The organism is Streptomyces sp. NPDC048383 (assembly GCF_040651775.1).
Classification (GTDB): domain Bacteria; phylum Actinomycetota; class Actinomycetes; order Streptomycetales; family Streptomycetaceae; genus Streptomyces.
Genome location: NZ_JBEZKS010000022.1, coordinates 56,245 through 97,142, shown reverse-complemented (window position 1 = coordinate 97,142; position 40,898 = coordinate 56,245). Strand labels below are relative to the sequence as shown.

The window sequence follows — 40,898 nt, the reverse complement described above, 5'->3', positions numbered from 1 at the left end:
TCGCGCACCGGGCCACCGTCGTTCCTCCCCGCGTCCTACGCGGACCCCCCGCCGCGCCCGGCCTCTGCCGGCTCGCTCCGGGCCTCGGGCGCGGCTCGGGGAGCGCCCGCGGGCGCGGCTTCGGCCTCGGCCTCGGCCCGCGCCTTGGCCTCGGCCTCGCGACGCTCACCCTCGGCCTGGGAGCGCTTGCCGTAGAGAGCGGTCCAGACACCGAGGGCGGCCAGCACGCCGTAGACCATGATCGGGCTGACGACCACCATGGTCTTGGTGTTCACGCTGTACGAGAGGACGACGCGCACCAGCGCCTCGATCACGTACGCCACGCCCCAGACCAGGGTCATGCGGCGCATCGTGGTGCGGAAGCCCTCGTACTGCCACAGGCCGTTCCACCAGGCGGTGCTCCTGGCGGTGCCGTCGGTGGCGAACTTGCGGCCGAAGTAGAACATCAGCGGGCGCTTGGCCAGCAGCGTGGCCAGGCAGAGCACGCCGAACAGCCCCGTCACGACGGAGTCCTTGACGAGCAGGGTCCGGGCCGAATGGTCTCCGACGAGGCCCACCACGGCGGTGATGACCAGGAACACCATGGTGACCACGGCGAACTCGTCGACCTTGCGGCGCCAGATCACGTGGATCACGGTGTCGAGGACGGGCCACGCACCGCTCAGCAGGAGGGCCGGGAACTCCTCCCAGCCCCGGCTGCCGGTCAGGAAGTTGTAGGTGAGGATCGGCGCGACCACGTTGAGCGCGATGGTCAGGAGCCAGCCGAGTGCGGTGGCGACGCCCGATCGGGCGGGTGCGTCGGGTCGAGCGACCTGGGTGGACATGCTTCCCCCTGGGGTGCCTTGTGCGTGCGGTACAGGGGACCGTAGGCAGCAAGATGGCATGGGCAAGCCATCGAGTGCCCAAAAAGATCGTCAAGACACCCGGACCATCGAATTCCGGACATCGCGGCGAACGGCCCGGGGGCGACGCGGTGACGCGGTGACGCGGACACAGGGGTGCACGGGGGAGCGGGGCGACCGCGGCCACAGGGGTGCGCGGGAGTGGGTAGGGGATCGGAAGGCGCGGAACCCGTGTCCGCGACCCGGGGCGGGAGTCGGGTGCCGCAACCCGCGGCCGGAACCCCGGCCGGGAGCCCGCAGCCCGGAACCCCGGCCGGGAGCCCGCAGCCCGGAACCCCGGCCGGGAGCCCGCAGCCCGGAAACAGCACACCGCAGCAGCACGCAGCCCCGGCCCGGATTCAGGCGCGCAGGCCCCGGATCACGAGGGCGGTGACCGCCTCGAACTCCGTGAGGATCGACGGCGAGAGCCAGTCCGCCGCGTACTGCGGGTCGTGGAACCGCCCGGTGGCGTGGAAGACCGCGCGGGCGGCGCCCTGGACATCGGGTGCGGACAGGGTCCCGGCTTCGACGCCCTCGGCGATGATCGCGGCCAGCTGGTCGATCAGCTCGGTGAGGTGGGCGTCGACCGTGCCGCTGTTCTCGGCGAGCAGCACCGTGTAGGTGGCGAACAGTTCAGGGTCGTCACCGGCCTTGTGGCGTTTGGCCTCGAAGAGGGCCTCCAGCCACGCTTCCAGCTTGGACGGGGCGGGCTCGGCCGGAGCCGAGGCGATCTTCTCCAGCATCACCACGCTCTTGGCCAGCCACCGGTCGGTGACCGCCTCGCGCAGCGCCGCCTTCGAGGGGAAGTGCCGGTACACGCTGCCGTGGCTGACACCCAGGGCGCGCGCCACGTCCACCACGGTCGCCTTGGTCGGGCCGAAGCGACGCAGCACCTCCTCGGTGGTTTCGAGGATGCGCTCGGGGGTCAGGGGCTCGGCAGCAGCGGGGGGCATGAGTACGACCGTACAGCCGCGTCAGTGCTCGCTGTCGAGGTGGGCCATCTGCGCCGCCGGGTAGCGGTCGCCGGCCGCCGCTCCGGCCGGTACGGCCTCCTCGACGGCCGCCAGGTCCGCCGCGGTCAGCTCCACCCGCATGGCACCGAGTGCCTCGGCGAGCCGGTCCCGGCGCCGTGCGCCCACCAGCGGCACGATGTCCTCGCCGCGCGCGAGCACCCAGGCGATGGCTATCCGGGCGACGCTCACGTCCTTCTCCTCGGCGACCTTGCGCAGCGCTTCGACCAGGGCGAGGTTGCGGTCGAGGTTGTCGCCCTGGAAGCGGGGGCTCATGCCCCGGAAGTCGCCGGGGGCCAGTTCCCGCTCCCGCGAGAAGTGCCCGCTGATCAGGCCGCGGGACAGCACCCCGTACGCCGTGACGCCGATGCCGAGCTCGCGGGCGGTCGGCAGGATCTCCGTCTCGATGTTCCGCGAGATCAGGGAGTACTCGATCTGGAGGTCCGATATGGGGGCGACGGCCGCGGCCCGGCGCAAGGTGTCCGCGCCGACCTCGGACAGGCCGATGTGCCGGACGTGTCCGGCCTGGACGGCCTCGGCGATGGCCCCGACCGTCTCCTCGATCGGTACGTCCGGGTCCACGCGGGCGATCCGGTAGACGTCGATGTGGTCCCGGCCGAGCCGCTGGAGCGAGTAGGCCAGGAAGTTGCGGACGGCGTCCGGCCGGCCGTCGTACCCGGCGAAACCGCCTTCGACCGTCCGCAGGGCGCCGAACTTCACGCTGGTCAGGGCCCGCTCGCGGGCCGCCGCCGGAGCGGTGCGCAGGGCCTCGGCGATCAGCAGTTCGTTGTGGCCCATCCCGTAGAAGTCGCCGGTGTCCAGGAGGGCGTTCGTGCCCTCGGGGACGGCGTCGAGGAAGGCGTGGAGGGTGGCGATGGACTCGCCGCGGTCGGCCTCGCCGTACAGGGCGGACATGCCCATGCAGCCCAGACCAAGCGGGAAGACGGTCGGACCGGTCGCGCCGAGCGTGCGGGGGCCGTGGGAGGTGCTCGGGGTGTTCTGGTTCGTGGTCATGGAACGAGAATGACATGACGAGTGACAGATTTCAATATCTGTCACTCGTCAGTGCGACGGGGCGTCCGCGCCGCAGCGGGAAGGGGAGTGCGGGAGCTACCGCGGCGCCCCGACCGGGGCCGAGCCCTGCCCGGGCGGACCCGGTTCCAGGGCCGCCGCGGTGCGCAGGGCCGTCCCGCGGGCCCAGCGGCCGTTGGTGGCGGCGCCGACCAGCAGGACGAGCAGTCCGCAGACGGTGATGATCCAGTAGGCGGGCTTCGCCGCCGCGGTGAACTCGCCGCCACCCGCCGTCCCGGCGGCCAGCACGGCGCCGATCACGGCGACCCCCAGCGTCCCGCCGGTCTGCCGGCTGGTGGCGGCCACGGCGGCCGCCACCCCGGCCTGGGCGCGCGGCATCCCGGACACGGCCGTATTGGTGATCGGGGCGTTGACCATGCCGAAGCCGAGGCCGAAGAGCATGAACCCGACGAACATCAGGGGCGTGGAGGTCTCCGCCGAGAAGGCCGCGAACAGCAGCCCGCTCGACCCCATCGCCCCGCCCGCGATCAGCAGCGGCAGCCGGGGCCCCCGACTGCCGGTCAGCCGCCCCGACAGGGGTGCGAACAGCAGGGTCAGCCCGGCCATCGGCACCATGTACAGCCCGGCGTGCAGGGCGCTGAGCCCCCGTACGTCCTGGAGGTACAGGGTGTTCAGGAAGAGGAACCCGGACAGCGCGGCGAAGGCGCTGACGGCGCACACCGTCGCCCCGCTGAACGGGGCGCTGCGGAAGAACCGCAGGTCGATCAGGGGTTCCTCGCGCCGGGGCTCGTACAGCAGCAGCCCCACCAACGAGGCGACGGCGATCACGGCGCAGCTCAGGATCAGCGGGGAGCCGATACCGGCGGCCGGGGCCTCGATGATCCCGTACGTCAAGGAGCCCAGCAGCCCCATGATCAGCAGCTGCCCCACCGGGTCGGGCCGGCGCGCGTGCGCGGCCCGGGAGTCGGGGACGTGCCGCAGGGTCAGCCAGAGGGCCACCAGCCCGATCGGCAGGTTCACCCAGAAGATGGACCGCCACCCGACGGTGTCCACCAGGACGCCGCCGATCACGGGACCCGCCGCCATGGAGAGACCGGCCACCGCCCCCCAGATGCCGATGGCCCGGGCCCGTTCGGCCGGATCGGTGAAGGTGTTGGTGATGATCGAGATGGCGACGGGGTTGAGCATCGCCGCGCCCACGGCCTGCACCATGCGGAAGGTGATGAGCCAGCCCAGCCCGGGGGCGAGCGAGCACAGCAGGGAGCCCAGGGTGAAGAGGATCAGACCGGTGACGAACACCTTGCGCCGGCCGATCCGGTCGGCGGTGGAGCCCGCGAGCATCAGCAGCGAGGCCATGACCAGGGTGTAGGCGTCGATGGTCCACTGCATGCCCGCGACCGAGGCACCCAGGTCCTCGCGCATCGAGGGGAGCGCCACGTTCAGGACGGTGTTGTCGAGGCTGACGATGAGCAGGCTGATGCAGCAGATCGCCAGGATGAGCGTGCGTTGCCGGTGACTCGGCTCGATCATGGGGCCGATCGTACGTCCGCACCCGCGCCCCGGCATGCGGGACAATGGGCGGATGACCACGCTTCCCCCGCCCCTCGCGATCGGCCCGCACACCGTGCAGCCCCCGGTGGTGCTCGCGCCGATGGCCGGGATCACCAATGCCCCCTTCCGCACGCTCTGCCGCGAGTTCTCCGGCGGCAAGGGGCTGTTCGTGAGCGAGATGATCACGACCCGCGCCCTGGTCGAGCGCAACGACAAGACCATGCAGCTGATCCACTTCGACGAGACCGAGAAGCCCCGCTCGATCCAGCTGTACGGCGTGGACCCGGCGACCGTCGGCAAGGCCGTCCGGATGATCGTCGACGAGGACCGCGCGGACCACATCGACCTGAACTTCGGCTGCCCCGTCCCCAAGGTCACCCGCAAGGGCGGCGGCTCGGCCCTCCCGTACAAGCGGAACCTGCTGCGCGCGATCCTGCGCGAGGCCGTCGCGGGCGCCGGCGACCTGCCGGTCACCATGAAGATGCGCAAGGGCATCAACGACGAGCACCTCACCTACCTCGACGCGGGCCGGATCGCCGTCGAGGAGGGCGTCACCGCCATAGCCCTGCACGGGCGGACGACCGCCCAGCACTACGGCGGCACCGCCGACTGGGAGGCCATCGCGCGCCTCAAGGAGCACGTGCCGGAGATCCCGGTCCTCGGCAACGGCGACATCTGGTGCGCCGAGGACGCGCTGCGCATGGTCCGCGAGACCGGCTGCGACGGCGTCGTGGTCGGGCGCGGTTGCCTGGGCCGGCCGTGGCTGTTCAACGACCTGGTCGCGGCCTTCGAGGGCCGCCCCGAGGACTTCCACAAGCCGAACCTGCGCGAGGTCGCGGCCACCATGCTCCGGCATGCCGAACTGCTGGGGGAGTGGATCGGTGACGAGGCGCGCGGGGTGATCGACTTCCGTAAGCACGTGGCCTGGTACCTGAAGGGCTTCGCCGTCGGATCCGAGATGCGCCAGAAGCTGGCGGTCACGTCCTCCCTGGCCGAACTAGACGCTCATCTGAGCGAGCTGGATTTGGATCAGTCGTGGCCCGAGAGCGCGGACGGCCCGCGGGGCCGGACGTCCGGAAACAACCGAGTTGTCCTGCCTGAGGGCTGGTTGAAGGATCCCTATGACTGCGCGGGTGTGAGCGAGGACGCGGAGCTGGACACTTCCGGAGGCTGACAAATCGCCCTCCGTGGCGCGTGATATACGCCACGCAGGGGCGAGGTTTTGCTCAGATGAGCAGAAAGGTCACGGGTAAGACTTTCAAAGGGTGGCACTGGGTGCCACCCTTTGAGTGTTCAAGACTTGAACGCAAATGTATCGATGATCGCTCATCCGAGCGTCAGTGGGCCTTTATGGGCCCCTTCGTCTTCGGGAGGTGAACGCTGTTCGTGCCTTCCGATTACCCGTGAGTTACTTTCGATCTGCTGGCGCACGGGTGGTTACAGCCGTATGACGACCAAGTGGACGTACCCATAAGCCTTCGATCTGGGTATGTTCCTGGCCGTCAGGGCAGCCACCCGAGTCCTCGAGGAGTCGAGACCCGTGTCGGAAAACAAAGATCAGAAGTTCGTCTACGACTTCACCGAGGGAAACCGGGACCTCAAGGACCTTCTCGGCGGCAAGGGAGCCAACCTCGCCGAGATGACCAACCTGGGTCTCCCCGTCCCTCCCGGCTTCACCATCACCACCGAGGCCTGCAAGGTCTACCTCGAAAGCGGCGAGGCCCCGGCCGAGCTGCGCGACGAGGTCAGCGCACACCTTGCCGCCCTTGAGGCGCGGATGGGCAAGAAGCTCGGCCAGTCGGACGACCCGCTGCTGGTCTCCGTGCGTTCCGGCGCCAAGTTCTCGATGCCCGGCATGATGGACACGGTCCTCAACATCGGCCTCTCCGACGAGTCCGTCGTCGGTCTCGCCGCGCAGTCCGGTGACGAGCGCTTCGCGTGGGACTCCTACCGCCGCCTCATCCAGATGTTCGGCAAGACCGTCCTGGGCGTCGAGGGCGAGCTGTTCGAGGACGCCCTCGAAGAGGCCAAGGCCGCCAAGAAGGTCACCGTCGACACCGACCTCGACGCCGCCGACCTCAAGAAGCTGGTCAAGCACTTCAAGAAGATCGTCGCGAAGGAGGCCGGCCGCGAGTTCCCGCAGGAGGCCCGCGCGCAGATGGACCTCGCCGTCGAGGCCGTCTTCAACTCCTGGAACACCGACCGCGCCAAGCTCTACCGCCGCCAGGAGCGCATCCCGGGCGACCTGGGCACCGCCGTCAACATCTGCTCCATGGTGTTCGGCAACCTGGGCCCCGACTCCGGCACCGGCGTCGCCTTCACCCGCGACCCCGCCAGCGGCCACCAGGGCGTCTACGGCGACTACCTGCAGAACGCCCAGGGCGAGGACGTCGTCGCGGGCATCCGCAACACCGTGCCGCTCGCGGACCTGGAGTCGATCGACAAGGTCTCGTACGACCAGCTCATGACGATCATGGAGACGCTGGAGACGCACTACAAGGACCTGTGCGACATCGAGTTCACCATCGAGCGCGGTCAGCTGTGGATGCTCCAGACCCGGGTCGGCAAGCGCACCGCCGGCGCCGCCTTCCGCATCGCCACGCAGCTCGTGGACCAGGGCCTGATCGACGAGGCCGAGGCCCTCCAGCGCGTCAACGGCCACCAGCTCGCGCAGCTGATGTTCCCGCGCTTCGACGACACCGCCTCGACCACCCTGCTGGGCCGCGGCATCGCCGCCTCCCCGGGCGCGGCGGTCGGCAAGGCCGTCTTCGACTCGTACACGGCCGTCAAGTGGTCGCGCTCCGGCGAGAAGGTCATCCTGATCCGCCGCGAGACCAACCCCGACGACCTGGACGGCATGATCGCCTCCCAGGGCATCCTGACCTCGCGCGGCGGCAAGACCTCGCACGCGGCCGTCGTCGCCCGCGGCATGGGCAAGACCTGCGTATGCGGCGCCGAGGAACTCGACGTCGACACCAAGCGCCGCCGCATGACGGTCGGCGAGACCGTCATCGAAGAGGGCGACGTCGTCTCCATCGACGGCTCCACCGGCAAGGTCTACCTCGGTGAGGTACCCGTCGTACCGTCCCCGGTCGTCGAGTACTTCGAGGGCCGCATGCACGCCGGCGCAGACGACGCCGACGAACTCGTCGCCGCCGTGCACCGGATCATGGCGTACGCGGACCGCGTCCGGCGTCTGCGGGTGCGCGCCAACGCCGACAACGCCGAGGACGCGCTGCGCGCCCGTCGCTTCGGCGCCCAGGGCATCGGCCTGTGCCGCACGGAGCACATGTTCCTCGGCGAGCGCCGCGAACTGGTGGAGCGACTGATCCTCGCGGACACCGACGGGGAGCGCGAAGAGGCGCTCGGCGCCCTGCTGCCGCTGCAGAAGAAGGACTTCGTCGAGCTGTTCGAGGCGATGGACGGACTGCCCGTCACCGTGCGCCTGCTGGACCCGCCGCTGCACGAGTTCCTGCCCGACATCACCGAGCTGTCGGTCCGCGTCGCCCTCGCCGAGTCCCGCAAGGACGCCAACGAGAACGACCTGCGCCTGCTCCAGGCCGTGCACAAGCTGCACGAGCAGAACCCGATGCTGGGTCTGCGCGGCGTCCGTCTGGGCCTGGTCATCCCGGGTCTGTTCAAGATGCAGGTCCGGGCGATCGCCGAGGCCGCGGCCGAGCGCAAGAACGCCAAGGGCGACCCGCGCGCCGAGATCATGGTTCCGCTCGTCGGCACCGTCCAGGAGCTGGAGATCGTCCGCGACGAGGCCGACCAGGTCATCGCCGAGGTCGAGGCCGCCACCGGCACCAACCTCAAGCTGAGCATCGGCACGATGATCGAGCTGCCGCGCGCCGCGCTGACCGCCGGCCAGATCGCCGAAGCCGCGCAGTTCTTCTCCTTCGGCACGAACGACCTGACCCAGACGGTGTGGGGCTTCTCCCGCGACGACGTCGAGGCCAGCTTCTTCACCGCGTACCTGGAGAAGGGCATCTTCGGGGTCTCGCCCTTCGAGACCATCGACAAGGACGGCGTCGGCGCCCTCGTGCGCAGCGCGGTCCAGGCCGGTCGGGCCACCCGCCCCGACCTCAAGCTCGGCATCTGCGGCGAGCACGGTGGCGACCCCGAGTCGGTGCACTTCTTCCACGAGGTCGGCCTCGACTACGTCTCCTGCTCGCCCTTCCGGATCCCGGTGGCGCGCCTGGAGGCGGGCCGCGCGGCCGCCGAGTCGAAGGGCTCCGACAGCCGCTGACCGGAGAGCGTCACCGGCTCCTCGACCACGCCCGCCCCGGGTTCCCTGACTGCCCGGGGCGGGCGTCCACGTCTTTTCGAAGGTCCCGTTCCGCAAAGCATTCAACAAAGTTTTACGGCGTCAGGCGGTGGACGGATCCCCACCCGTCCACCGCCTGACGCCTATCCGCCAGGCACGTCGGCGCTTCCCTGTGCGACCGACCGCCAGGCCCCGCAAAGCCCCCCACGGCCTTCACGGAGCGTTTCGGTCGCACCGGAGTGTGCCCGGCGGACTACAGGATTTCGCTTGTGACGCCCCTGCCGAAAGGGGTTTCAACTGTGGCCGAAAGGGCGTGGTGACCACGTGTGACGGCATGCATACTCATGGGGCGGGGGGATTGCGGTTGCACAGCTGGGGGTTCGGTGCTTCGTATCCATTTCACTGGAGTGGACCTGGCACGCGTAAGGATGGCAGGGCGTCCCGATGCGTTGTGGGAAACGATTCTTAGTTTTCACCGCTTAAGAGACCGGCGCGACGCCCGGCTGTTCGGCGAATGGCGTACGGAAACCCGGAGCCGGTTGAATAGTGAAACAAGGCTGCTCGGTGCCTTGATACCGGCGCGCGGCTATTTCCCGGATTTCCTGACCCCCACCGAGGGGCAGTACGGCTGGGACGTCGCCCTCGACGCGCTGCGCGGGCTGCGTCCCGAACGGCTGCGGCGCGAGCTGTCGCTCGTCGGCGCGGGCGCCGGAACGGGCTTCGGTGCTGCCTTCGGAACTCCGACGCCCAACCGGCTGCGGGAGTTCATGGACGGCGGCACCAAACACATGCCCCGGCTGCTGGGCGAACTGCGCGGGTACCACCGGGCGGCCGTGGAGCCGTACTGGACGCACATACAGGCGCAGATAGAGGCCGAACGGGCCGCGCGCGGCCGGGCCCTGCTCGACGGCGGCGCGGACGAACTGCTCGCCTCGCTGCCGCCGATGCTGCGCTGGCGGGCGCCCGTCCTGGAATGCGAGTACCCCGTGGACCGGGACGTACGGCTGCGGGGGCGCGGGCTGCTGCTCCAGCCGTCGTTCTTCTGCCGGCGCACCGCGGTGACCCTGCACGATCCGGAGCTGCCGCCGGTGCTGGTCTACCCGGCCGCCGCGCAGCTGGCCTCCGCGTCGGCCGGCGGCGAGTCCGGGCGGCCGGAGGAGCTGCGCCAGCGCACCCTGGGCAAGCTGGTCGGGCACACCCGCTCGGTGGTCCTGCGGGCCATCGGGGACGGGGCCACCACCAGCGAGCTCGCCCGCCGGGCGGGGGTCTCCCTGGCCTCGGCGAGCCAACACGCCTGCGTGATGCGCGAGGCGGGCCTGGTCACCACCCTGCGCCACGGCAACGCCGTCCTGCACACGGTGACGCCGCTCGGCGCGGCCCTGCTCAAGGGCGGCGCCGTCGTCTCGTGAGGGCCCGCGGGCGCTCCCGTACGCCTCCGAGCGGCCCCGGGGTCGCCGGGGCCGCGCGGAGGGCGTCAGGGGCGTCAGGTGCGGAACGGGCCGGTCACCTCGTAGGTGATGCCGCCGGAGGAGCTGCCCGTCGTGCCGCGCTGGCTGCTGAAGTACAGCCGGTTGCCGGCGGGGGAGAACGCCGGTCCGGTGATCTCCGAGGAGGACTGGCCGGTGACGCGCAGGAACGGGGCCACCACGTCGTCGGGGGTGATCACGCAGATCTCCAGGTTGCTGCCGTCCTCGGCGACGTACAGGTCCCCGTACGAGGACCCGGTCACGTTGTCGACGCCGGTCAGCGGGGCCGCGCCGCCGGGGACCAGGGAGTCGTCGTAGGCCAGCTCGTAGGTGCTGGTGGCGAGGTTGAGCTGCCAGACGCGGTTGTCCCCCTTCGTGGTGAACCAGACGGTGTCGTTGGCGTAGTGGCAGCCCTCGCCGCCGTTGAACTTCTTCGACCCCGAGACCTGGCTGCGGGTGACCGTCGGCGAGCCGTCCGGGTCGGGCACGTTGGCCCAGGTGAAGGAGCCCGAGGAGGCCGTGCCGGCCTTGAGGACCTGGAGGGTGCCGGAGGACAGGTTGCCCCAGGTGGTGGGGATGAAGCGGTAGAAGCAGCCGCTCGTCTCGTCCTCGGTCAGGTAGATCACCTTGCGCACCGGGTCCGCCGCCGCGGCCTCGTGCTTGAAGCGGCCCATCGCGGGGCGCTGCACCGACGCGTTGACGCCGTACGGGTCGGCCTCGTAGACGAAGCCGCGGTCGACCTCCTCGCACGAGAGCCAGGTGTTCCAGGGGGTCTTGCCGCCCGCACAGTTCTGCCGGGTGTTGGAGAGGATCCGGTAGGCGCCGGTGACGGTGCCGGACGAGTTGAAGCGGACCGCGCTCGCGCCGCCGGAGGGGTTGATCTCCGAGTTGGAGACGTAGATCCAACCGGAGCCGTCGGGGTAGCAGGCGCCGCCGTCGGGGGCGCTGTGCCAGGTGTACGAGGTGCCGGGGACGGTCTGGCCGGAGCGGGCGATGACCCGGCTGGTGAACCCGGCGGGCAGCATGATGCCGTTCGCGTCGGCCGCGCCGAGGCCCCCGTAGGGGCCGGCGCCGGGCTGGGCGGGGGCCGCGTAGGCGGCTCCCCGCATCAACGTGCCCCCGAAGGCGGCGGCGGACGAGCCGATGACAGCACCGCGCAGGAAGGTACGACGTTCCACGGTCACTCCTGTGGGAGGGAAGGCCCCGCGTCCGGTCGGGCGCGAGGTCGCATGCGTCGAGGAACCTAGAGGCGTCGAGTTGACGTGACGTCAATTCCTCATGACGCACGAGCGACCGGCTCGGGGTCAATCCTTCGGCGGCGACTTCCGTACACCCGGGCGTTGCCCGGAGGACGCGTGGACGGCCGACGGGGGCCCGGGTGGTGCCCCTGGGGCGCCGCGCGCGGGGCGGCGGGGCGGCGCCCGGCACCCGACCCGAGCATGACCTGGTCCGCCGCGCTGACCTGCGATTTCCTCGTGCTGGCCGGGTTGTCGAAAAAACTTTGCCGGACAGCGATGAGTTTCAGCGGCGGCCCCCGTCTACCCCTCGAACAGCACGGAACGGCGCAGCGCCGCACACGAGAGAAGAGGGACCGAGATGTCCGCCACCATGATCTTCGTCAATCTGCCGGTCAAGGACCTGGACGCCGCCAAGGGCTTCTGGAGCAAGCTCGGGTACTCCTTCAACGCCCAGTTCTCCGACGAGAACTGCACCTCCGTGGTGATCAGCGACACGATCGTCGCCATGCTGCTGACCGAGGCCCGCTACAAGGACTTCACCCACAAGGAGATCGCCGACGCCACCCGTACCTCCGAGGTGCTGCTGTGTCTGAGCGCCGAGAGCCGCGCCGCGGTCGACGAGCTCGTCGACGCCGCCGTGGCGGCCGGTGGCACCGAGCCCCGGCCGGCCCAGGACCACGGCTTCATGTACGGGCGGGCCTTCGACGACCTGGACGGCCACACCTGGGAGATCATGTGGATGGACCCGGCCGCCGTCCAGGGCTGACCCCCGACCGCCGGGGACGGGGGCTCACGAGGTAGCGGCGGTCCGCACCGGGTAGGTCCGGACCGTCACCCCCTCGTCGTCCAGGCAGCGCCCCGACTCCAGGTCGAAGCGCTGCTTGAGCAGCGGCGAGGCCACGAAGGGCCGGCCCGCCGCGCGACCGACCAGCCCGCGCGAGAGCACGTGCGCGCCGGTGAAGGGGTCCTGGTTGCCGATGGCGTACGGCCGCCCCGAGCGGTCCAGGAACACCGCGGCCTGGCTCCCGTCGGGGAGCAGCGCGGCGACCCCCCGGCCGGGAACGAGCGAGGACAGCTCGCACACCGTCAACCAGCCTTCGGCAACCCGTAGTTCCACGGTCATCGGACGGCTCCTCCTATGGTCAGCACGGCCAGGTCGGGCTTGACCTGGTCGCGTTCGGCGACGAACCTCACGGTCGGGTCCGGAGCCCCGGGCGCGTTGACGAACGACACGAACCGGCCCAGCCGCTCCGGGTCCTGAAGGGTCTCGGCCCATTCGTCCCGGTAGTGCGCCACGTGCTCGGCCATCAGCGACTCCAGTTCGGCGCACAGGCCGAGCGAGTCGTGCACGATCACGTCCCGCAGGTGGGACAGGCCGCCCTCCAGCCGGTCCAGCCAGGTGGAGGTGCGCTCCAGCCGGTCGGCGGTGCGGATGTAGAACATCAGGAACCGGTCGATCAGCCGGACCAGTTCGGCGTCCGACAGGTCCTGCGCGAGGAGGTCGGCGTGGCGCGGGGTGGCCCCGCCGTTGCCGCCGACCCAGAGGTTCCAGCCGCTCGCCGTCGCGATGACCCCGAAGTCCTTGCTCTGCGCCTCCGCGCACTCGCGGGCGCAGCCCGACACCGCCGACTTCAGCTTGTGCGGGGCGCGCAGGCCCCGGTAGCGCAGCTCCAGGTCGATGGCCATCCGTACGCTGTCCTGGACCCCGTAGCGGCACCAGGTCTGCCCCACGCAGGACTTCACCGTCCGCAGGGCCTTCCCGTAGGCGTGCCCGGATTCGAATCCGGCGTCGACGAGGCGGGCCCAGATGCGCGGCAGCTGGTCGACGCTCGCGCCGAACAGGTCGATGCGCTGCCCGCCGGTGATCTTCGTGTAGAGGCCGAAGTCGCGGGCCACCTCGCCGATCACGATGAGCTTGTCGGGGGTGATCTCGCCGCCGGGGATGCGCGGGACGACCGAGTACGAGCCGTTGCGCTGGAGGTTCGCGAGGAAGTGGTCGTTGGTGTCCTGGAGGGCGGCCTGCTCGCCGTCCAGGACGTAACCGCTGGCCCCGAGGGAGGGGGCGAGCGAGGCGATGATCGAACCGACGGTGGGCTTGCAGACCTCGCAGCCGTCGCCGCCGCGCGCCTCCGGTCGGCCGTGGCCGTCGAGGATCTCCTCGTACGAGGCCAACCGGCGGGTCCGGACGATCTCGTAGAGCTCCGCCCGGGTGTACGGGAAGCAGCCGCACAGCCCCTGGTCGGCGGCGGCCGGCAGCAGTTGCCCGATCACCTTGACGCAACTGCCGCAGCCGGTGCCCGCCTTGGTGCACTTCTTGACCTCGGGCAGGTCGACGCAGGCGCTGATGGCCTTCTTGGTGACGTTGTGGCAGGAGCAGATCACCGCGTCGTCGGGGAGCGCCGACGGGCCGAGCTGGGCGGCGGGACCGAGCCCCGCGGGCAGCACCAGCTGCTCGGGGGAGACGGGCGGGACGGTGCCGGTGAGGGGGCGCAGCAGACCGTACGCGTCGGCGTCGCCGACCAGGACCCCGCCGAGCAGCACCCCGTCGGGGGAGACGACCAGCTTCCGGTAGACGCCGGAGCGGGAGTCGGACCAGACGACGTCGAGGCTGCCGGGGGCGGCGCCGTGGGCGTCGCCGAAGGAGGCCACGTCCACGCCGAGCAGCTTGAGCTTCGTGGACAGGTCGGCGCCGGTGAACTCCTTCTCGCGGCCCAGCAGGTCCTCGGCGGCCGTCTCCGCCATCTCGTACCCGGGGGCGACCAGGCCGTAGACCCGGCCGTCGCTCGCCAGCGCGCACTCGCCGATGGCGTAGACGCGCGGGTCGGAGGTGCGGCAGCGGGAGTCGACGGCGACGCCGCCGCGCTCGCCGACGTCGAGGAGGGCGTCGCGGGCGAGCTGGTCGCGCGGGCGGACGCCGGCCGAGAAGACGACCAGATCGGTGTCGACGGTCGAGCCGTCGGAGAGCCGCATCCCGCTGACGGCGCCGTCCTCGCCGGTGAGCACCTCCTGGGTGCCGACCCCGGTGTGCACGGTCAGGCCCATCGACTCGATGGTGCGCAGCAGCGCGGCGCCGCCGCCCTCGTCGACCTGCACGGGCATCAGGCGGGGCGCGAACTCCACGACGCGGGTGGCCAGCCCCAGCCCCTTCAGGGCGCCTGCGGCCTCCAGGCCGAGCAGACCGCCGCCGACGACCGCGCCGCTGGTCCGGGTCCTCGCGTACTCCTCGATCGCGAGGAGGTCCTCGATGGTGCGGTAGACGAAGCAGCCGGGGGCGTCCTTGCCGGGCACGGGCGGCACGAACGGGTAGCTGCCGGTCGCCAGGACGAGCACGTCGTACGGGAACACCCGCCCGGAGCGGGAGGTCACCGTGCGGGCGTCGCGGTCGATGCGCTCGGCGGGGTCGTCGAGGTGCAGGTCGATGCCGTGGTCGCGGAGGAAACCGGCCGGGGTCAGCGAGAGGTCCTCGGGGGTGGAACCGGAGAAGTACGAGGTCAGGTGCACGCGGTCGTACGCGGGCCGGGGCTCCTCGCACAGCACGGTGACGCGGTGCGTGGCGGTGGCGCCGCGTTCGGCGAGCGCCTCCAGGTAGCGCTGGCCGACCATGCCGTGCCCGATGAGCACGATTGCGGGCAAGGGCTCGGTCATGTCAGTGGCCTCCGTCGTCGGTGAGCGGGTGGAACGGGTCGGGCGGCGGACGACGACCTTCCGGTAGGGCCGGCGGCCGGCGTCGGCGGGGCGGACCACGTCGTCGCCGGGTTCGCCGAGGGCGACCGGGTCGAAGCGGTGCCCCGGCGTGCGCGGTGGTCGCGGGGGCCGTGCCCGCGCCGAGCCGGCGGCCCGCCGGCCGACACCACCGCACGCTGCTCCGAGGTCATGGCACGAGCGTGCGCGGCCGCTGTTTCCCCTCGGCACCGCCCCTGTTACCCGTACGGAACGCCGACCTCAGCGCCGGGATTAAGGGCCGGTGAGGCGCCCCTCAAGGCCGCCTTAAGGATCACCCCGGGCGTCCGGACGGGCCCCGGGAGCCGCCTAGCGTGAGCGGCATGCGAGATGCGGCGGTGCGGGTCAAGGGCGGGATGCTGGGCGGAGCGGGGCTGGTGACCCTGCTCTGGGCGGCCCAGGTGCGCCCCTCGGCCCGGCTCGACGCGCTCTTCGCGACCGCCGCGCACCTGACCGGCCTCCTCGCCGGGTACGGGGTGCTCGTCATGCTGTTCCTGATGGCCCGGGTGCCCGCCGTCGAGCACGGCGTCGGCGCGGACCGGCTCGCCCGTTGGCACGCCCTAGGCGGTCGGTACGTCCTCCTGCTGTGCTTCGGCCACGGCCTGTTCGCCCTGCTGGGATACGCCGTGCACGAGGGCGTCGACGTGCTCTCCGCCGGCCGGGAACTGCTCGGCTACCCCGCGCTCGCCGCCGCCGCGGCCGGCACCGTCCTGCTGGCCGCAGTCGGCGTGACCTCGGCCCGCGCCGTACGCCGCCGGATCCCCCACGAAACCTGGCGCGGGGTCCACCTGCTCGTGCACCTCGCCGTCGCCCTGGGCTTCGTCCACCAGCTCGCCGGGCCCGACCTCGCGGCCGTCGCCTGGTTCTGGGCGCTCGCCCACGCGGTCGTGGCCGTCCTGCTGGTCTGGTACCGGATCGTGGTCCCCGTACGCCAGGCCCTGCGGCACGCGCTGCGGGTCGCCGAGGTGCGGGTGGAGGGGCCCGGGGTGGTCTCCGTCGTCGTGTACGGGCAGCACCTCGCCGAACTGCGCGCCGAGCCGGGACAGTTCCTGCGCTGGCGGTTCCTCCAGCGGCGGCTCTGGTACACCGCCCTGCCGTTCTCCCTCTCCGCCCCCGTCGACGGGGGCCGGCTGCGGATCACCGTCAAGGCGCTCGGCGGCCACTCCCGCCGGATCCGCCGGCTGCGCCCGGGCACCCGTGTCCTGGCCACCGGGCCGTTCGGGGCGCTCACCGCCGCCCGGCGGACCCGGACCAAGGTGCTGCTGATCGCCGGCGGGGTCGGGATCACCCCGATGCGGGCCCTGTTCGAGACCCTGCCCGGCGGGCCGGGGGAGATCACCCTGCTCTACCGGGCCGGCGCCGAGGAACACCTCGTGCTGCGGGCCGAGCTGGAGGCCATAGCCGCCGAACGGGGGGCGGGGCTGCACTACCTGCTCGGGCCGTCGGGAGCCGCGTACGACCCGCTCGCCCCGCAGGCGCTGACCGCGCTGGTGCCGGACCTCGCGGAGCACGACGTCTACCTGTGCGGGCCGCCCGGGATGACGGAGGCGACCCTGGCCGCCCTGCTGCGGGCCGGGGTCCCGGCGGAGCGCGTGCACAGCGAGTGCTTCAGCTTCTGACACCACATGAATCCCGGAGCACGGAACCCGGGAATCCGGAGCTCGGGATCCCCAGCCCGCTCCCCGCTCCCCGCTCCCGAACGTCCCGTCGAGAGGTCACCGCGCCCATGCGTCACCCCCTGCACGTCACCCTGCCGCCGCCCGCGACCGCCCCCGCGGCCCCGTCCGGGGCTCGGCACCGCAAGCCGCGCCGGGAGTCCCCCGTACGGCTCGGACTGGGCGCGGCGGCCCGCGTACCGGCGCCGCGTCGGCTGGCGGCGGGGCTCGGGCTGGCCGGGGCGCTGATCGCGACCGTGCTGACGGCCGTGGTGGAACCGGCGGCTCCGGTGGCCCCGGACCGGGTGCCGGCCAGGCAAAGCTCAACCTTTGCGCAAGTTTCCGGGGATTGATGGCCGCTGCACCGAACCGCTCCATAGGGTCGGCAGGTGCCTGACATATCGACGACGATGATCATCGTGCTGTGCGTGGCCGCCGCGGCGGCCGGCTGGATCGACGCCGTGGTGGGAGGCGGCGGACTGCTCCTGCTGCCCGCCCTGCTGCTCGGCCTGCCCCACGCCCACCCCGCGACCGTGCTCGGGACCAACAAGGCGGTGGCGATCGTCGGCACGGCCGGCGCCGCCGTCACCTACGCCCGCAAGGCCCCGGTGGACGTGCGGACCGCCGTCCGGATCGGTCTGGCCGCGCTCGCCGGGTCGATGGGCGGGGCCACGCTCGCGGGCGGCATCAGCAAGGACGCGCTGCGTCCGCTGATCATGGTCGTGCTGGTGGTGGTCGCCGCGGTGGTGATCTTCAAGCCCGGGTTCGGCGCGGCGCCGTCCGCCGCGCCGGTCACACGCGGTCGGGTCCTGCTGACCATCGCCCTCGCGGGCCTCGGCATCGGTTTCTACGACGGCCTCATCGGGCCGGGCACCGGCACCTTCCTGGTGCTGGCCCTCACCGCCCTGCTCCACCTCGACCTGGTCACCGCCTCCGCCACCGCGAAGATCGTCAACACCTGCACGAACGCCGGCGCGCTCGCGATGTTCGCCCACCAGGGCATGGTGCTGTGGCAACTGGCCGCCCTGATGGCGGTCTTCAACCTCGCCGGCGGCATGATCGGCGCCCGCATGGCCCTCAAGAAGGGCAGCGGCTTCGTCCGCGGCGTGCTGCTGACGGTCGTGGGCGCGCTCGTCGTCAAACTCGGCTTCGAACAGTGGGGATAGCCGCCCGGCGGATCAGTACGTCCCCGTCAGGTGGGCGAAGACGACGACGTTGCCCTGGTATCCGGTCCGCGGCGAGAAGCCGCCGCCGCAGGTGATCACGCGCAGCTCCGCGCGCGGGGCCGGCCCGTACACCCGCTGGTCGGGGAACGCGTCGGCGTCGTGGACCTCGACGGCGTGCACGGTGAACACGGCGGTGCGTCCGTCCTCGCGGACGACCTCGATCGACGCTCCCCGGCGCACCGCGCCCAAGTGGTAGAAGACGGCCGGGCCGCGCGCGTGGTCCACGTGACCCGCCACGACGGCGGTCCCGGTGGCCCCCGGGGTGGTCCCCTCCCGGTACCAGCCGGCGAGGTTGACGCGGTTCGGCGGGGGCACGTCGAGGCTGCCGGCGCGGTCCAGGCCCAGGCCGGTCAGCGGCGCGTCCACCCGGATCGAGGGGATCCGGATCCGTCGCGGCGGGGATCCGGGCAGCGGGTCGATGCTCCCCGGGTACGCGGCCTGCGCGCTCAGCGCCTCACCGGGGGAGGGCAGCGGGGGCCCGACCGTCTCGCCGGAACCGCTGCTCACGAGCCATACGCCGACGCAGGCGACGAGGGCGACGAGCCCTCCCCGCCCGGAGGTCCGCCCGGAGGTTCCCATGGCTGCCCCCTCGTCTCGCCGTTCCTGTGACTGGCCGTCGCCCGGCCCCGCGAACGGGGGGGACCTCGCGGGGGCGGGCGACGGGGACGGTACCGGTCGGACCGCGGCCGGAGCCGCGGTGGGCGTCCGTCAGCTCCGCGTGCCGCTCGCCCGGCGACGCAGGAGCCAGGTACCGCCGACGGCGGCGGCGGCCAGCGCGGCCACCCCCGCCGCGATCTTGGCGGGGTCGTAGGTGGTGGTCGTCCCACCACCCACCCCGGTCCGCACGTGGCCCTGCGGGCCGCGTTCGGTGATGGCCAGGTCACCGGTCGCGAACTTGCCGTTCGCGCAGGTCACCCCGATGCCGTAGGTGCCGGACCGGGTGCCGTGGGCGACCTGGAACTGACCCACGACGACCTCCTTGTGCGTGCCCGGGGCGAGTTTGAACCGCCCGCCGCCGACGGTGCTCGCATCGCCCTCGGCGTGGCTGCCCTTGCCGCAGGCCGTGGTGTTCACGGTGACGGTGGTGCCCGCCGGGGCCGACTTCGGCCAGACCTCCAGCACGGCGAAGTCCCCGGGGGCGAAGGCGGTCATGCCGAGGTCCGCGGCGGCGACCGCTCCGGCGACCGGACCGGCGAAGGCGACGGCGGTCAGCGCGGTGGCGGTGAGCACGTGGGCGGTGCTGCGGCGCATGGGGGCTCCTGAGGACACGGGGTCGTGTCCTGAGGTAAACCGCCGGATCCGCCGGCCGCCTGCTGAGCCCCCGTCAGATCACCGGAACTCCGCCCGCCGAACCGGCATCCGTGCACGTCAGAGCCGGTTCGACGGCATCCGTGTCCCCCCACCCCGTCCGGGTGAACCGGCCCCCGCACCGCCGCCGCCGCCACCGCCGCCACCGCCGAGGGCGGGCCCGCCGGCTCACGCCGACGGCAAGGTCACCGTCGCCGCCGCCCCCGACGGGGCCGGACTGGCCAGGGTCACCTGGGGCGCCGATTACCCGGGCCTGCCCGAAGGCGACGGTCAGCCCGAGCCCGGTGCCCCGGCCGCGCTCGGCCGTGCCCTTTCGTCCTCGCCGAGCCCGCCCGGCGCGGCGCAGCCCCCGACGGCGCGGCGGCCGGCAGGACGGCGCAGAGCAGCGGGGAGACGGGGGAGCGGCGGGGTGATCGCGTCATGGGGAGAAGAAGCCGTCGGGTTCGGGGGGTTCGGGGGCACGCGGCGGCCGCGCGGGCGGGGTGCGTACGGTGTGGGTCGAGTCGGTCTGCGTCGAGGGAGGACCCCGTGGCATCGGTCGATCGGCCGGAATCCGGCACGCTGCCGTTCTTCGTGTACGGGACGCTGCGGCCGGGCGAGGTCAACCACGACCTGTTCCTCCGGGGCCGCACCGCCGCCGAGGAACCGGCCCGACTGCCCGGAGCGGTCCTGTACGAGGGCCCCGGCTACCCGTACGCCGTGGACCGCCCGGGCTCGGCGACGGCGATAGCCGGCGAGCTGATCACCGCGCTGCCGCAGGCGTACGGGGAACTCCTGGCCGCGCTGGACCGGCTGGAGGAGTACGCGGGCCCGGGCCGCCCCGGGAACCTCTACGACCGGGTCGCCCGCGACGCGGTCCGCCCCGACGGCGTCCGCGTCCGCGCCTGGGTCTACCTGGCGGCCGAGCCCCTGGCCCGCCGACTGGCCGACTCGGGCACCCCGATCCCGGGCGGCGACTGGCACGCCCGCCGCCGGACCGGGGCCCGGCAGGATCCGAAAGGGACGGTCTAGAGCCCTTCGGCGCCGCGGTTGCGCAGCCGGCGGCCGTACTGCTGGAGCACCCACAGCTCTTCCTGGACCGCCGCGTGCTGCTCCGGCGGGGCCTGCGGGCCGAGCCGGGACATGGTGCCCTGGACCTCGTGGACCCGGCGGTCCACGGCGCGCAGCCGGACCTGCACCAGTTGGTCCCCGGCGTACACCTCGTCCACCGTCTTGGCGTGGATGGCCTCGACGGCCAGCTCCGTCACCAGGGCGCGGACGGTGTCGTTCGGCGCCGCCTCGCGGACCCGGATCAGGTAGTCGTCGGTGTCCTGCGCGGCGCCGCCGGCGTCCTGGATGGCTTGGCGGACCGCCGCGTAGGGCGGGGCGGTGAACTCGTCGATGCCGTACGCGTCGAAGGCGGGGGAGACCAGGGCCGGCCGCTGGAGCGCCAGCTTGAGCAGCTCGCGTTCGGTGCGGTGGGCGGGGCTGCGCAGGTTCAGCGCGGGACCGCCGGGCGCCGCGGCCGGCGCGGAGGGCGCCGACTCGGGGGACCGGTTGCCGCCCCGGCCCTGCTGCTGCGGCTGGTTGCCGCGCTCGCGGGCCCAGCGGGCCAGCTGCGCGACCCGCTTGACGACGAACTGCTCGTCACGGATGCCGAGCATGCCCGCCAGCTGGACGGCCGACTCGTGCTGGATCGCGATGTTCTTGATGTTGGCGACGATCGGTGCCGCCTCGTCCAGCGCCGCCGCCCGCCCCGCCGGGTTCTCCAGGTTGTGCCGGGACACGATGTGCCGCAGCGCGAACTCGAACAGCGGGGTGCGCGACTCCACCAGCCCCGACACGGCCGCGTCGCCCTGCGCGAGGCGCAGGTCGCAGGGGTCCATCCCGTTCGGGGCGATGGTGATGGAGGTCTCGGCCGCGAACTTCTGGTCGTCCTCGAAGGCCCGCAGCGCGGCCTTCTGGCCGGCGGCGTCCCCGTCGAACGTGAAGATCACCTCGGCGGTCGCGTTGTCCATCAGCAGTCGGCGCAGGATCTTGATGTGGTCCCCGCCGAAGGCCGTGCCACAGGTGGCGATGGCGGTGGTGACCCCGGCCATGTGGCAGGCCATCACATCGGTGTAGCCCTCGACGACCACGGCCCGGGAGGTCTTCGCGATCTCCTTCTTCGCCAGGTCGATGCCGTACAGGACCTGGGACTTCTTGTAGATCGCGGTCTCGGGGGTGTTCAGGTACTTGGGGCCGTTGTCGTCGTCGCGGAGCCGGCGGGCGCCGAAGCCGACGACCTCGCCGCTGATGTCCCGGATCGGCCACATCAGTCGGCCGCGGAAGCGGTCGATGGGCTTGCCGCTGCGGCTGTCCTGGGCGAGCCCGGAGGTGACCAGTTCCTTGTCGGTGAAGCCCTTGCCGCGCAGGAACCGGGTCAGGTGGTCCCAGCCGGCCGGGCTGTAGCCCACGCCGAAGTGCTCGGCCGCCGCCTGGTCGAAGCCGCGTTCCGCCAGGAAGCGGCGCCCGATCTCGGCCTCGGCGCCGCCCAGCTGCTCCGCGTAGAAGAGGGCGGCGGCCTTGTGTGCCTCGACCAGTCGGATCCGCTCGCCGCGGCCGCTGGTGCCGGCGGTGTAGCCGCCCTCCTCGTACCGCAGGGTGATGCCGGCCTGGCCGGCCAGGCGCTCGACCGCCTCCGAGAAGGAGAGGTGGTCGATCTTCATGATGAAGTCGAGGGTGTCCCCTCCCGCCTGGCAGCCGAAGCAGTGGTAGAAGCCCTTGCTGGGACTGACCTGGAAGGACGGGGACTTCTCGTCGTGGAAGGGGCACAGGCCCTTGAGGTTGCCGCCGCCGGCGTTGCGGAGCTGGAGGTACTCGGAGACCACGGCGTCGATCGGGACCGCGTCCCGTACCGCCTTCACGTCGTCGTCGTTGATCCGTCCTGCCACGCGTGAAGTCTACGGCCGGGCGACGACAATCCCGTCAGGCACCCTTCCCGGTGATCAACGACGCGAGCGGAACGGACGGGTCCGCCAGTTTGTCGCGGTCCACCGGCGTCTTCGACCTGATCAGGGCCTGGATGTGCTCGGTGACGTCCCACACGTTCACGTTCATTCCGGCGAGCACGCGGCCCTCCGACAGCCAGAACGCGATGAACTCCCGCCTGCCCACGTCCCCGCGGATCAGCACCTGGTCGTAGCCGCCCGCCGGGGCGTACCCGGAGTACTCCAGGCCCACGTCGTACTGGTCGGAGAAGAAGTACGGCACCCGGTCGTAGCCGACCTCCTGCCCGAGCATCGCCCGCGCCGCGGCCGGCCCGCCGTTGAGGGCGTTCGCCCAGTGCTCGACCCGCAGCCGGGTCCCCAGCACCGGGTGGTGGGCGGCGGCGACGTCGCCGACGGCGAACACGTCCGGGTCCGAGGTGCGCAGGGACGCGTCCACCGCGATGCCCCCGCCGTGCTCGCGGTCCACCAGCGCCAACCCGGAGGTCTCGGCCAGCGCAGTGCGAGGCGCGGCCCCGATCGCGGCGAGCACCGCGTGCGCCGGGTGTTCCTCGCCGTCGTCCGTCCGGGCCGCCAGCACCATCCCGTCGTGGCCGACGATCTCGGTGAGCCGCGCCCCGAAGTGGAACCGGACCCCGTGCGCGGCGTGCAGGTCGGCGAAGAGCCGGCCGATCTCCGGCCCGAGGACCGAGTGCAGCGGGGTCGCCTCCGCCTCGACCACGGTGACCTCCGCGCCGTAGCCGCGCGCCGCCGCCGCGACCTCCAGGCCGATCCAGCCCGCGCCCGCGATCAGCAGGTGCCCGTTGTCCCGGCCGAGGGCGGCCAGGACGTTGCGCAGCCGCTCGGCGTGCGCGAGCCGCCGCAGGTGGTGCACCCCGACCAGGCCGGTGCCCGGGACGTCCAGGCGCCGCGGCTCGGCCCCGGTGGCCAGCAGCAGCTTGTCGTAGTGCAGCAGCGTGCCGTCACCGAGGCGCACCGTCTTGTTCTCCCGGTCCAGGTGGACGGCCGGCTGCCCCAGGTGCAGCTCGATGTCGGCGGCCGCGTACCAGGACGGTTCGTGGACGAAGACGCTCTCGCGCTCCTCCTTGCCCGTGAGGTACCCCTTGGACAGCGGGGGCCGTTCGTACGGATGGTCGCGTTCGTCGCCGATCAGGATGACCCGGCCCGTGAACCCCTCCGACCTCAGCGTTTCGGCCGCCTTCGCCCCGGCGAGCCCTGCCCCGACGATCACGAACGTCCGGTGTGCGTCGACCACCTGATGCCTCCTCATAACCTCTCCGCCACATGCGACCACATGCGAGCGTCCCGCACCGAGCCTGCCGCGTGAAGGGGGAATGGCCCGATCGGCTCACCCTTCGGCGCGTTGCGGACGTCTGGTGAGGCGGGCGTGGAGGGAGCGGGCCGCGGCGTCGGTGAGGCAGGCGATCTGGTCGATGACCGCGCGTTTGCGCGCCCGGTCGTCGGGCGCCGCGTCGAAGGTCGCCCGGAACTGCGGGTCCAGGCCCTCCGGAGCGCGGGCGCTGAGCGCCTCCGCGAGTTCGGCCAGGACGATGCGCTGATCGGCCCGCAGCCGCTCCTGCTCGTCGCGCTGCATGACGTACAGGTCGGCGACGGCCTTGAGGACGGCGCACTCGTTGCGCGCCTCGCGGGGCACGACCAGTCCGGCCGCGTACCGGGTCAGCCGGCCGGGTCCGTACGCCTCACGGGTCGCCCCCTCCGCCGCCTGGCAGAACCGGCCGATCAGCTGGCTCGTGGCGTCCTTCAGCCGAGCTTGGGCGACGGCCGAACCGTCGTAGCCGTGCGGCCACCACTCCTGGTCCATCAGCCGGTCCAGGGCCTCGCGGAGTTCCTCCGGGGCGGTGTCGGCGGGCACGTACCGGCCGATGGCGACCTGCCAGATCGCGGCGCGTTCGGGCTCCGCGAAGAGCAGGTTCGGATCGAGGTGACCGGCGTGCAGACCGTCCTCGAAGTCGTGCACCGAGTACGCGACGTCGTCGGACCAGTCCATGACCTGCGCCTCGAAGCACTTGCGGTCGGCGGGCGCCCCGCGCCGCAGCCACTCGAAGACCGGCAGGTCGTCCTCGTAGGCGCCGAACTTCACCGAACCCGGGTCCGTCGGGTGGTCGCCGCGCGCCCACGGGTACTTGGTGGCGGCGTCCAGGCAGGCGCGGGTCAGGTTGAGGCCGACGCTCACCGGCTCGCCGGTCACCGGATCGGGCACGAACCGCTTGGGCTCCAGCCGGGTCAGCAGCCGCAGCGACTGGGCGTTGCCCTCGAAGCCGCCGCTGTCCTTCGCGAACTCGTTCAGCGCCTCCTCGCCGTTGTGCCCGAACGGCGGGTGGCCCATGTCGTGGGACAGGCAGGCCGCCTCCACCAGGTCGGGATCGCAGCCGAGGGCCGCGCCGAGCTCGCGCCCGACCTGCGCGCACTCCAGCGAGTGCGTCAGCCGGGTACGGGGGCTCGCGTCCCAGTCGTAGGAGCGGGAGCCCGGGGTGACGACCTGGGTCTTGCCGGCGAGGCGGCGCAGCGCGGCGGAGTGCAGGACGCGCGCGCGGTCGCGCTGGAAGGCGGTGCGGCCGGGTTGTTTGTCGGGCTCGGGGACCCACCGCTCGGTGGCGGCGGGGTCGTAGGACGCGTAGGCGGGGGAGTGTGCGGTGCCTTCCATGCTCCGACGTTAACCGCAATGGCCGACGAACCGAGCGATCCGTACGGGGGCGGCCCTCAGGCGGTGACCAGTTCGAGGGGCCGCGCCCGCCGGGCGAGGGCCTGCTCGTAGCGGAGCACGACCAGCCGGGCCAGCGCCGGATGGTCGCCGAGCGGAGCGGCCGCCGGGCCGGACGCGGCGGCCGCGCAGGCGGCGGCGAACCGGCCCGGGGCGGCGAAGTACGAGGCGACCGCGACCCGGTGGCCCCGTGCGGCCAGCGCCCGGACGGCGTCGGGCACGCGGGGCGCGGCGGCCGAGGCGTAGGCCGGGACCACGGGGACCCCGTCGAGCCGCTCCGACAGCAGGGCGGCGGCGCGCCCGGTGTCGGCGGCGGAGTCCGGGTCCCTGGACCCGGCGGCGGCCAGCACCACCGCCGTCCCCGGGGTCCAGCCGGCCTCCAGGAGCCGCTCGTACAGGGCCTCCACGAGCAGCGGGTGCGGGCCGAGCGGGGCGGCGACGCGGACGCGCAGTTGCCCGGCGCGGGCGGCGGCCGCGGGGAGGTCCCGCTTGACGTGGGTGCCGCGGCCCAGCAGCAGCGGCACGAGGACCGCCTCGCCGCCGCCGGGCAGCGCGCCCAGGGCGTCGCCGAGGAGCGGCTCGTTCAGCTCGACGTGCCCGAGCCGGACGTCGAGGTGGGGACGCAGTTCGCGGACCCGTTCGAGGAGGGCGCGGACGGCGAGCGGGGCGCGCGGGTCACGGCTGCCGTGGGCCACGGCGACGAGGGTGGGCTGCATGCGGGGGCTCCGTAGGCGCGGGGCGGGCGCAGGCCGCCGAGCTGCGTGCCGAGTCGTGCCGTGATCCGGGTCAGCAGCTCGGCCGCGCTGCCGAAGGGGAGGGCGAAGGGTTCGGGAGGGTGCACCGGCTCCGTCACGGACCGATCCTGCCGGGTGCAGGTTGCGCGGGCGTTGCGTCGGGGTGACGGGTGTTTACGGCCCGCTCACCGACGGGTGCACGCCGCCGTGCGTCCGGCCGGGCGTCGGAGGGCCGCGGGCTCGGCCCGGGGCGGCGCCGGGGTCCGGGTGTGACGCGTTCGGTGAAACCGTCCGCCCTCCTCGTACGTCCTGACCTGCGGGTGCGGCGCCCGCCGCACACCGGCCGGCACCACCAGGGGGAACCTCATGCGCACACCGCGCCCGCACCGGATCGCGCGCGCCGCGCGGGGGCTGGTCCCGCGCACCGTCAGGGCCCGGCGCCGGCTCGTGCGGCTCGTGATGGCGGGCTGCGCCGTCGCGCTGCTGCCCTCGGCGTGGACCCACGCGGTCGCCGCCGACCGACTGCGCACCACGGCCGACGCGCCGCGGGCCGAGGTGGCCGTCGTGTTCGGGGCCGGCCTGCTCTACGACGGCCGGCCGACCCCGTACCTCGCGGACCGGCTCGACGCGGCCGTGGAGCTGTACCGCGCCGGGAAGGTGAAGGTGGTCCTGGTGACGGGTGACAACAGCCGTACCGAGTACGACGAGCCGGACTCGATGCGCGCCTACCTCACCGCCCACGGGGTGCCGGACGGCCGGATCGTCAGCGACTACGCCGGCTTCGACACCTGGGACTCCTGCGTGCGCGCCCGGGAGATCTTCGGCGTGCACCGGGCGGTGCTGATCAGCCAGGGCTTCCACATCCGCCGCGCGGTCGCGCTGTGCGAGGCCGCGGGCGTGGACTCGTACGGGGTCGGCGTCCAGGACGTGCACGACGCCACCTGGTACTACGGCGGGGCCCGCGAGGTCTTCGCGGCGGGCAAGGCGGCGCTGGACGCCGTGTTCGAGCCGGCGCCCCGGTTCCTGGGGCCGAAGGAGGAAGGGGTGTCGCGGGTGCTGGCCGCTCTGGCAGACTGACGGCCCGTCGGCGTATGCCGATTAGTCATATACCAGTCTGTGCGTCAGGGGTGTGGAACCGTGGCTGTCGTGGATCTGGGCGGCAAGGCCGTCGTCATCACCGGTGGGGCCCGCGGCCTGGGCGCGGCGACCGCGCGGGCCGTCGTCGACGGCGGCGGCCGGGTGCTGATCACCGACGTGCTGGAGGCGGAGGGCGCGGAGACCGCCGCCGAGCTGGGGGACGCGGCGCGCTTCCTGCGGCACGACGTGACGAGCGAGGCCGACTGGGAGGCGGTGCTCGCGCACGCGGTGTCCGAGTTCGGCCGGATCGACGGGCTCGTGAACAACGCCGGTATCTCCACCGGCCAGTTCCTGGAGCACGAGAGCGTCGAGGACTTCCGCCGGGTGATCGACATCAACCTGGTCGGCGTGTTCATCGGGATCAGGACCGCGATCCCGCTGATGCGGGCGAACGGCGGCGGCTCCATCGTCAACATCTCCTCCGCCGCCGGCCTGACCGGTCTCGCCCTCACCGCCGGCTACGGGGCCTCCAAGTGGGGCGTGCGCGGCCTGTCGAAGATCGGCGCCGTCGAACTCGCCGAGGACCGGATCCGCGTCAACTCCGTCCACCCGGGCATGACGCTGACCCCGATGACCGCACCGATCGGCATCGCGGCGGGCGAGGGCAACTACCCCGGCGCCCCCCTGGGCCGCGTCGGCCTCCCCGAGGAGATCGCGGCCGCCGTCACCTTCCTGCTCTCGGACGCCGCCGGCTACATGACCGGCGCCGAACTCGCCGTGGACGGCGGCTGGACCGCGGGCCTGACGGTGAAGTACCTGACCGGCCGGTGACCCGCCCCCGGCGCCCGGTCCCCGCCACGGCGGACCGGGGGGCCGCCACCCGCGGCGATCCAGGATCCGGACGGGACGCCCCGGGCGCCGTCGCCGTCGAAGGTCGGCCGCGGGGCCGCCGCCGGGCGGGCGACGAACGCCTCCTCGCCCGGTCCGCAGCAGTACCCCCGGAAGCGGTGCCGCGGCGACGGGTCGCAGGGGGCCCGTTGCCGTACGTCGTCCCCGGCCACCGTCCGCGACGTGCGCGGCAGGTCTCCCGGCGCCCGCGTCGCGTCGTCCAGCGACTCCCGCGGCTGTGGCGTGCTCCGCGTCCCGAGCGCGCGCCACGGGCTCATCGGGACACCTCCCCGCACTCGATCCAGCCCTCGTCCACCGACAGGTCGCTGTCGTACAGCACGAACTCCCGCTCCTCCGCGAGGATGTCGTAGCCGGCCTCCACCAGGACGGAGATCAACGTGTCGCAGGCCGCCGTCGCGCCGGACGCGGTGCCCCGGCAGCGTTGCGTGACGAAGCGTTCGTGCGTGCCGTCCGGATCCGGCAGGGTGTGGCGGGCGTTCCACGACAGGTGCGCCCGGTGCTCGGTGACCAGGGACTCCAGGGCCTGACGGTCGTAGTCCGCCGGCAGCGCCAGCTTCAGGTGGTGCTCGTAGTAGCCGCCGCCCGGCCCCGGGCTGTCCGTGCTCCACGGAACCGTCTCGACCTTCACCCGGACCGGGTCGAAGCCCGCCGCCCGCAGCTGCGGCACGAGCCGCTCGTGGCTCGTGCCGTCCGGCAGCGTCAACATCGGCTGCGACAGCATCCGGCCCCGGGCCAGCAGGATGTGCGTGACCTTCAACTCCCGCGCCGCGGCCCAGGATTCGAGCCGCTGCAGCTCCGCCGCGTCCGGGCAGCGGACCGTCACGTGGGTTTCGTAGGTTCCGTGCGAAGACATGACATCGATCATCTCGGACATGCGTCCGATCCGCATCGGGGTTCCCGCCGGGGGGTAACCATCCGGTCACGCACCGGACTCAGAAAGTGCTCGCACGCCCCTCGTGGCGGTGATGTGCCGTACCCCACACTGAGGTGCGGTGCCACCGTCCTCGGAGCCCTGGAGGTCGCCCCCGTGCAGACCCGGACCCTGACCGCGAACGTGAGCCACCCTGCCCACCACGCCGCCCACGCCGGCCCGGCCGACGAACCCGAAGCCGTCGCAGGCGCGGAGCCCGACCCCGAGGCCGAAGCCGTGGACGACGAACCCGGGGCCGACGCGCCCGAGGCCCTGGAGCCGGTGGACCGGGAACCCGCGCCACGTACGCGCAGCAGGGACAACGCGGCCGGAGCGGGGCCGTCCGCGGACCTCTTCCGGCAGTACCTGCGCGAGATAGGCAGGATCCCGCTGCTCACCGCCGCCGAGGAGGTGGACCTCGCGCGGCGGGTGGAGGCGGGCCTCTTCGCGGAGGAGAAACTGGGCAACACTCCGGACCTCGACTCCCGGCTCGCCCACGACCTCGACCAACTCGTCGTCATGGGCCGGATGGCCAAACGCCGCCTCATCGAATCGAACCTGCGGCTCGTCGTCTCCGTCGCCAAGCGCTACGTCGGCCGCGGCCTCACCATGCTCGACCTGGTCCAGGAGGGGAACCTCGGACTGATCCGCGCCGTCGAGAAGTTCGACTACGCCCGCGGCTACAAGTTCTCCACCTACGCCACCTGGTGGATCCGCCAGGCGATGTCCCGGGCCCTCGCCGACCAGGCCCGGACCATCCGCGTCCCCGTCCACGTCGTGGAGCTCATCAACCGGGTCATCCGCGTCCAGCGCCGCATGCTCCAGGAGCGCGGCTACGAACCCACCGCCGAAGAGGTCGCCGTCCACCTGGAACTGACCCCCGAGCGGGTCATGGAGGTGCTCCGGCTCGCCCAGGAACCGGTCTCCCTGCATGCCCCCGTCGGCGAGGAGGACGACGTCGCCCTCGGCGACCTCATCGAGGACGGCGACGCCGCCTCACCCGTGGAGTCCGCCGCGTTCTTCCTGCTGCGCGAACACCTCGAAGCGGTCCTGTCGACCCTCGGCGAACGCGAACGCAAGGTCGTCCAACTCCGCTACGGACTCGCCGACGGCCGGCCCCGCACCCTGGAGGAGATCGGCCGGATCTTCGGCGTGACGCGCGAACGGATCCGCCAGATCGAGTCCAAGACCCTCGGCAAGCTCCGCGACCACGCCTTCGCCGACCAACTCCGCGGCTACCTCGACTGAGCCGACCCACTCCGCGGCCAACTCGACGGAGCCGACCAACTCCGCGGCCACCGCGACCGAAACGGGCAGGGGGCGCCCCGAAGGACGCCCCCACCCCGCTCGACCCCGCGGGTCAGTCGACCTCGGCCACCGCCTGCGCGAACTGCGCCGCGTACAGCCGCGCGTACGCGCCGCCGGCCGCCAACAGCTCCTCGTGCGTGCCCTGTTCCACGATCGAGCCGCTCTCCATGACGAGGATCACATCGGCGTCCCGGATCGTGGACAGCCGGTGCGCGATCACGAAGGACGTACGGCCGTGCGCCAGCCGCGCCATCGCCTTCTGGATCAACACCTCGGTACGGGTGTCCACCGAGCTGGTCGCCTCGTCGAGGACCAGGATCACCGGATCCGAAAGGAACGCCCGGGCGATCGTGATCAACTGCTTCTCGCCCGCGCTGACGCCCGCGCCCTCGTCGTCCAACACCGTGTCGTAGCCGTCCGGCAGGGTGCGGATGAACCGGTCCGCGTGCGCCGCGCGCGCCGCCTCCTGGACCTCCTCCCGGGTGACCTCGCGGGAGGCGCCGTAGGCGATGTTCTCCGCGATGGTCCCGCCGAACAGCCAGGTGTCCTGGAGCACCATGCCGATGCCGCCGCGCAGCTCCTCGCGGCTCATCTTCGCGATGTCCACGCCGTCCAGGGCGATCTCGCCGCCCGTCACCTCGTAGAAGCGCATCAGCAGGTTGACGAGCGTGGTCTTGCCCGCGCCCGTCGGGCCGACGATCGCGACCGTGTGGCCCGGCTCCACCGTCAGCGAGAGGTTCTCGATGAGCGGCTTGCCCGGCTCGTACCGGAAGGCCACCTTGTCCAGGGTGACCTGGCCGCGCAGGGTCTCCGGACGCTCCGGAACCGCCACGTCCGGTTCTTCCTCCTCCGCGTCCAGCAGCTCGTACACCCGCTCCGCCGAGGCCACGCCCGACTGCACCAGGTTCGCCATCGACGCCACCTGCGTCAGCGGCATCGAGAACTGGCGCGAGTACTGGATGAAGGCCTGCACGTCACCGATCGACAGGGCGCCCGAGGCCACCCGCAGACCACCCACGACCGCGATCAGCACGTAGTTGATGTTCGACAGGAAGAACATCACCGGCTGCATGAGGCCGCTGACCAACTGCGCCTTGAACGAAGCCCGGTACAGCTCCTCGTTCTGCTCGGCGAACACCGCCGCCGACTCCTCCTGCCGCCCGAACACCTTCACCAACGTGTGGCCGGAGTACATCTCCTCGATGTGGGCGTTCAGGGTGCCCGTGGTCTTCCACTGCGCCACGAACTGCGGCTGCGACTTCTTGCCGATCCTCGCGGCGACGACCACCGACAGCGGCACCGTCACCAGCGCGACCAGCGCCAGCAGCGGCGAGATCCAGAACATCATCACCAGCACGCCGACGATCGTCAGCAGCGAGTTCAGCAACTGCCCCATCGTCTGCTGGAGCGTCTGCCCGATGTTGTCTATGTCGTTCGTCGCCCGGCTCAGCACCTCGCCGCGCTTCTGCCGGTCGAAGTACGACAACGGCAGCCGCGACAGCTTCCCCTGGAGCTCCTCGCGCATCCGGTAGACGGCGCCGTTCATCACGTGGTTCGACAGCCGCGTCGCGACCAGCATCAGCAGACCGGCCAGCGTGAACACCAGCAGCGCCCACAACGACACCACCCCGACAGCGCCGAAGTCGATGCCCTCGCCCGGCGTGAACGCGGTGCCCGACAGCATGTCGGCCATCCCGCCGTCACCGTTCGCGCGCATCCGCTCCAGCGCCTGCTCCTTGGTGACCCCCGCCGGGAACTCCCGGCCGACGATCCCCGCGAAGACCAGGTCCGTCGCGTTGCCGAGGATCTTCGGGCCGACGACCGCGCAGCCCACGCTGCCGACCACCGCCGCGACCATGCCCCACAGCTTCGCCCGGTCCTGCGCCAACTGCCCCAGCAGCCGCTTGCCCGACCCCTTGAAGTCCATGGACCGCTCGGTCGGGCCCATCATCATCCGTCCTCCGGGCCCGCTCATGCGGCCTCCGCCTCCGTCAGCTGGGAGAGCACGATCTCCCGGTAGGTCTCGTTGTCGGCCATCAGCTCGTGGTGCCGGCCCTCACCCACGACCGCGCCCTCGTCCAGCACGATGATCCGGTCGGCGTCGCGGATCGTGGAGACCCGCTGCGCGACGATGACCACCGTCGCGTTCTCGGTCTCCCGGGACAGCGCCGCGCGCAGCGCCGCGTCCGTCGCGTAGTCCAACGCCGAGAAGGAGTCGTCGAAGAGGTAGATCTCCGGCCGCTGCACCAGCGTCCGGGCGATCGCCAGCCGCTGGCGCTGCCCGCCGGAGACGTTCGTACCGCCCTGGGAGATGGGCGCGTCGAGCCCGCCCTCCAACGCGGAGACGAACTCCTTGGCCTGGGCGACCTCCAGGGCCTGCCACAGCTCCTCGTCGCTCGCCCCGGGGCGCCCGTAGCGCAGGTTGGAGGCGACCGTCCCGGAGAACAGGTACGGCTTCTGCGGCACCATGCCGACCGTCCTGGCCAGCAGCGCCGGATCGATGCGGCGCACGTCCTCCCCGTCGACGAGGACCTCGCCGCCGGTCGCGTCGAACAGCCGCGGCACCAGGCCCAGCAGCGTCGACTTCCCGCTGCCCGTCGAGCCGATCACCGCCGTGGTCTCACCGGGACGGGCCACCAGGTCCACCCCGCGCAGCACCGACGCCTCGGCGCCCGGATAGCGGAAGTCGGCGCCGCGCAGCTCCAGGCGGCCGCGCACCGCCAGCTCGCGCACCGGATCGGTGGGCGGGACCACGCTCGACCTGGTGTCCAGGACCTCCTGGATGCGCTCGGCGCAGATCTCCGCGCGCGGCACCATCATGAACATGAAGGTGGCCATCATCACGGACATGACGATCTGCATCAGGTAGGCGAGGAAGGCCGTCAGCTGGCCGATCTCCATGCCGCCGCTGTCGACCCGCATCGCGCCGAACCAGATCACGGCCACGCTGGACACGTTCACGACCAGGATCACGACCGGGAACATCAGCGCGAGCAGCTTGCCCGCCGCCAGCGACACCCCGGTCAGATCGGCGTTCGCCCCGCGGAACCGCTCCTTCTCGTACGGGTCGCGGACGAAGGCGCGGATCACCCGGTTGCCGGTGATCTGCTCCCGCAGCACCCGGTTCACGGTGTCCAGGCGGTCCTGCATCTGCCGGAACAGCGGCCGCGTCCGGAAGACGATCGCACCGACCGACAGGCCGAGGACCGGCACCACCGCGAGCAGCACGCCGGACAGCTTCACGTCCAGCGAGAGCGCCATCGCGATGCCGCCGACGCACATGATCGGCGCCGAGACCATCAGCGTGAACGTCATCAGGGCCAGCATCTGGACCTGCTGGACGTCGTTCGTCGTACGGGTGATCAGCGACGGGGCGCCGAACTGGCCCAGCTCCCGGGCGGAGAAGCTCTGCACCCGGTCGAAGACCGCGGCCCGGACGTCGCGACCGAGGGCGGCCGCGGTGCGGGCGCCGTAGTAGACGGCCCCGACGTTGCAGACGAGCTGGACGAGCGAGACGCCCAGCATCAGGGCGCCGAAGCGCAGGATGTAGCCGGTGTCACCGTTGACGACACCGTTGTCGATGATGTCGGCGTTGAGCGTCGGCAGGTAGAGGCTCGCACTGGTCTGCAGCAGTTGCAGCAGCACCAGGACGGCGATCGGTTTCCGGTACGGACCCAGATGGGTCCGCAGAAGTCGTATGAGCACGCGCAGGCTCCGGTCGGCAAGATCGAGGGGGTTCGCTCCATCTTGTGCCAACCGGCGCCTCGATCCCCACCGGATTTCGTAAAGCCCGGTCAAAAGGAGGAGGCCGCCCGCGCCCCCGGACCTGCGGCCGTGACCCGCGCCCCTAGTACTGGAAGGCGCCCGGGTGCAGCTGTTCCCGGGTGGCGATGTACTGCTGGCGCACCGCCTGCCACGCCGGATAGTCCTCACCCGGCTCGAAGACCTGAGCGGCCGCGGCCGGCCAGATCGGCGGGGTGTGCGGGGCCAGCGTGCCCCGGTGCGCGCCGAGCGCCCACGCCGCCTGCCGGGCCGCGCCCAGCGCCGCGTAGTCGGCCGGAGCCGGCACCACCACCTGCGTCCCGAACAGCCCCGGCGCCGCGATCTGTACGGCGGGCAGGTCGGCCGCCGCGCCCAGCAGGAACACCCGCCGGATCCCGACGCCCCGGTGCCGCAGCACGTCGAGGGCGTCCACCAGCCCGCACAGCATGCCCTCGAAGGCCGCCCGCGCCAGGTGTTCGGGCTTCATCGAGTCCCGGCGCAGCCCGCTCAGGGTGCCCGCGGTGTGCGGCAGGTTCGGCGTGCGCTCTCCCTCCAGGTACGGCAGGAGCACGAGCCCGTGTGCACCGGGGGTCGACTTCAACGCGAGGGCGCTGAGCCCCTCCAGGTCGGTGCCGAGCATGTCGGCGGTGCCCCGCAGGGCCCGTACCGCGTTGGAGGTGTTGACCACGGGCAGGTGCATGCCGCCCGCGTCGGCGAGGGAGGTGATCAGCCCGCCCGGCTCCGCGAGGGCCTCGTGGTGGACGGCCATCACCGAACCGGAGGCGCCCAGCGACACCACCGCGTCACCCGGACCGATCCCGAGCCCGAGGGCGGCGGCCATCGTCTCGCCGGTCCCCGCGGAGATCAACAGTCCTTCGGGCGTCATCCCGGCGGCCTCGGCCGGCCCGAGCACCTCGGGCAGCAGCGCCTGCCGGCCGAGCGCCAGCTCGACCAGGTCCGGACGGTAGGAGCCGGTCGCCGCCGACCAGTAGCCGGTCCCGGAGGCGCCGGCCCGGTCGGTGGTGCGGCGGGCGGGCCGGCCGAGCAACTGCCAGACGAGCCAGTCGTGCGGAGACATCAGGACCGCCACCCGGCGGGCCGCCTCCGGCTCCGTACGGGCCAACCAGGCCAGCTTCGCGATCGGCTGCGCGGCGTGCGGCACCGAACCCACGGCCTGCACCCACGCCTGCCGCCCGCCGAGCGCCTCGATCAGATCCGCCGCGGCGACCTGCCCCCGCTTGTCGTTGCCGACGAGCGCGGGCCGCACGAGGGCGCCCTGCGAGTCCAGCGGCAGGACGCCCTGCTGCTGCGCCGAGACGCCGATCGCCTCGACGCCCTCCAGCAGCCCGCCGCCCGCGGCCTCGCCGAGGGACAGCAGCCATGCCTGTGGATCGGTTTCGTGGGGGACCGTCTCACCCGCGGACTGCGGATGGGGCGCGTAGCCCTGGCGCAGCACGGCGCCCGTGTCCGCGTCGCAGACGACGATGCGAGTGAAGGTGGAACTGCTGTCCAGTCCGGCGACTATCCCCATGCGGAGAATTCTGCCGCACGCCGCGCCGGCACTCCCGCGCGGACTCCGCCCCACCGCGGGCGGGGCGCCGGGCGCCGCCCGCACCCGGTCCGGACGGGGAGCGCCGGGCATCGCCGGCGCCCCGGTCGGGCCGGGGTACCGGCGTCGCTCGTACCCCGGCCCGACCGGGGCGCGGGGCGACGCCGCGCCCCGTCCGAACCCGGCTGTCAGGTGTTGCTGGTTCCCCACTCGTCCTCGCGGCCGCCGCCGCCGACCCGACCGCGCAGGGTCCGTACGCGCTCGGTCAGCGACTCCGGGACGGCGTCGCCGACCTTGTCGCTCACCACGGCGAAGGCCTTGCCCGCGAACTGGCGCCCGCTCTGACCGGCCGTTTCGGCGGCGTTGCGGACCGCCGGGTTCTGCGCGACCTGGCGCGCCGACTTCTTCAGTTGCTCGTAGCGCTCGCGCCCGGCCCGTGTTCCTAGGACGTATCCGAGGGCCAGTCCGACCACGAACGTGACCTTGTACCGCATGCTTGCCACCCTTCGTCGTGTGGTGCCCGGCCCGCTGGCGATACCGATTGGCGGAGCACCCCCCTGCTTGCGCTAATCTATGACTCGCAACGAGCGCTCGCCCCCCGGCAAGGCCGGAGGTGGGCCGTTCGATGCACCCGCAGCAATCCCCTGTAGCTCAATTGGCAGAGCAGCCGACTGTTAATCGGCAGGTTACTGGTTCGAGTCCAGTCGGGGGAGCGCGGTCCCCTGTAGCTCAATTGGCAGAGCAGCCGACTGTTAATCGGCAGGTTACTGGTTCGAGTCCAGTCGGGGGAGCAAAGAAGAAGGGGACCCGGGTGGGTCCTCTTTTTTTTGCCCGCATCCTGGAACCGGGCAGCACTCGATACGGTCTCTCAGGACAGCGAAGCCGATCATGCGAGGCATCCGAGGCAGGAGATCGTATGAGCGGCTATGCTGCGGCAGACGGCGCGCACACATGTACGCGCCACGCCGTAAAGGGGCGGTAGCTCAGCCGGTTAGAGCAGCGGACTCATAATCCGTCGGCCGTGGGTTCGAGTCCCACCCGCCCCACCAATTTCACCCTTGCAAAAACGTTCTGACCTGCGGAAACGCAGATTCCGCCACGGTTTTCCGTGCGGTACTAGCCGCGCGCCGTGCGGTACTGGCGCGCTGTCGCGGCGTGCTGGCGCACCTCAGACGCGTCTGACCCGGCATTTTGCGCCGATTTCCTGAGTGAGCGTCGTGGTGCGGTCCCACGGCCGTCGTAGGGAGGCTTCGCGCTCCATCCACGCCTGCCACATCGCATGACGCCCTCGCTGTCCCTGCCGTGCCGCCAGGTCTGCAAGGTGACACCGCCTACATCAGCGAAGGCTCGGAGAGGCACTCTCTTGCTTGCCCGGGTGCAGTGCGGCGGCGCACGTGGTGCACGCCGCACCCGCGGGCCACGTCTCACCGCAGGGCAGAGCTGTTTCGAACGCTTTCACGCAACCACTCATTGCCGGGGCACTGAGCGCGGCGTGCTGGGCTTCGTCCGGGGCAGGCTAAGCAGCTTGCGAAGCAGATGCGACCTAGAGATCACAGGCGATGTCACCATAGGAGGGGGAGCAGCAGCCGGTGTCGAGAAGTTGCGAATTTGCCCACCCGTGTCATGCCGCCCTGAGATCGTGGTTCCGTCCCGACCAGTGACCCGAACCGAGGTGCCCCCCAGATGTGGGACTGCGCCGAGCTCTCCGCAGAAGCCGCGAAACGGGCCGGTCCAGCAGCCCTGCGAGCCGCCTACCGGTTGGCGGGCCGCCAACAGGGCATCAAGATCGGTCAGATGGTGGGCCGCCAGCAGGGCGTCATTATCGGTGCTGGCATGGGCGTGGGCGGGACCATGCTTTACAACTCGCTGCGTACCCGCAAAACAGGGGCCAGTCCTAGGCCGACGCCCGAGCGCAGCGTAGAAGCGCCTGAGTCCGGCGCGGCGACTGACGCGTAGGCGGCGACGTCGTCGTCATGGGCCCGTATGTCGAGCTGTTCGTGCAGGACACGGTCAGGGGCTGGCACGGGCAGGGGCGGCAGCGTCGCTGGCGGGCCGAAGGAGAGGCCGGCCTGCACCAGCGCTCCAGCTGGCCGCACACAACACCGCACCAAACCCCGGCCGTGATCGAGGAACAGGTCTGTGACCTTCGGCAATCCCGCAAACTGGGCCCGGCGAGGATCGGCCCGATCCTCGGACTCCCGGCCTCGACGGTCCACCGGATCCTGACCCGCCACCGGCTCCATCGGCTAGCCTGCACCGGACCCGGTCGCGCTGCCCTGCTGGTGGGGTGACTCCGATGACGCAGGTAGCCGCGGGTTTTCCATGGTGTCGTAGGAAACCTTAGCGGCACTGAGGGCTGCCCCGTTAGGGTCGATTGAGGATCACGCAGACGTACTGGTGAGAGACGTGGACGTCATCGAGGCTTCAGCGCCAGGTGCGGCCCACTTGGAAGGCGGATGGGTCACATGAGTGCAGGTGGTTCTACGGCGAACCCTAGGTTGGTACGCCTCGCTCAGCAGTCCAGGAACTTCGGTTTCCTCCTGGCTGACCTGCCGCTCCTCGTGGCCTACGGGGCCGCTGCTGAGAGCCACGTCTTCGACGACCCCAATACCTCCTTGATCAAGTCGCGGCAGTTCGGCGAAGCCCTCGCGGAGGAGCTGGTGAGCCGGGGCCGGGTTCGTGTCGAGGGAAGTACTCAGTTCGACCGTCTCAAAGCCTTGGACCGGGAGGGCTACCTCCACGGCGACGTCGGTAACGCCTTCCACGAGGTCCGCACACTCGGCAACGACGCCAATCACAAAGGTCACGACAGCGCCGAAGACGCTTTCCGTGCCTTGCAGACCTGCTTCCGCCTCGGTGTCTGGTACCACCGTCTACTCACCGGATCTCGGGAGCAGTTCACCTTCGTACCGCCGAGCCCTGACCGAACGCCGGCCGCCAGGAACGCCCGGCTAGCGGACGATATCGCCGCTGCTCGCAAGGCACTCGAAGAGGCCCGGCTGAGCTACCGGGATCAGGCGTCACAGGCGCAGGTCGAGCAGGCTGCGCGAGCCGCTGCCGAGCGCGAGCTCGCCCAGGCTCAGGCCGAGCGCGAGGAGTTGGCCCGCCAGGTCGCCGCTATGCAGGTTCAGCTGGCGGCCATCGAGACGGCGGCCGACCAGGAGCGCGCTCACCGGCACCGCGCCGATGCCACCAGCACAGCCGCAGCCTCGGCTGCGGTGGCAGAGCGCGCTCGCTTGCTTGACAACGCGGAGCAGGCATCCCGAGAGCCCCTGACCGAGGCACAGGTCCGTTTCAAGCTCGACGAGATGCTGGCGCAGGCCGGCTGGTACGTCCAGGACGCCGCATCCGGCCTCAACCTCCACGTACAGGGTGACCGGCGCGGCAGCGGTGTGGCCGTACGTGAGGTGACCACGGCACGGGGCCGAGCCGACTATGCCCTATATGTAGAGGCGAAGCTCGTCGGCGTCATTGAGGCCAAGCGAGAAGGCGCTGACCTCACAGCAGCGGAAACTCAGGTCAATGGGTACGCCGACCATCTCACCGACGCACAGCAGCGCTTGGTCGCCTGGCGCACCCCACTGCCGTTCCGGTACGTGAGTGATGGCGGCGAGACTCGCTTCCGCTCCACTCTCGATCCGGATTCCCGTACGCGCCGGATCTTCTCCTTTCACCAGCCACGTACCCTGGCACGCTGGATGCGCCAAGCCGACGAGGACCCGCAGGCTCCCAGCTACCGCGCTCGGCTGCGGCTTCGGATGCCCGAACTTGATGAGCGCCCCTTGCGCCCCGCTCAGATCACCGCCGTTCAGGGGGTGGAGGACTCTGTTGCTCTCGGCAGGGGCCAGCACGGCATGGGGCAGTCCCGTTCTCTCGTTCAGATGGCCACCGGCGCGGGCAAGACGTTCACAGCGGTCACGTTCTCCTACCGCATGCTCAAGCACGCACGCGCTGAACGAGTGCTCTTCCTCGTCGACCGCAACAACCTGGGCGCACAGGCCTTCGCGGAGTTCGAGAACTTCACCACCCCGGATACCCAACGCAAGTTCGCCGACCTCTTCAACGTGCAGCGGCTGGGTGCGGAAGGGATGCTCGCCTCCTCGAAGGTTGTCATCTCCACCGTGCAGCGCCTCTACATGGAACTCACCGGCCGTAATCTTCCCGACGCGGCCCCTGAAGGTGAGGGCGAAGAAGCGGACCTGCCGTACGACGTGCCCGGCGACATCGAGGTCGGCTATAACGCCACCATCCCCCCCGAAGCCTTCGACCTGATCGTCGTCGACGAGTGCCACCGTTCCATCTACGGCAAGTGGCGCTCGGTCCTGGAGTACTTCGACGCCCCGATTGTCGGTCTCACCGCCACCCCGGTCGCCCAGACCTTTGGCTACTTCAACGGCAACCTGGTCAGCGAATACACCTACCGGGAGGCGGTTGCCGACGGGGTCAACGTCGACTTTTCCGTGTACGAGATCGAGACGCGGATAACCGGCCAGGGCGGGGTCATCGCGCAGGGCACGGTCCCGGTCCGCGATCGCCGGACCCGTCGTCAACGGTACGAGGACATTGCCGAGGACATCGAGTACGGCGCGAAGGAGGTAGGCGTCGGCATCATCAGCAAGGACCAGCTGCGTACGGTGATCCAGACCTTCAGGGACCGGCTGTTCACGGAGATTTTCCCGGAACGGGCCAAACGCGATCCGGAAACCGGCGCGCTGCTGTGGGACGAGATGTACGTTCCCAAGACCTTGGTCTTCGCGAAGAACGACAATCACGCCGAAGAGATCGTCGAGGTTATCCGCGACGTCTTCGGTAAGGGCAACGACTTCTGTACCAAGATCACGCACGCGGCAAGGAAGCCGGCCGAACGGCTCGCCGACTTCCGTAACCTTCCCCAGCTCCGTATCGCGGTCACCGTTGACATGATTGCCACCGGCACCGACGTCAAGCCCCTCGAATGCCTGATCTTCCTGCGGGACGTCAAGAGCTGGGCCTACTTCGAGCAGATGAAGGGCCGCGGTGCACGGACGCTCTCCCTCACCGACTTCGAACGGGTGACACCCGGGGTGGGCCCCAAGACTCGCTTCGTCATGGTCGACGCAGTCGGTGTCACCCGGAAGCCGAAGGTCGACGCGGCCCCGCTGGAGCGTCACAGCGACAAGCAGATCAGCTTGGAGAAACTGCTCCGCAAGACCGCCGCCCACACAATCGAGGAGGAAGAGGTCTCCACGCTCGCCTCCCGCCTCGCCAAGCTCGGCCTTCAGATGACGAGCGAGGAACGCGCCGAGATCGAGCGGATCAGCGGTGGTGTCCCGCTGAAGGAGATCGTCCACGGCATGGTCAAGGCGGTCTCGACCGATGAGCAGCTGGAAGCCCGGGAGGCAGCTCAGCGTGTCGGCCGGGACCCCGAACGCGCGGTCCGCGAGCTCATCGAGCATGCGCTGAAACCACTCGCCGCCACACCAGCACTGCGCACGAGGCTCCTGGAGATGCGCCGAGCCAAGGACATCCTGTACGACGAGAACAGCCGTGACGCACTGGTCCGGGCGGGCGCGGCCGTTGACGACGAGGAGAGTGCACAGGCCACCGTCCGCGACTGGAAGCAGTACA

Annotated in this window: 30 protein-coding genes, 3 tRNA genes and 2 pseudogenes (1 of these 35 running past the window's edge); 16 read left to right on the top strand and 19 right to left on the bottom strand. The window is 71.6% G+C overall.

Annotated elements, in window-relative coordinates:
• Positions 1 to 35: 35 nt before the first annotated feature.
• From AB0D46_RS17760 to AB0D46_RS17745, 4 genes are all read right to left on the bottom strand, one after another.
• Positions 36 to 824, bottom strand: coding sequence for a VC0807 family protein (locus AB0D46_RS17760; RefSeq protein ID WP_362878335.1), 789 nt, complete (start codon positions 822 to 824; stop codon positions 36 to 38).
• A 416-nt stretch (positions 825 to 1,240) separates the two neighbouring features.
• Entirely contained in the window at positions 1,241 to 1,834 is a 594-nt protein-coding gene (locus AB0D46_RS17755) for a TetR family transcriptional regulator (RefSeq protein WP_362878333.1), read from the bottom strand.
• 21 nt (positions 1,835 to 1,855) lie between these two features.
• The gene (locus AB0D46_RS17750; protein WP_362878331.1) at positions 1,856 to 2,905 is read right to left on the bottom strand and encodes an aldo/keto reductase; all 1,050 of its coding nucleotides are present in this window, start codon (positions 2,903 to 2,905) and stop codon (positions 1,856 to 1,858) included.
• A 96-nt stretch (positions 2,906 to 3,001) separates the two neighbouring features.
• The gene (locus AB0D46_RS17745; RefSeq protein ID WP_362878329.1) at positions 3,002 to 4,453 is read right to left on the bottom strand and encodes an MFS transporter; all 1,452 of its coding nucleotides are present in this window, start codon (positions 4,451 to 4,453) and stop codon (positions 3,002 to 3,004) included.
• Positions 4,454 to 4,487: 34 nt separating this feature from the next.
• On the opposite strand from AB0D46_RS17745, the gene dusB reads away from it, so the two are divergent.
• The 3 genes from dusB (at position 4,488) to AB0D46_RS17730 (ending at position 10,150) form a co-directional block, all read left to right on the top strand.
• On the top strand, positions 4,488 to 5,648 hold the full coding sequence (dusB, locus tag AB0D46_RS17740; protein ID WP_362878327.1) for a tRNA dihydrouridine synthase DusB: 1,161 nt from the start codon (positions 4,488 to 4,490) through the stop codon (positions 5,646 to 5,648).
• Positions 5,649 to 6,014: 366 nt separating this feature from the next.
• On the top strand, positions 6,015 to 8,723 hold the full coding sequence (ppdK, locus tag AB0D46_RS17735) for a pyruvate, phosphate dikinase (RefSeq protein ID WP_362878325.1): 2,709 nt from the start codon (positions 6,015 to 6,017) through the stop codon (positions 8,721 to 8,723).
• Positions 8,724 to 9,124: 401 nt separating this feature from the next.
• Positions 9,125 to 10,150: a winged helix-turn-helix domain-containing protein gene (locus AB0D46_RS17730; RefSeq protein ID WP_362878323.1), complete on the top strand. Its 1,026-nt coding sequence runs from the start codon at positions 9,125 to 9,127 to the stop codon at positions 10,148 to 10,150.
• Between the two features lie 74 nt (positions 10,151 to 10,224).
• Here AB0D46_RS17730 and AB0D46_RS17725 read toward each other — a convergent pair whose 3' ends face one another.
• Entirely contained in the window at positions 10,225 to 11,385 is a 1,161-nt protein-coding gene (locus AB0D46_RS17725; protein WP_362878322.1) for an alkaline phosphatase PhoX, read from the bottom strand.
• A gap of 418 nt (positions 11,386 to 11,803) precedes the next feature.
• On the opposite strand from AB0D46_RS17725, the gene AB0D46_RS17720 reads away from it, so the two are divergent.
• Complete coding sequence (locus AB0D46_RS17720) at positions 11,804 to 12,211, top strand: VOC family protein (RefSeq protein WP_362878320.1); 408 nt, start codon at positions 11,804 to 11,806, stop codon at positions 12,209 to 12,211.
• Between the two features lie 24 nt (positions 12,212 to 12,235).
• Here AB0D46_RS17720 and nirD read toward each other — a convergent pair whose 3' ends face one another.
• Both nirD and nirB read right to left on the bottom strand, forming a co-directional pair.
• A complete protein-coding gene (gene nirD, locus AB0D46_RS17715; protein ID WP_362878319.1) occupies positions 12,236 to 12,568 on the bottom strand; it encodes a nitrite reductase small subunit NirD in 333 nt (110 codons plus the stop codon).
• Complete coding sequence (nirB, locus tag AB0D46_RS17710; RefSeq protein ID WP_362878317.1) at positions 12,565 to 15,090, bottom strand: nitrite reductase large subunit NirB; 2,526 nt, start codon at positions 15,088 to 15,090, stop codon at positions 12,565 to 12,567. The genes nirD and nirB overlap by 4 nt, the downstream gene beginning before the upstream one ends.
• Before the next feature lie 398 nt (positions 15,091 to 15,488).
• Here nirB and AB0D46_RS17705 point away from each other — a divergent pair, with 398 nt between their 5' ends.
• The 3 genes from AB0D46_RS17705 to AB0D46_RS17695 all read left to right on the top strand — a co-directional run bounded on the left by AB0D46_RS17705 (position 15,489) and on the right by AB0D46_RS17695 (position 17,986).
• A complete protein-coding gene (locus tag AB0D46_RS17705) occupies positions 15,489 to 16,784 on the top strand; it encodes a ferredoxin reductase family protein (RefSeq protein WP_362878315.1) in 1,296 nt (431 codons plus the stop codon).
• A gap of 107 nt (positions 16,785 to 16,891) precedes the next feature.
• The gene (locus AB0D46_RS17700; protein WP_362878314.1) at positions 16,892 to 17,173 is read left to right on the top strand and encodes a hypothetical protein; all 282 of its coding nucleotides are present in this window, start codon (positions 16,892 to 16,894) and stop codon (positions 17,171 to 17,173) included.
• Between the two features lie 36 nt (positions 17,174 to 17,209).
• Positions 17,210 to 17,986: a TSUP family transporter gene (locus AB0D46_RS17695; protein ID WP_362878312.1), complete on the top strand. Its 777-nt coding sequence runs from the start codon at positions 17,210 to 17,212 to the stop codon at positions 17,984 to 17,986.
• A gap of 12 nt (positions 17,987 to 17,998) precedes the next feature.
• Here AB0D46_RS17695 and AB0D46_RS17690 read toward each other — a convergent pair whose 3' ends face one another.
• The 3 genes and pseudogenes from AB0D46_RS17690 to AB0D46_RS17680 form a co-directional block, all read right to left on the bottom strand.
• Entirely contained in the window at positions 17,999 to 18,625 is a 627-nt protein-coding gene (locus tag AB0D46_RS17690; RefSeq protein WP_362878311.1) for a class F sortase, read from the bottom strand.
• 129 nt (positions 18,626 to 18,754) lie between these two features.
• Complete coding sequence (locus tag AB0D46_RS17685; protein WP_362878309.1) at positions 18,755 to 19,297, bottom strand: hypothetical protein; 543 nt, start codon at positions 19,295 to 19,297, stop codon at positions 18,755 to 18,757.
• Between the two features lie 225 nt (positions 19,298 to 19,522).
• Positions 19,523 to 19,679, bottom strand: a pseudogene (locus AB0D46_RS17680) (two-component sensor histidine kinase); the annotation flags it as partial.
• Positions 19,680 to 19,882: 203 nt separating this feature from the next.
• Here AB0D46_RS17680 and AB0D46_RS17675 point away from each other — a divergent pair.
• Positions 19,883 to 20,365: a gamma-glutamylcyclotransferase family protein gene (locus tag AB0D46_RS17675; RefSeq protein ID WP_362878308.1), complete on the top strand. Its 483-nt coding sequence runs from the start codon at positions 19,883 to 19,885 to the stop codon at positions 20,363 to 20,365.
• On the opposite strand, the gene dnaG is transcribed toward AB0D46_RS17675, so the two are convergent.
• From dnaG to AB0D46_RS17655, 4 genes are all read right to left on the bottom strand, one after another.
• Positions 20,362 to 22,266, bottom strand: coding sequence for a DNA primase (gene dnaG, locus AB0D46_RS17670; protein ID WP_362878306.1), 1,905 nt, complete (start codon positions 22,264 to 22,266; stop codon positions 20,362 to 20,364). The two genes, AB0D46_RS17675 and dnaG, sit on opposite strands and share 4 nt — an antisense overlap.
• Before the next feature lie 34 nt (positions 22,267 to 22,300).
• A complete protein-coding gene (locus AB0D46_RS17665; protein WP_362878304.1) occupies positions 22,301 to 23,575 on the bottom strand; it encodes an FAD-dependent oxidoreductase in 1,275 nt (424 codons plus the stop codon).
• Positions 23,576 to 23,668: 93 nt separating this feature from the next.
• Positions 23,669 to 24,985, bottom strand: coding sequence for a deoxyguanosinetriphosphate triphosphohydrolase (locus AB0D46_RS17660; RefSeq protein ID WP_362878302.1), 1,317 nt, complete (start codon positions 24,983 to 24,985; stop codon positions 23,669 to 23,671).
• 56 nt (positions 24,986 to 25,041) lie between these two features.
• Positions 25,042 to 25,758 (bottom strand): sirohydrochlorin chelatase, encoded by a 717-nt coding sequence (locus tag AB0D46_RS17655; protein WP_362878301.1) that lies wholly within the window; start codon positions 25,756 to 25,758, stop codon positions 25,042 to 25,044.
• 384 nt (positions 25,759 to 26,142) lie between these two features.
• Between AB0D46_RS17655 and AB0D46_RS17650 the strand changes: the two genes are divergently transcribed.
• Positions 26,143 to 26,853: an ElyC/SanA/YdcF family protein gene (locus AB0D46_RS17650; protein WP_362878299.1), complete on the top strand. Its 711-nt coding sequence runs from the start codon at positions 26,143 to 26,145 to the stop codon at positions 26,851 to 26,853.
• A gap of 60 nt (positions 26,854 to 26,913) precedes the next feature.
• Positions 26,914 to 27,684: a glucose 1-dehydrogenase gene (locus AB0D46_RS17645; RefSeq protein WP_362878298.1), complete on the top strand. Its 771-nt coding sequence runs from the start codon at positions 26,914 to 26,916 to the stop codon at positions 27,682 to 27,684.
• A 331-nt stretch (positions 27,685 to 28,015) separates the two neighbouring features.
• Here AB0D46_RS17645 and AB0D46_RS17640 read toward each other — a convergent pair whose 3' ends face one another.
• Entirely contained in the window at positions 28,016 to 28,615 is a 600-nt protein-coding gene (locus tag AB0D46_RS17640) for a hypothetical protein (protein ID WP_362878296.1), read from the bottom strand.
• 114 nt (positions 28,616 to 28,729) lie between these two features.
• Between AB0D46_RS17640 and AB0D46_RS17635 the strand changes: the two genes are divergently transcribed.
• Positions 28,730 to 29,920, top strand: coding sequence for an RNA polymerase sigma factor (locus AB0D46_RS17635; RefSeq protein WP_362878295.1), 1,191 nt, complete (start codon positions 28,730 to 28,732; stop codon positions 29,918 to 29,920).
• 112 nt (positions 29,921 to 30,032) lie between these two features.
• Here the strand turns inward: AB0D46_RS17635 and AB0D46_RS17630 are convergent, their stop codons facing one another.
• The 4 genes from AB0D46_RS17630 to AB0D46_RS17615 all read right to left on the bottom strand — a co-directional run bounded on the left by AB0D46_RS17630 (position 30,033) and on the right by AB0D46_RS17615 (position 35,785).
• Entirely contained in the window at positions 30,033 to 31,955 is a 1,923-nt protein-coding gene (locus AB0D46_RS17630; protein WP_362878293.1) for an ABC transporter ATP-binding protein, read from the bottom strand.
• On the bottom strand, positions 31,952 to 33,685 hold the full coding sequence (locus AB0D46_RS17625; protein ID WP_362878291.1) for an ABC transporter ATP-binding protein: 1,734 nt from the start codon (positions 33,683 to 33,685) through the stop codon (positions 31,952 to 31,954). The genes AB0D46_RS17630 and AB0D46_RS17625 overlap by 4 nt, the downstream gene beginning before the upstream one ends.
• A gap of 142 nt (positions 33,686 to 33,827) precedes the next feature.
• The gene (locus tag AB0D46_RS17620; protein WP_362878290.1) at positions 33,828 to 35,273 is read right to left on the bottom strand and encodes an FGGY family carbohydrate kinase; all 1,446 of its coding nucleotides are present in this window, start codon (positions 35,271 to 35,273) and stop codon (positions 33,828 to 33,830) included.
• 206 nt (positions 35,274 to 35,479) lie between these two features.
• On the bottom strand, positions 35,480 to 35,785 hold the full coding sequence (locus tag AB0D46_RS17615; protein WP_362878288.1) for a YtxH domain-containing protein: 306 nt from the start codon (positions 35,783 to 35,785) through the stop codon (positions 35,480 to 35,482).
• A gap of 146 nt (positions 35,786 to 35,931) precedes the next feature.
• On the opposite strand from AB0D46_RS17615, the gene AB0D46_RS17610 reads away from it, so the two are divergent.
• The 5 genes and pseudogenes from AB0D46_RS17610 to AB0D46_RS17590 all read left to right on the top strand — a co-directional run.
• A tRNA-Asn gene (locus AB0D46_RS17610) sits at positions 35,932 to 36,004 on the top strand.
• A gap of 5 nt (positions 36,005 to 36,009) precedes the next feature.
• A tRNA-Asn gene (locus AB0D46_RS17605) sits at positions 36,010 to 36,082 on the top strand.
• Between the two features lie 181 nt (positions 36,083 to 36,263).
• Positions 36,264 to 36,340, top strand: a tRNA-Ile gene (locus AB0D46_RS17600).
• Positions 36,341 to 37,330: 990 nt separating this feature from the next.
• A pseudogene (locus AB0D46_RS17595) lies at positions 37,331 to 37,540 on the top strand (leucine zipper domain-containing protein); the annotation flags it as partial.
• 207 nt (positions 37,541 to 37,747) lie between these two features.
• A protein-coding gene (locus tag AB0D46_RS17590) for a DEAD/DEAH box helicase family protein (RefSeq protein ID WP_362878286.1) crosses the window boundary here: on the top strand, positions 37,748 to 40,898 show its 5' portion. 536 nt of this gene lie beyond the right edge of the window; the window shows 3,151 of its 3,687 coding nt (coding positions 1–3,151); it begins with the start codon at positions 37,748 to 37,750; the stop codon falls past the right edge of the window.

Coding starts and splice junctions, on each gene's coding strand:
- AB0D46_RS17640 (WP_362878296.1), bottom strand. CDS start 28,615: ATGTCTTCGCACGGAACCTACGAAACCCACGTGACGGTCCGCTGCCCG.
- AB0D46_RS17655 (WP_362878301.1), bottom strand. CDS start 25,758: ATGCAGCCCACCCTCGTCGCCGTGGCCCACGGCAGCCGTGACCCGCGC.
- AB0D46_RS17755 (WP_362878333.1), bottom strand. CDS start 1,834: ATGCCCCCCGCTGCTGCCGAGCCCCTGACCCCCGAGCGCATCCTCGAA.
- nirD (WP_362878319.1), bottom strand. CDS start 12,568: ATGACCGTGGAACTACGGGTTGCCGAAGGCTGGTTGACGGTGTGCGAG.
- AB0D46_RS17630 (WP_362878293.1), bottom strand. CDS start 31,955: ATGAGCGGGCCCGGAGGACGGATGATGATGGGCCCGACCGAGCGGTCC.
- nirB (WP_362878317.1), bottom strand. CDS start 15,090: ATGACCGAGCCCTTGCCCGCAATCGTGCTCATCGGGCACGGCATGGTC.
- AB0D46_RS17685 (WP_362878309.1), bottom strand. CDS start 19,297: ATGCGCCGCAGCACCGCCCACGTGCTCACCGCCACCGCGCTGACCGCC.
- AB0D46_RS17660 (WP_362878302.1), bottom strand. CDS start 24,985: ATGGAAGGCACCGCACACTCCCCCGCCTACGCGTCCTACGACCCCGCC.
- AB0D46_RS17615 (WP_362878288.1), bottom strand. CDS start 35,785: ATGCGGTACAAGGTCACGTTCGTGGTCGGACTGGCCCTCGGATACGTC.
- AB0D46_RS17760 (WP_362878335.1), bottom strand. CDS start 824: ATGTCCACCCAGGTCGCTCGACCCGACGCACCCGCCCGATCGGGCGTC.
- AB0D46_RS17700 (WP_362878314.1), top strand. CDS start 16,892: ATGCGTCACCCCCTGCACGTCACCCTGCCGCCGCCCGCGACCGCCCCC.
- AB0D46_RS17750 (WP_362878331.1), bottom strand. CDS start 2,905: ATGACCACGAACCAGAACACCCCGAGCACCTCCCACGGCCCCCGCACG.
- AB0D46_RS17745 (WP_362878329.1), bottom strand. CDS start 4,453: ATGATCGAGCCGAGTCACCGGCAACGCACGCTCATCCTGGCGATCTGC.
- AB0D46_RS17690 (WP_362878311.1), bottom strand. CDS start 18,625: ATGGGAACCTCCGGGCGGACCTCCGGGCGGGGAGGGCTCGTCGCCCTC.
- AB0D46_RS17620 (WP_362878290.1), bottom strand. CDS start 35,273: ATGGGGATAGTCGCCGGACTGGACAGCAGTTCCACCTTCACTCGCATC.
- dusB (WP_362878327.1), top strand. CDS start 4,488: ATGCGGGACAATGGGCGGATGACCACGCTTCCCCCGCCCCTCGCGATC.
- AB0D46_RS17650 (WP_362878299.1), top strand. CDS start 26,143: ATGCGCACACCGCGCCCGCACCGGATCGCGCGCGCCGCGCGGGGGCTG.
- AB0D46_RS17720 (WP_362878320.1), top strand. CDS start 11,804: ATGTCCGCCACCATGATCTTCGTCAATCTGCCGGTCAAGGACCTGGAC.
- AB0D46_RS17705 (WP_362878315.1), top strand. CDS start 15,489: ATGCGAGATGCGGCGGTGCGGGTCAAGGGCGGGATGCTGGGCGGAGCG.